Genomic DNA, 57,671 nt, shown 5'->3' on the forward strand with positions numbered 1-57,671 from the left:
GGTTACATTCCGAACCCGGAAGCTAAGCCTCACAGCGCCGATGGTACTGCAGGGGGGACCCTGTGGGAGAGTAGGACGCCGCCGAACAATTCTTCTGAAGAACCCCCGATCCATTCCGGATCGGGGGTTCTTCGCATTTCCGGGAGAGCGTGGCCGAAACGGGGTCCGGTCCGGACGGTCCGGCCCAAAGAGACCGGGCGGCCCCTCCCGAAGGAGGGACCGCCCGGGGTGGATCAGGCCCGGTGGATCAGGCCGTCAGGTCAGGCAGCGGGGCCGGCCGGCGTGTGCAGGACGGCGGCCATCACCTTGGGCAGCTCGCCGGCCGACTCGGCGGTCCGGGCACGCCAGGCGACGTGCCCGTCCGGGCGGACCAGGACGCAGCCGTCGGCCTCGACCTCGCGCAGCCGCTCCCACGCCCCGTACGGGTCGCGCAGGCCCTCGGCGGCGCCGATCGTACGCACGGCCACGGGCACGCCGGTGACCCGGGCGGCCTCGCGGGCCGCGTCGTGCCAGCTCTCGCCGCCGCGGCCGGTGAGCAGGACGAAGCGGCCCTGGCCGACCACGTCCAGGGTGGAGCGGCGGCGGCCGCCGTCCTCCAGCCAGGCGTGCGGCAGACGGGCGCCCGGCCAGGTGGTGGCCTGGTAGTAGAGCTCCGGGTCGCGGTCCTGGGTCGGCTCGGGCGTGCCGTCGTCGACGCGGGCGCCGGCGCGGTAGCGGTAGCCGATCTCGACGCCGTGCGCGTTCGTCTGGTAGTTGATCCGGTCGGTCGCGGCGGCCAGGGCGGCCCGCCGGGCGGCGGCCTCCTCGGTGTCGTCGGCGAGGCCGCGCAGCAGCTCCCACTGCTCGGTCGCGCTCTGGCCGGGGGCGTAGCCCAGTGCCGCCGGGATGCCGAGGAAGTCCAGCATGCTGCGGACGGCGCGGTCGACGATCTGCGCGCCGACCGGGACCCGCTCGGTCTGGTAGGTGTCGAGCAGCTCGGGCGAGGCCGTGCCGTCCAGCACCAGCTTGAGCTTCCAGCACAGGTTGAAGGAGTCCGCGACGGCCGAGTTGAGGCCGAGGCCGTTGGTGGGCGGCATCTGGTGGACGGCGTCGCCGACGCAGAACACCCGGCCGTTCGCGTAGCGGGGGGCGACGACGGCGTTGACCTCCCACGGCGAGACGTTCTTGATCCGGATCTCGACGGACGGGTCGCCGATGCTCTCGCGCAGGTGGGCGCGGATCTCCTCGTGGTCTTCCGGGTCGAAGCCGGGGTCGTGGTCGAGGAAGCGCAGGAAGACCCACTCGTTCCAGGGGCGGACGCTGACGAACACCCGGCCGTCCTCCGGCGGGTTGCCGGGCACGGCGCCCATGAAGAGGATCGCGGGGCGGTCGGCGCAGTAGCGGGAGAGGTCCGCCTCGAACCAGATCGTCGCCGCCTTGGCCAGTCCGGTGGCGCCCTCCACGGTGAGCCCGGCCTGCTGCATCACCCGGCTGTTGGCGCCGTCGGCGCCGATCACGTAGTCGGCGCGCACGGTGTACTCCAGGCCGGACTGCCGGTCGGCGAGCACTGCGGTGACGCCGTCCTCGTCCTGCTCCAGGCTCAGGAACTCCTGGCCGAAGCGGAGTTCGCCGACCCCGGCCTGCTGGACCTGCTCGACCAGCAGCGGCTCCATCAGGTGCTGCGGGAGGTTGCACATCTTGCTCGGGCTGGCTGCGAGGTAGTCGCCGGTCCGGTCCGGTCCGTTGCCGTACGCGTCCAGCCGGCTGACCTCGGGGCCGGCGAAGGTCGACATGAAGATGTGGTTGGCGAGGAACTGGCTCGGCGTGGCCTCGGCCAGCACCTCGCGCTCGACGCCGAGGTCGCGCATGATCTCGCCGGTGCGCTGGTTCAGCAGGTGGGCCCGCGGGGTGTGCGCGGTGCCGGGGTACTTGCCGACGACCAGGTGCGGGACGCCGTACCGGGAGAGCGCCAGGGAGGCGGTCAGACCGGCCGGCCCGGCGCCGACGATCAGGACCGGGACGCGGACGTCGGGGGTGGTGGTCGTCATGGTCAGTTTGCTGCCTTTCGTGCATAGCCGGCGTAGATCACCGACGTGTCCTTGTGAACGCCGAGCTGGAACTGCCGCCCCAGCTCGCCGTACGTGATCTCACCGCGGGCCCGGCTCCGCATCGCCTTCAGCAGCTCCAACTGCGGCCGCTTGGAGGCGAATCCGATCAGGTCCTGGTTGGCCAGGCCGTGTCGGCGGAAGACCTCGTGCAGCTCGGCCGGCTTGATGAAGCTCTTCCAGTCGTGGAGGTCCTTGGGCGCGAAGCTGACCGACTTCCAGTCCTGCGCCATCTTGATCATCGCGAGCTTGGACCGGAAGGTGCGGTTGATCGTGTCGTACAGGTAGTAGCCGCCCGGCTTGAGGACCCGGACCGCCTCGGCGACGGCCTGGTCCACCGAGGTGACGTGCTCCAGCGTGTCGCAGCAGTAGACGACGTCGAAGGTGCCGTCCGGGAAGGGCAGCTTCTCGGCGAAGCCCTGCTGGTACTCGATCTCCAGGCCGGACTCGGCGGCGTGGGCGCGGGCGGCCTCCAGCGAGGGGCCGGACGGGTCCATGCCGGTCACCTTGCAGCCGGCCTTGGCGTAGAGCTCGGCCAGCAGGCCGCCGCCGCAGCCCACGTCGAGCACGCGCAGGCCGGCGAGGTCCAGCCGCAGCCGGTTGGTCAGCACGTCGTGGAAGTAGTCGAACCGGGCCGGGGTGAACGCCTCCAGCGTGGCGAACGGCTGGTCGTCGTGCCACCAGGAGTGTGTGTTGTAGACGTCGTTGTCGACAGCCATGGTGCGACTCCTCAGGAGAGCTTGATGGTCGGGCGGTAGAGGTCGAGCCAGACGGCCAGGTCGAGGACGCGCTCGAACGCCTCGCGCTCGTCCCGGTCGACGGCCTCGGGCTGCGCGGCGACCGCCTTGGCGAGCGCGGCTCCGTCGAAGAGCGTCACGGCCTCGTGGTCGGCCGACAGGAGTTCGCCGACCTGCTGCTGCAACCGGCCGACGTAGGCGAGCTGTTGGGTGTGCGGGTAGAGCGCCTTCACGCGTTCCACCACCGAGCGGGGCAGCACGTCCTTGACCGCGGCCCGCAGCAGGCTCTTCTCCCGGCCGTCGAAGGTCTTCATCGCCCAGGGGGTGTTGAACACGTACTCGACGAGCCGGTGGTCGCAGAACGGCACCCGGACCTCCAGGCCGACCGCCATGCTCATCCGGTCCTTCCGGTCCAGCAGCAGGCCGAGCAGGCTGGTCAGGTGCACGTAGCAGAACTCGCGCATCCGCCGTTCGTGCGCGTCCTCGCCGGCCACCACGGGGAGAGCGGCGACCGAGTCGCTCCAGCGCTGGGCCCAGTAGCCGGGGACGTCGAGGGTGCGCAGCAGCAGGTCGGGGTCGATCAGCTTGGTGGGGTGGTTGCGGGGGCCGAGGCCGGAGGCGGTGACCCACGGGAACATCGGGACCTGCTGGACGGCCGGCAGGTGGAACCAGGGGTAGCCGCCGAAGATCTCGTCCGACGACTCGCCGGAGAGCGCGACCGTGGAGTGCTCGCGGATCGCCTTGAACAGCAGGTAGAGCGAGTTGTCCGCCTCGCCGAAGCCGAACGGCAGGTCGCGGGCGGTCACCGTGGCGCGGCGCACCTCGGGGTTGGCCAGCTCCTGGTAGTCGAGCTTGATGTCGTGGTGCAGCGTGCCGACGTGCTGCACGACCTCGCGGGCGAACGGCGCGTCCGGTGAGCCGCGCAGGTCGTCCGGGCGGAACGCGTCCGTCTGCTCGAAGTCGACGGTGAACGTGCGGGCGCGCTCGCCGTCGGCGGCCAGCCGGCGGCCGGCCAGGGCGGTGAGGGCGCTGGAGTCGAGCCCGCCGGAGAGCAGGACGCACTGCGGCACGTCGGCGACCAGCTGCCGGGCGACGCTGTCCTCCAGCATCTCCCGGACCCGGCGCACGGTGGTCTCGGTGTCGTCGTGGTGCTCGGCGACCTCCAGCCGCCAGTACACGTGCTCGCGCAGTCCGGAGCGGTCGAAGGTCACCATGGTGCCCGGCTTGACCTCGTGCATGCCGGCCCAGACCGCGCGGCCGGGCTCCTTGACGAAGCCGAACAGCTCGCGGAACCCGTCGGCGTCGACGACCGGCTCCACCTCCGGGTGGGCCAGCAGGGCCTTGGCCTCGGAGCCGAACACCAGGCCGCCGGTGGTGGGCGCGTAGTAGAGCGGCTTGATGCCCAGGCGGTCGCGCAGCAGGATCAGCTTCTCCACGCGGCTGTCCCAGATGCCCAGGGCGTACATGCCGTTGAGCCGGTCGGCGACCCCCTGCCCCCACTCCAGGTATCCGCGCAGCACCACCTCGGTGTCGCTGGAGGTGCGGAACTCGTGTCCCCGGCGCCGGAGTTCGTCCCGCAGCTCGGTGAAGTTGTACGCCTCACCGCTGTAGGTCAGCACGACCGGGCCGTCCGGCGTCTCGGCCACCATGGGCTGCACGCCACCGGCCAGGTCGATGACGGAGAGCCGGCGGTGGCCGAGGGCGGCGTGGGCGGACAGCCAGGTGCCGGAGGCGTCCGGGCCGCGGCAGGCCATGGTGTCGGTCATGGCGCTCAGAGCGGCGAGTTCACGTTCGAGGTCGAGCTGGAAGGAGATCCAGCCAGCGATCCCGCACATTCGGGGTCTTCCTTCGTTCGGGGGCGGGGTGGGCCGACCGGGGTGGTCAGCGGAGCGCGGAGCCGCGCTGGGAGGCCATGTAGGCGGGCAGGCCGTCGATGTGCGAGCGGCCGGTCGGGGCGAAGAAGAAGCGGTCCAGGGCGCCCTGGAGGAAGGACCACGGGCGGTTCAGCTCGGCCGCCCAGCGCCAGCTGAACCGGGCGCCGGTCTCGGTGGGCTCGACCACGTAGTCCTCCACCAGGTGGCGGAAGATCGGCTTGGTCGCCTCGGTGGCGGTGAAGGTCTTGCGGGTGCCCTCCTCCCAGCGGAAGAAGTGCTCGCGCAGGACGAGGCCGCTCTCCATCTCGATCTCCCGGGTGGTGCCGACGCCGAACGGCCGCGGCGAGGTCCAGGTGAGCTGACGCATGCCCTTGGTCCAGCTGGAGACGCCGTCGCCGGTCAGGGCCGCCCAGGTCTCCTCAGCGGAGAACGGCACCTCGACCGAACGGGCGTGGTACAGCGGGGCGGTGGCGAACAGCGAGTCGTCGGCTTCCTCGATCGGATACCAGCGGGCGGCCATGGTGTCGGGTTCCTTTCCGGGGGTCTTACCGGGGTTCCAGCGGGGTCTTTCCGGGGTGAGGCGGTGCGTCGGGGGACCGGTGCGCCGCGGGAGTTACGACTTGCGGGCCCGCCAGAGGCCGACGCAGCCGCGCACGGCCAGGTCGAAGTCGTCGAAGTTCTGCTTCAACTGGTCGCGCAGGTCGTCCAGGTGGTCCTGGTCGTTGTGGAAGACGCCCTTGCCGTTGAGGTCGTTCATCAGCCAGCGGCCGGCCCCGGTGACCGGGACGCCCTGGGAGAGGATGGTGCTGCCGAACACCGTGCCGCCGGGCCGCACGGCCGCCGCGGCGTGCTTGATGGCGACGCCCTTCTCGCGCAGGCTGCCGGGGATGCAGTGCAGCAGGAAGCTGAGGGCGGCCGAGTCGTGGCTCTCGGCGGGCACCGGCAGCGGCTCCAGCGCGTTGGCGACCACCTTGTTGGTCTTGAAGTGCGCCAGCCGCTCGGCGGTGAAGTCGAGGGTGCTGGGGTTGAGGTCGGCCAGCGTGATCTCCGGGTTCGAGACCGGGAAGCGGGTGCGCTGCAGCAGGTAGCCGGTGCCGACGCCGATCTCAAGGTGCTTCGCGCCTATGGAGGTCCGGTACATCTCCAGGAAGTTGCGCGGGGAGCAGCGCCAGAACAGCGGCGCGCTGCCGCGGAACACGAGCAGGTCGTAGAAGGCGAGCGCGCGCCGGTGGTACGGGTTCGCGCCGTCCAGGACCGCCTGGTCGACGGAGCCTGGCTGGTGGTCGTTGTCGATGCTCATGGTCTGCTCACCCTCGGTCGGAGTCGGTACGTGCGGATGGACGGTCAGGCGGACGGCTCGGCGAGCCGGTCGAGGACGGCGCGCACGGTGGAGGGACTGTGCTCGCCGATCAGGGAGAAGTGGTCGCCCGGCACCTCGTCCTCGGTGTGCGGCACCGGCCAGGAGGCCTGCCAGCCGGTGGCGGGGAAGCCGGGGAGCGGCCGGGCCGCGCGGAGCTGGAGCGTCGGCGTCGCGAGGGGCTGCGGCTGCCAGCTCTCGAAGAGCCGGGCGTAGCCGCCCATCGCGGTGAGGCAGGTGTCGTCCAGCAGCTGGTCGGCCGGGAGTTGACCTCCAGTCAGAAGCTTGGCGATCTCCGCCTGGATGCGGGGAAGTATCGCACTCCCGGGGCGGTAGCTGTCCAGCAGGACGACGGAGACCGGTGCCGTGCCGAGCTTCTCCAGGTACGTCGCCACCGCGTGCGCGATCCAGCCGCCGGCCGAGTGGCCGAGGAGGACGAACGGCTCACCGGCGGCGAGGCGTTCGACGTCCGCGGCGTGCAGGCGCACCAGTGCGTCGAGGTCGGCGGGCAGCGGCTCGCCCGGGGCGAAGCCGGGTGCGGGCAGTACCCAGAGCTCGTGCCGGCCGTCGAAGGCGGCGGCCAGCCGGGCGTACTGGTGGGCGCCGGACCTGGAGGCGAAGGAGGGGAAGCAGAAGAAGCGCGGGGTCGCCGCTCCGCGGGTGAGGCGGACCGGTGCCGGGCGGTCGGCCGCGGCGGGCGGGCCGTCGAAGGTGTCCCGGAACCGGGCGGCGGCCGCGAGGAGTTCACCGAACTCGGCGAACCGGCCCAGCTCGGCGGCCCGCGGGGCGAGCGAGGCCAGCAGGCCTGCGGCCGGTGCGTCCGGCGGGGCCGTGGCGGTGCCCAGCCCGGCTTCGAGGTGCGCGGCGAGGCCGTCCAGCGTGGGGTGCTCGAACACCGCGGTGGAGGAGAGCGGGACGCCGGTGGCGGCCTGCAGGGCGGCGCCGAGCTCGGTGGCCGCGAGCGAGTCGAGTCCCAGCTCGGGCAGGTCGAGCCCGGTCTCCAGTTCGTCGGCGGAGGCGTGCCCCAGGGCGGCGGCCACCTGGGCGGCCACCAACTCCCGGAGGGTGAGGAGGCGTTCGGGCGTATCGAGGGTGAGCAGCCGCTCGCGCAGGCCGGCGGGGGTGCCGGCGTCGGCCACCAGGTCGGCGGCCACCGGCTCGGCGGCCGCGGGGACGGCGGCCGCGGGGACGGCGCCCCCGGCCGGCCGGGAGAGGGCGGCGGTGCCCTCGATCCAGAACCGGCGGCGCTGGAACGCATAGGTGGGCAGGTCGACGACGTACGGGTGGAGGTGCGGCGTCCCGTCGCCGGCGAAGACGGCGGCCCAGTCCACCGGCACGCCGCGGACGTGGACGTGGGCGAGCGCGGTCAGCGCGCTCTCCGCCTCCGGGCGGGCCCGCCGGAGCAGCGGCACCGCCGCCGGCGCCGGGGTCCGCTCGGCCAGGCCGTCCCGGACGAGACCGGACAGCACGCCGCCGGGGCCGAGTTCGAGGAATGTGGTGACCCCGTCCTCCGCCATCCGGCGGACGCCGTCGTGGAAGCGGACCGCCTCCCGGATGTGCCGCACCCAGTACTCCGGACGGCCCACCTGCTCGGCGGTCGCCGGTCCGCCGGTCAGGTTCGACAGCAGCCGGATCCGCGGCGGCCGGTAGGTGAGCCCGCTCGCCGCCTCGTGGAAGCGCGCCAGCACACCGTCCATCAGCGGCGAGTGGAACGCCCGGGCGACCCGCAGCCGCCTGGTCCGGCAGCCGCGTTCGGCCAGCTCGGCGGCGACCTCGTCGACCGCCTCGGCCAGGCCGGAGAGCACGGTGGCGCGCGGCCCGTTGACGGCGGCGATGCCGAGCCGGTCCTCCCGGCCCGCGAGCAGCGGCAGCACCTCGTCCTCGGCCGCCTCCACGGCGACCATGGCACCGGCCGGCGAGTCCTGCATCAGCCGGCCGCGGGCCGCGACCAGCCGGCAGGCGTCCTCGACCGTGAACACCCCGGCCGCGCAGGCCGCCGTCAGCTCCCCGATCGAGTGGCCGCCGACCCAGTCCGGCACCACCCCCCAGGACTCCAGCAGCCGGAACGCCGCCAGGCCGACCGCGAAGAGCCCGGCCTGGGTGAACACCGTCTCGTCGAGCAGAGCGGCCTCGGGGCTGCCCTCGGGGGCGAACAGCACGTCGCGCAGGGCGGGGCGGCCGGGCGCTGCGAGATGCCGGTCCAGCAGCGCGCAGACCTCGTCCAGGGCCCGGGCGAAGACCGGGTGGGCCGCGTACAGGCCCTGGCCCATGCCCGGGCGCTGGCTGCCCTGGCCGGGGAAGAGGAAGCCGATCCGGCCCGCGGCCACCGTGCCGAGGACCACCCCGGGCGCGGGGGAGCCCGTGACCAGTGCGTCCAGACCGGCGCCCAGCTCGGCCGCGTCGCGGCCGAACAGCACCGCCCGGTGCGGCAGGGCGGCCCGGGAGAGGGCCAGCGAGCGGCCGACGGCGGCCGGGTCGACGGCGGGCGAGCCGGCGAGGTGCTCGCGCAGCCGCTCCGCCTGGGCCCGCAGGGCGGCCTCGCCGCGGGCCGAGACCAGCCAGGGGACGAGCGGACCGGCCGACGGCGTCGGCCCCCCGGTCGGGTCGGCGTCCGCCGCCCCGGCGCGCGGTGCGGTGGCGCGGGTGTCTTCGGGGCTTTGAGAGCTTTCGGAGCTTCCAGAGCTTTCGGGGCCGCTGGAGCCCTCGGACGGTGCCGGCCGGCCGGGCAGCGCCGGCGCCTCTTCGAGGACGACGTGGGCGTTGGTGCCGCTGATGCCGAACGCGGACACGCCCGCGCGCCGGGGGCGGTCCCGCTCCGGCCAGGCCACCGACTCCGTGAGGAGGGCGACCGCTCCCGAGGCCCAGTCCACGTGCGGGGTGGGGGCGTCGGTGTGAAGCATCGGCGGCAGGACGCCGTGCCGCATCGCCATCACCATTTTGATCACCCCCGCCATCCCGGCGGCCGCGGCGGTGTGGCCGATGTTGGACTTCACCGAGCCGAGGTAGAGCGGCTGTTCGGCCGACCGCCCGCGCCCGTAGGCGGCGAGCAGCGCCTCGGCCTCGATCGGGTCGCCGAGCGGCGTGCCCGTCCCGTGCGCCTCCACGGCGTCGACCTCGGCCGGGGAGAGCCGGGCGTTGGCCAGCGCCTGCCGGATGACCCGCTGCTGAGAAGGGCCGTTGGGCGCGGACAGGCCGTTGCTGGCGCCGTCCTGGTTGGTCGCCGAACCGCGGACCACCGCCAGCACCGGGTGCCCGTTGCGCCGGGCGTCGGAGAGCCGCTCCAGCACCAGCACACCCACCCCCTCGCCCCAGGCCGTGCCGTCGGCCGCGGCGGCGAACGGCTTGCACCGCCCGTCCGGAGCCAGCCCCCGCTGCCGGCTGAAGGCCACGAAGGCCTGGGGGGTCGAGAGCACGCTGACGGCGCCCGCGAGCGCGAGCGTGCTCTCGCCCGAGCGCAGCGACTGACAGGCCAGGTGCAGGGCGACCAGGGAGGACGAGCAGGCCGTGTCCACCGTGGCGGCCGGCCCCTCAAGCCCGAACGTGTAGGCGAGCCGACCGGACAGGACACTGGCCGCGTTGCCGGTGAGCAGGTACCCCTCCAGACCGTCCGGCGAGCCCTGCGCCAGCAGGTGGTAGTCCTGGCCGCTGCTTCCGGCGAACACTCCGGTGCGACTGCCGCGCAGGGAGGTCGGGTCGATGCCGGCGCGCTCGAAGGCCTCCCAGGAGGTCTCCAGCAGCAGCCGCTGCTGCGGGTCCATCGCCAGCGCCTCGCGCGGGCCGATGCCGAAGAACGCGGCGTCGAACCGGTCGGCGTCGTGGAGGAACCCGCCCTCGCGGGTGTAGCTGTGGCCGGCCCGGTCCGGGTCGGGGTCGTAGAGGTTGTCCAGGTCCCAGCCGCGGTTGTCGGGGAAGGGCGTGATCGCGTCCCGGCCGTCCGCGACCAGCTGCCACAGCTCCTCGGGGCTGCGGACCTCGCCCGGGTAGCGGCAGGCCATCGCGACGACGGCGATCGGCTCGTCGGTGCCGACCGCTGCGGCGGGGGCGGGCTCGGTGTCGGCGATCTCGACGTCCGGGTCGCCGAGTTGGGAGAGCAGGTGGCGGCTCAGGGCCTCGGGCGTCGGGTGGTCGAAGGCGACGGCGGCCGGGAGCCGGAGGCCGGTGGCGGCCATCAGCCGGTTGCGCAGCTCGACGGCGGTGAGCGAGACGAAGCCCAGCTCCTGGAAGGTGCGGCCCGGCGTGATCGGGGCGGCCAGGTCGAGGACGGCGATCGCGTGGGAGTCCACCAGGTCGCGCACCAGCCGCTCGCGGTCGGGCTCGGACAGCTCGGCGAGGCGGCGGCGCAGCTCCGCTCCGGCGGAGCCCGCGGCGTACTCCTCCGGCGCGGCGACCGGCCTGCCGGTGCCGGTGGTGTCCACCCAGTAGCGGCGTTGCTGGAAGGGGTAGGTGGGGAGGTCGGGGTGGGGGTTGGGGTGGAGGAGGGGGGTCCAGTTGAGGGGGTGGCCGTGGTTGTGGAGGTGGGTGGCGGAGGTGAGGAGGCGGGTCCAGGTGCCTTCGTTGCGGCGGAGGGTGCCGGTGACGACGACGGGGTTGGTGGTGTCGAGGGTGTCTTCGATGGCGGGGGTGAGGACGGGGTGGGGGCTGGTTTCGATGTAGGTGGTGTGGCCGTCGGTGTGGGCGGCGTTGGTGGCGTCGGTGAAGCGGACGGTCTGGCGGAGGTTGGTGTACCAGTACGCCGCGTCCAGCCGACTGGTGTTGATGAGGCCGCCGGTGACCGTGGAGTAGAACGGGATGGCGGCTTCGCGCGGGCTGATGCCGGCGAGCTTCTCGGCGAGCTGGTTCTGGATGGCTTCGACGTGGGGGGAGTGGGAGGCGTAGTCGACGTCGATGCGCCGGGCCCGGATGCCGTCTTCCTCGCAGTGGGTGAGGAGTTCGTCGAGGGCGTCGCTGTCGCCGGCGACGACGGTCGAGGTGGGTCCGTTGTGGGCGGCGACGGTCAGGCGGCCGTCCCACTGCTTGAGGAGTTCGGCGGCGTCCTGCTGAGCCAGCGGGAGGGAGGCCATGCCGCCGTGGCCGCTGATGGCGAGGATGGCCCGGCTGCGCAGGGCGGCGACGCGGGCGCCGTCCTCCAGGGTGAGGGCGCCGGCGACGGTGGCGGCGGCGATTTCGCCCTGGGAGTGGCCGATGACGGCGGCGGGCTCGATTCCGAGGGAGCGCCAGAGCTCGGCGAGGGAGACCATGACGGCGAACAGTGCGGGCTGGATGACGTCGACGCGGGTGAGGTCGTCGTTGCCGCGCAGGACGTCGGTGAGTGACCAGTCGACATGCGGGGCGAGTGCGGCTTCGCACTTGGCGATCCACTCGGCGAACACGTGGGAGGTGTCGAGGAGTTCGGCGCCCATGCCGATCCACTGGGAGCCCTGGCCGGGGAAGACGAAGACCGGCCGTTCGTGGGTGCCGTGTCCGGTCGGGGCGGTGCCGTCGGCCAGTGCGGCGAGGGCGGCGTGGAGTTCGTTGCGGTTCTGGCCGAGGGCGACGGCGCGGTGGTCGAGGGCGGCGCGGCCGGTGAGCAGGGTGTGGCCGACGGCGCGCAGGTCGCTGTCGGGGTGGTCCTGGAGGTACGTGGCGAGCTGTCCGGCCTGGGCGCGCAGGGCGCGCTCGTCCCGGGCGGAGAGCACCCACGGCACCACCAAAGAGGGCGAGTCGGACTCGGTCTCCTCCTTCTGCGGCTCCTCCGGCGCCTCCTCCAGGATCACGTGCGCGTTCGTCCCGCTCGCCCCGAAGCCCGAAATCCCGGCCCGCCTGGCCTGCTCGCCGGCCGGCCACTCCTGGGCCTCCGTGAGGAGCGAGACCGCCCCGGCCGACCAGTCGACATGCGGTGTCGGCTCGTCGACGTGGAGGGTCCGCGGCAGCACGTCGTTGCGCATCGCCATGACCATCTTGATCACCCCGGCGACGCCGGCCGCGGCCTGGGTGTGGCCGATGTTGGACTTCACCGAGCCGAGCCAGAGCGGCCGTTCGGCCGGCCGGTCCTGGCCGTAGGTGGCCAGCAGCGCCTGCGCCTCGATCGGGTCGCCGAGCGTCGTCCCGGTGCCGTGGGCCTCGACCGCGTCGACGTCGGCCGCCGCGAGGCGGGCGTTGTCGAGGGCGTCCCAGATGACCCGCTGTTGCGCCGGACCGTTGGGCGCCGTGAGTCCGTTGCTGGCGCCGTCCTGGTTGACGGCCGAGCCGCGCACCACCGCCAGGACCCGGTGTCCGTTGCGCTGCGCGTCGGACAGACGCTCCAGCAGCAGGACGCCGACGCCCTCGCCCCAGCCGGTCCCGTCCGCGGCGGCGGCGAAGGCCTTGCAGCGGCCGTCGGGGGCGAGCCCGCGCTGGCGGCTGAACTCGACGAACATCCCCGGGGCGGCCATCACGGCCGCCCCGCCGGCGAGGGCGGTCGTGCACTCGCCGCGGCGCAGCGACTGGCAGGCCAGGTGCAGGGCCACCAGGGACGACGAGCACGCCGTGTCGACGGTGATCGCCGGGCCCTCCAGCCCGAACACGTAGGAGAGCCGGCCCGAGATCACACTCGCCGCCCCGCCGGAGAGCAGGTACCCCTCCAGGCTCTCGGTCGCGTTCTGGGCGAGCGCCGCGTAGTCGACCTGCCCGGCGCCCATGAAGACGCCGGTCCGGCTGCCCCGCAGCGTGGCCGGGTCGACCCCGGCGCGCTCGAAGGCCTCCCAGGAGGTCTCCAGCAGCAGACGCTGCTGCGGGTCCATGGCCAGGGCCTCGCGCGGGCCGATGCCGAAGAAGCCGGCGTCGAACCGGTCGGCTCCCTCGACGAATCCGCCCTCGCGGGCGTAGGTGTGGCCGGCGCGGTCCGGGTCGGGGTCGTACAGCGCCTCGACGTCCCACCCGCGGTCCTCCGGGAAGGCGGAGATCGCGTCCCGGCCGTCCGCGACCAACTGCCAGAGCTGCTCCGCCGAGTCGGCGCCGCCGGGGAAGCGGCAGGCCATGCCGACGATCGCGATCGGCTCGCCCGCGACGTTCTCCATCTCCTGGAGCCGCCGGCGCGTCTCCTGGAGGTCGGCGGTCACCCGCTTGAGGAAGTAGCGGAGCTTGTCCTCGGTCTCGCTGGCCACAGTGGCGCAACCCCTTCGGGATGGACAGGTACGGGATGTCTGGCCGGCACGGCCGCCGGCGGGCTGGTCAGGGTGGGGCGGTCAGGAGATGCCGAGTTCGTTGGTGATGAAGTCGAAGACCTCGTCGTCCTCGGCCGAGTCCAACTCCAGTTCGGTGGCCGGGGATTCACCGGCGCCCGCCGGATCGCGCCGGTCGTCCCACCGGGAGACCACGGATCGAAGCCGGCCCGCGATCCGCGCCCGGTCGGGGTGGTCGGCGGCCACCGCGGCGAGGAGGGCTTCCAGTCGGTCCAGTTCGGCGAGCACCGGGGCGGCGGTCGAACGCTCTCCCTCGCGCGGGAGTTCGGCGTCCAGGTGGCCGGCCAGCGCCGCCGCCGTGGGGTGGTCGAAGACCAGCGTCGCCGGCAGCCGCAGGCCGGTGGCGGAGGTGAGGCGGTTGCGCAGCTCGACCGCCGTCAGCGAGTCGAAGCCCAGGTCGCCGAAGGCGCGGTCGGCGTCGACCGAGGCGGCGTCCGAGTGGCCGAGCACGACCGCCACCTGGGTGCGGACGAGGTCCAGCAGTGCGCGTTCGCGGTCGGCGTCGGACAGGCCGGCGAGCCGTCGCTTCAGCCCGTCGGCCGCCTCCGCGTCGGGCCGGCGGGCGGGCCCGGTGGCCGTCCCGGCCAGGCTGTGCAGCAGCGGCGGGAGTTCGGCCCCGGCCCGGCGCAGCGCGGCGAGGTCCAGCCGGACGGGCAACGCGGTCGGGTCGGCCCCGGTGAGCGCCGCGTCGAAGAGGGCCGGGCCGTCCTGCGGGGTGAGCGGCAGGACGCCCGAGCGCCGCATCCGGCCGAGCGTGGCGTCGTCGAGGGCGCCCGCCATGCCGTCGCGCTGCTCCCAGAGACCCCAGGCGAGGGACCGGGCGGGCAGGCCCTGCGCCGCTCGGTGCTGGGCCAGGGCGTCGAGGAAGGCGTTGGCCGCCGTGTAGCCGCCCTGGCCGGCGCCGCCGAGGGTGGCCGTCGCCGAGGAGAACAGCACGAAGGCGGCGAGCCCGGCCTCGCGGGTGAGCTCGTGCAGGTGCCAGGCGGCGTCCGCCTTCGGGCGGAGCGCGGCGTCGACCAGCTCCTCGGTGAGCGAGGCGAGGGCGCCGTCCGCGACCACGCCGGCCGTGTGGACGACGGCGGTGAGCGGGTGCTCGGCGGGGACGGTGGCGAGGGCGGTGGCGAGCGCAGCCCGGTCCGCGACGTCGCAGGCCGTGACCGTCACCTGGGCGCCAAGGCCGGTGAGTTCGGCGGTCAGCTCGGCGGCTCCCGCGGCCTCCGGGCCGCGGCGGCCGAGCAGCAGCAGGTGCCGTACGCCGTGCGCGGTGACCAGGTGGCGGGCGAACAGCGCGCCGAGCGCACCGGTGCCGCCGGTGATCAGTACCGTGCCGTCCGGGTCGAGTGCGGGGGCCGGCGCGGGCGCCGCCGGGCGGGCCCGGACCAGGCGCGGCGTCAGGACGGTGCCCGCGCGCAGGGCGAGCTGCGGCTCGGTGCCGGCGGCGGCCCGGGCGAAGGCCGCGGCGGGGTCCGAGGTCTCGTCCAGGTCGAGCAGCACGAATCGGCCCGGGTGCTCGGCCTGGGCGGCGCGGACCAGCCCCCACAGCGGCGCGTGCGCGAGGTTCGGGACGTCCTCGCCGGGCTCGGCGGCCACCGCGCGGCGGGTCACCAGGACCAGCCGGGAGCCGGCGAGCCGGTCGTCCGCCGCCCACTGCGCCAGCGCGGACCGGACTCGGCGCACGGCCGTGCGGACCGCCCCGGGGACGTCGCCGCCGGCCTCCGGCCGACCGGCATCGGCCAGGTCCGGCAAGGGGAGGAAGACCGCGTCCGGTACCGGCAGCCCGGCATCGACGGCTGCGCCGAGTGCCGCGACGTCCGGGTGGTGGTCGAGGTCCGCGCCCAGGGCCTCGCCGTCCGGGGAGCCGAGGACGGCCCACCGCCCGCGGACGGGCTCCGCCGCCCGGGCCGGCGTCCACTCGACGCGGAACAGGGCGTCGCCGAGCCCGGCCCGGGCCGCCGCGCGCAGCTGCTCGACCGAGACCGGCCGGGCCCGCAGCGCGGCGACCGAGGCCACCGGCGCGCCGGACTCGTCGGCCACCTGCAGCGACATCGCGTCCGGCCCGGCCGGGGCCATCCGCAGCCGCAGCACGGCCGAGCCCGGGCGGTGCAGCCGCACCCCGTTCCAGGCGAAGGGCAGCAGCACCTGCTCGCCCGTGTTCCCGACCAGACCGGCGTGCAGCGCGGCGTCGAGCAGCGCCGGGTGGACGCCGTACCCGGCGGCCTGCGCCCGCTCCGGCTCCGGCAGCGCGACCTCGCCGTACACCTCCTCGCCCGCGCGCCAGACCGCCCGCAGACCGCGGAACGACGGGCCGTAGACGAAGCCGTCGCGGGCGACCGACGGGTAGAAGTCGCTCAGGTCCACCGGCACCGCGCCCTCGGGCGGCCAGGCGCCCGCGTGGTCCCAGCCGATCGCCCCGTCCCCGGCGGCGAGCGTGCCGCCGGCGTGCCGCGTCCACGCCTCGCCGTCGTCCGGCCGCGAGTACACACCGATCGACCGCCGGCCCGACTCGTCGGCCGCGCCGACCACCAGCTGCACCTGGACCGCACCGGCCTCGGTGAGGATCAGCGGCGCCTCCTGGTCCAGCTCCTCCACCGCCGTGCAGCCGGCCAGCTGCGCCGCGTGCAGGGCCAGCTCCAGGTAGGCGGTGCCGGGCACCACCACACTGCCGAGGATGACGTGGTCGGCGAGCCAGCGGTGCGAGCGGACCGACAGCCGCCCGGTGAGGATCAGCCCGCCGCCCTCCGCCGGGGTGACGGAGGCGCCGAGCAGCGGGTGCCCGGCCGCCGTCACACCCAGCTCGGACGCCTCGGCGGCCGGCCCGGCGGCGGCCGGCCAGTACCGCTCGCCCTGGAACGGGTACGTCGGCAGGTCCACCCGGTGCCCGGCCGGGCCGGCCAGGTCGGTGAGGCAGGCCGGCCAGTCCACCCGGACGCCCCGCACGTGCGCCTGCGCCACCGCGGCGAGCACGGTGTCGGTCTCCGGGCGGCCCCGGCGCAGCAGCGGCACGGCCGCGACGTCGTCCCGGTCCCCGGCGGCCTGCTGCGCCATGGCGGAAAGCACGCCGTCCGGTCCCAGCTCCAGCAGGGCGGTCACCCCGCGGTCGAGCAGGTGCCGCACCCCGTCGTGGAAGCGCACGGCCTCGCGCACGTGGCGGACCCAGTACTCCGCGGTGCGGATCTCCCCGGTGACCGGCCGGCCGGTGAGGTTGGAGACGACCGGGATCGTCGGCTCGTGCAGGGTCAGCCCGGCGAGCACCGCGCGGAACGGTTCGAGCATGCCCGCCATCCGCGGGGAGTGGAAGGCGTGGCTGACGGTCAGCCGCTTGGTGCGGCGACTCTCGGCGCGAAGCTGCTCGGCGATCCCGGTGACCGCCTCCTCCTCGCCGGAGAGCACCACCGAGCGGGGGCCGTTGACGGCCGCGATGCTCGCCCGTGCCTCGTGGCCGGCGAGCAGCCCGGCCACCTCGGCCTCCGTCGCCTCGACGGCCACCATCGCCCCGCCGGTGGGCAGTTGCTGCATCAGCCGGCCGCGCGCGGCGACCGCCGTGACCGCGTCCTCCAGCGAGAAGACCCCGGCGACGTGCGCCGCCGCCAGCTCGCCGATCGAGTGCCCGAGCACGAAGTCCGGCCGCAGGCCCCAGGATTCGGCCAGCCGGAACAGCGCCACCTCCAGCGCGAACAGGGCGGCCTGGGTGAACGCGGTCTCGTCCAGCCGCGCCGCCTCGGGCGAGCCCTCCTCGGCGAGCAGCACCTCGCGCACCGGCAGCCCGGTGCGCTCCGCCAGCAGGGCGCAGACCTTGTCCAGCTCGGCAGCGAACACCGGGAAGCGGCGGTGCAGTTCGCGGCCGGCGCCGGCCCGCTGCGCGCCCTGGCCGGTGAACAGGAACGCCAGCTTCCCGCCGCGCGGGCCCGGACCCTGGACCAGCTGCGGAGCGCTTCCGCCCCGGTGCAGGGCGTCGAGACCGGCGAGCAGCTCGCTGCAGTCGGCGCCGAGCACCACCGCGCGGTGGTCGAGGTCGGCCCTGGCGGTGACCAGCGACCAGGCGACGTCCGCCCGGTCCCACCCGGGCTCGCCCGCGACGGCCTCGGCCAGCCGGCCGGCCTGGGCGCGCAGCGCCTCCGGGCTGCGGGCGGAGAGCAGCCACGGGGTGCCGGAGGGCGCCTCGCGGGGCTCGACGGTCGGGCTCTGCCCGGCCGGCTCCTGGACCGGCTCCTCGTTCGGCTCCTCGGCGGGCTGCTCCAGGATCACATGGGCGTTGGTGCCGCTGATCCCGAAGGAGGAGACGGCCGCGCGCCGCGGCCGGTCGGTGGCGGGCCAGGCGCGCTGCTCGGTGAGCAGCTCGACTGCGCCGCGCGACCAGTCGACCTGCGGCGTCGGCTCGTCCACGTGCAGGGTGGCGGGCAGCACGCCGTGCCGCATCGCCAGCACCGTCTTGATGACGCCGGCGACGCCGGCGGCGAGCTGGGTGTGGCCGATGTTGGACTTCACCGAGCCGAGGTAGAGCGGACGTTCGGCTGGCCGGTCCTGGCCGTAGGTGGCCAGCAGTGCCTGCGCCTCGATCGGGTCGCCGAGCCGGGTGCCCGTCCCGTGCGCCTCGACGGCGTCCACGTCGGAGGCGGTCAGCCGGGCGTCGGCCAGCGCTGCCCGGATCACCCGCTGCTGGGCGGGCCCGCTCGGGGCGGTCAGGCCGTTGGAGGCGCCGTCCTGGTTGATCGCCGAGCCGCGGACCAGGGCGAGCACCGGGTGGCCGAGGCGGCGGGCGTCGGAGAGCCGCTCGACCAGCAGCACGCCGACGCCCTCGCCCCAGGCGGTGCCGTCGGCCGCGCCGGCGAAGGCCTTGCAGCGGCCGTCGGGGGCGAGCCCGCGCTGGCGGCTGAACTCGATGAACATGTGCGGCGCCGCCATCACGGCCGCGCCGCCGACCAGCGCCATCGTGCACTCGCCGTCGCGCAGCGCCCGGCTCGCCAGGTGCAGTGCGACCAGGGACGACGAGCAGGCGGTGTCCACCGTGAGCGCCGGGCCCTCCAGGCCCAGGGCGTAGGCCAGGCGGCCGGAGGCGACGCTGACGGTGGTGCCGGTCAGCAGGTAGCCCTCGGAGCCCTCGGCGCTGCGCGGATCGGCGGCGTAGCCGAGCGGGGAGGCGCCGACGAACACCCCGGTCCGGCTGCCCTGGACGGAGGAGGGGTCGATGCCGGCGCGCTCGAAGGCCTCCCAGGAGGTCTCCAGCAGCAGCCGCTGCTGCGGGTCCATCGCCAGGGCCTCGCGCGGGCTGATCCCGAAGAACGCGGCGTCGAACCGGTCCGCGTCGCGGACGAAGCAGCCCTGCCGGACGTAGCTCCGGCCGGGGCTGTCCGGGTCCGGGTCGTACAACTCCTCGGTGTCCCAGCCGCGTTCGGCCGGGAAGTCGGAGAGGGCGTCGCGGCCGTCGGCGACCAGCCGCCACAGGTCCTCGGGGCTGTGGACGTCGCCGGGGTAGCGGCAGGCCATGCCGACGATCGCGATCGGCTCGTGCCGGGCCTCGGTCAGCTGGTGGTTCTGCTGCTGCAGCCGCCGGGTCTCCTTGAGCGAGACCCGGAGCGCTTCCAGCACCTTCTCCTGTGATGCAGCCATCGTTTTGGTTCTCCGCAGTCCGAGCGCGATCAGAGGTCAGTGGTGCCGAGGGCCAGGCCGATCAGGTCGTCGGCGTCCATGGCGTCGATCTCGTCCAGTTGGTCGTCCGTCGCGGCCGGTGGCTCCTCGGGCGCCGCGCCGGCCAGGGCGAGCAGCGCGTCGAGCAGGCCGGCGGCGCGCAGCCGGGCCGGCGCGATGGTGGCCAGGAGCCGGCTGACCTCGCCGTCGGAGGCCGCCGGGCCGTCCGGCTCGGCCGGTGCGGCCGGGGCCAGCTCGGCGAGCAGGTACGCGGCCAGGGCGTCCGGCCGCGGGTGGTCGAAGACCAGCGTCGCCGGGAGCCGGAGCCCGGTGGCCGCGCCCAGCCGGTTGCGCAGCTCGACGGCGGTCAGCGAGTCGAAGCCGAGCTGCTTGAACGCGAGGTCCGGCCGGATCGCCTCGTCGGTGGCGTGGCCGAGCACGACGGCGGCGTTGGTGCGCACCAGCTCCAGCAGGGCGCGGGCCCGTTCGGCCTCGGGCAGGGCGGCCAGCCGGCGGGCCGGCGCGTCCGCTCCGCCGGTCTCGGCGACCGCCACCGCGCGGCGGGCCGGCGAGCCGATCAGCCGGCGCAGCAGCGGCGGCACCGACGAGGACTGGAGGGCGGTGCGGGCGGTCGCGACGTCGAGCCGCATCGCCACCAGCAGGGCCTGGTCGGCGTCCAGGGCCGCGTCGAACATCGCCAGGCCGTCGGCGTCGGAGAGCGGGCGTACGCCGGAGCGGCGCAGCCGGGTCAGGTCGGTGTCGTCGAGGTGGCCGGTCATCCCGCTGGCCTGCTCCCACAAGCCCCAGGCGATCGACAGGCCGGGCAGCCCGGCGGCGCGGCGGTGCTCGGCGAGGCCGTCGAGGAAGGCGTTGGCCGCCGCGTAGTTGCCCTGGCCGGGGCCGCCGAGGACGGCTGCCGAGGAGGAGAAGAGGACGAACGCGCCGAGGCCGGCGTCCCGGGTGAGCTCGTGCAGGTGCCAGGCGGCGTCCACCTTCGGGCGGAGCACCGCCGCCACCTGGGCGGGGGTCAGCGAGGCGATCACCGCGTCGTCCAGCACGCCGGCGGCGTGCACGACGCCGGTGAGCGGGTGCTCGGCGGGGACGGCGGCGAGCACCCGTGCCAGGGCGTCGCGGTCGGCGGTGTCGCAGGCGGTGACCGTCACCCGGGCGCCCAGCGCGGTGAGTTCGGCGGTCAGCTCGGCCGCGCCCGCGGCCTCGGGGCCACGCCGGCCGAGCAGCAGCAGGTGCCGCACGCCGTGCTCGGCCACCAGGCGGCGGGCGACCAGGCCGCCCAGCACGCCCGTGCCGCCGGTGATCAGCACGGTGCCGTCCGGGTCCGGCCCGGCGGGCATAGTGAGCACCACCTTGCCGGTGTGGCGGGCCTGGCTCATGAAGCGGAACGCGTCCGGTGCGCGCCGCACGTCCCAGGTGCGGGCGGGGATCGGGTGGAGCGTGCCGCGCTCGAACAGCGGCATCAGCTCGGCCGTCATCCGGCCGATCCGGTCGTAGCCGGCCTCGATCAGGTCGAACCAGAGGTAGGAGGTGCCGGGGTGGGCGGCGGTGACCTCGGCCGCGTCGCGGATGTCGGTCTTGCCCATCTCGGCGAACCGGCCGCCGTCCGCGAGCAGCCGCAGCGAGGCGTCGACGAAGTCGTTGGCGAGCGAGTTCAGCACCACGTCCACACCCCGGCCGCCGGTGGCGGCGCGGATCCGCTGCTCGAAGCCGAGGTCGCGGGAGGAGGCGATCCGGTCCTCCGGTATCCCCAGCGCGCGCAGGGTGTCCCACTTGGCCGGGCTCGCCGTGGTGAACACCTCGGCGCCCAGGTGGCGGGCGAGTTGGATCGCGGCCATGCCCACGCCGCCGGTCGCCGAGTGGATCAGCACCGACTCGCCGGGGGCGAGCCGGGCGAGGTCCACGAGACCGTAGTAGGCGGTGAGGAAGGCGATCGGCACCGAGGCGCCCTCGGTGAACGTCCAGTGCGCGGGGAGCGGGACGAGCAGCCGGTGGTCGACCACGGCGACCGGCCCGAACGAGCCGGGCACCATGCCCATCACGCGGTCGCCCGGGGCGAACCCGGTCACGTCGGGGGCGGTCTCCAGCACCACACCGGCCGCCTCGCCGCCCATGACGTCCTGGTCGACCATGCCCAGACCGAGCAGCACGTCGCGGAAGTTCATCCCGGCGGCGCGCACGGCCAGCCGGACCTGGCCGGGGCCGAGCGGCTCGGCAGCGGCGGGGTACGGGATCAGGGCGAGGTTCTCCAGGGTGCCCTTGGCGGTGGTGTCCAGCCGCCAGTCGGCGCCGTCCGCCGGCGGCTCCAGCAGCCAGCCAGCGGCGCGGACCAGCCGCGGGGCGTACAACCTGCCCTCACGGACGGCAAGTTGCGGCTCGTCGGTGGCGAGGGCCGCGGCGAGCGCGGTGGCGAGCGCGTCCTCCGTGGCGGGGGAGCGGCGGTTGTCCAGGTCGATCAGGACGAAGCGGCCCGGGTGCTCGGTCTGGGCGGAGCGCAGCAGGCCCCAGAGCGGGGCGGCGACCAGATCGCGCACGCTCTCGCCGCTGCCGGCCGGGACCGCCCCGGAGGTCAGGACGACCAGCCGGGAGGTGCTGAACTGATCGGCTGCCAACCACTTCTGAACAAGCGTCAGGGAATCGGTGGTGAGGTCGCGGACGGCGGTGGGGACGTCCTCCGAGTCGGTGCCGGTGCAGGTGACCAGTACCGCGTCGGGGACGGTCGCACCGGCGGCGACGGCCTCGGCCAGGGCGGCCAGGTCGGGGTGGCCGCCGATCCGGAGGCCGTCGGACAGGCCCAGCCGGTCGGTGCCGAGCAGCACCCAGCGCCCGGCGGCCGCCTCGGCGGGGGCCGGCAGCTCGGTCCAGTCCACCCGCAGCAGCGGGTCCGCGTCGTCTTCGCGCGCCGCCTGCAGCCGCTCCCGGTCCACCGGGCGGCTCGCCAGCGTCGCCACCGCGGCCACCGGGGCGCCCGACGCATCGGCCACCTGGAGGGCGATCCCGTCCGCGCCGGCCGGCGAGACCCGCACCCGCAGGGCGGTCGCACCGGTGGCGTGCAGGGCGACACCGCTCCACGAGAACGGGAGCCGCACCTCGCCGGGCGAGGCGGCGGCGGTCGCGTGCAGGGCGGCGTCCAACAGCGCCGGGTGCAGGCCGAAGCGCGCGGCGTCGTCGTGCTGCTCGGCCGGCAGCCGCACCTCGGCGAACAGGTCGTCGCCCTGCCGCCAGAGCGCGCGCAGCCCCTGGAACGCCGGGCCGTAGTCGAGGCCGACCTCGGCCAGCCGGGGGTAGAGCTCGGTGACGTCCACCGGCACCGCGCCGGCCGGGGGCCAGGCGGCGAGGTCCCAGGACGGGCGCTCAGCGCCGACGGCCAGCACGCCGGTGGCGTGCCGCGACCAGGGGGCGTCGGGGCGGTCGGCGTGGTCGGCGCGGGAGTGCAGGGAGAAGGCGCGGCGGCCGTCCTCCTCCGGCGGGCCGATCCGGAGCTGGAGCTGGACGGCGCCCTCGTCGGGAAGCAGGAGCGGTGCCTGGAGCGTCAGCTCGTCGAGGACGTCGCAGCCGGCGTGGTCACCGGCCCGGAGGGCGAGCTCGACGAGCGCGGTGCCGGGGAGGAGGACGGTGCCGAAGACGGCGTGGTCGGTGAGCCAGGGGTGGGTGGTGAGGGAGATCTGGCCGGTGAGGATGATCTCGTCGCCGTCGGCGAGGGGGAGCAGTGCGCTGAGCAGGGGGTGTTCGGCGGGGGTGAGGCCGGCGGCCGTGACGTCGCCGGTGGTGGCGGGTGCGTCCAGCCAGAAGCGTTCGCGCTGGAAGGGGTAGGTGGGCAGGTCGAGTGGGCCGGTCGGGAGGGCGGGGACCGTCGGCCAGGTGACGGTGGCGCCGTGGACGTGGGCCTCGGCGAGGGAGGTGAGCAGCCGGCGGAGACCGCCCTCGTCACGACGCAGCGAACCGACGACCAGCGCCTGCCGGCCGGCGTCCTCGGTGATGTCCTGCACGGCCATGGCAAGGACGGGGTGGGGGCTGGCCTCGATGAAGGCGTGGTGGCCGTCGGTGTGGGCGGCGTTGGTGGCGTCGGTGAAGCGGACGGTCTGGCGGAGGTTGGTGTACCAGTACGCCGCGTCCAGCCGACTGGTGTTGATGAGGCCGCCGGTGACCGTGGAGTAGAACGGGATGGCGGCTTCGCACGGGCTGATGCCGGCCAGCTTCTCGGCGAGCTGGTTCTGGATGGATTCGACGTGGGGGGAGTGGGAGGCGTAGTCGACGTCGATGCGCCGGGCCCGGATGCCGTCTTCCTCGCAGTGGGTGAGGAGTTCGTCGAGGGCGTCGCTGTCGCCGGCGACGACGGTCGAGGTGGGGCCGTTGTGGGCGGCGACGGTCAGGCGGCCGTCCCAGCGGGTGAGCAGCTCGGCGGCGTCCTGCTGAGCCAGCGGGAGGGAGGCCATGCCGCCGTGGCCGCTGATGGCGAGGATGGCCCGGCTGCGCAGGGCGGCGACGCGCGCGCCGTCCTCCAGGGTGAGGGCGCCGGCGACGGTGGCGGCGGCGATTTCGCCCTGGGAGTGGCCGATGACGGCGGCGGGCTCGATTCCGAGGGAGCGCCACAGCTCGGCGAGGGAGACCATGACGGCGAACAGTGCGGGCTGCACGACGTCCACCCGGGTCAGCTCGTCCTTGCCGCGCAGGACGTCGGTGAGTGACCAGTCGACATACGGGGCCAGTGCGGCTTCGCACTTGGCGATCCACTCGGCGAACACGTGGGAGGTGTCGAGGAGTTCGGCGCCCATGCCGATCCACTGGGAGCCCTGGCCGGGGAAGACGAACACCGGCCGGTCGAAGGTGCCGCTGCCCTGGACGATGCCGGGCGCGGCGGAGCCGTCGGCGAGGGCGGCGAGGCCGCTCAGCAGCTCGGCGCGGTCCTCGCCGACCACCACGGCCCGCTGCTCGAACACGGACCGGCCCGACACCAACGCCACGGCCACCGCGGCCGGTTCCCACTCGGGGTGGGCCTCGACGGCCGCCCGCAGCCGCCCGGCCTGCTCACGCAGCGCCCGCTCGTCCCGCGCGGACAGCGCCCACGGCAGCACGCCACCGGGCGCCGCGCCCTGGTCGGCCGCCGGAACCTCCGGCGCCTGCTCCAGGATCACGTGAGCGTTGGTCCCGCTCACGCCGAACGAGGAGACGGCCGCCCGCCGAGGGCGCCCGGTCTGCGGCCATTCCTGTGCCTCGGTGAGCAGCGAGACCGCCCCGGCCGACCAGTCCACGTGCGGCGTCGGCTCGTCGACGTGGAGGGTGCGCGGCAGCACGCCGTTGCGCATCGCCATGACCATCTTGATCACACCGCCGACGCCGGCCGCCGCCTGGGTGTGGCCGAGGTTGGACTTCAACGACCCCAGCCAGAGCGGCCGTTCGGCCGGGCGCTCCTGCCCGTAGGTGGCCAGCAGCGCCTGCGCCTCGATCGGGTCCCCGAGCTTGGTGCCCGTGCCGTGCGCCTCTACGGCGTCGATCAGGTCGGGCGAGAGCTCGGCCTCGGCGAGGGCCTGCCGGATCACCCGCTGCTGCGAGGGCCCGTTGGGTGCGGAGAGGTTGCTGCTCGCACCGTCCTGGTTGACCGACGACCCGCGCAGGACCGCGAGCACCCGGTGCCCGTTCCGCTCGGCGTCCGACAGCCGCTCGACCAGCAGCATTCCGGCGCCCTCGCCCCACGCCGTCCCGTCGGCGGCGGCGGCGAAGGACTTGCACCGCCCGTCCCGCGCAAGGCCGCCCTGGCGGCTGAACTCGACGAAGGTGCTGGGGGTGGCCATCACCGTGACGCCGCCGGCCAGCGCCATCGTGCAGTCGCCGCGCCGGATCGCCTGGCTCGCCAGGTGCAGGGCGACCAGCGACGAGGAGCACGCCGTGTCCACCGTCACCGCCGGCCCCTCCAGGCCGAGGACGTAGGCGATCCGGCCGGAGGCGACGCTGCCCGCCGTCCCGCTCCCCAGGAAGCCCGCGACCGACTCGTCCACCGGGCCGAGGCGGGTGCCGTAGTCGTGGTACATCAGGCCGGTGAAGACGCCGACCCGGGCCCCGCGCACGGTCGCCGGCCGGATGCCCGCCCGCTCGAAGGCCTCCCACGAGGTCTCCAGCAGCAGCCGCTGCTGCGGGTCCATCGCCAGGGCCTCGCGCGGGCTGATCCCGAAGAACGCGGGGTCGAACCGGTCCGCCTCGTCGAGGAAGCCGCCCTCGCACACGTAGGAGGTGCCGGGGCGCAGGCCGTCGGGGTCGTAGAAGTCCTCGACGCGCCAGCCGCGTCCGCCTGGCGGGACGCCGACGGCGTCCCGCCCCGCGGCCACCAGGTCCCACAGCTCCTCCGGCGTCCGCACCCCGCCCGGGTACCGGCAGCTCATCCCGACGATCGCGATCGGGTCGCGGTCGGCCGACTCCAGTTCGGCCACCCTGCGGCGTGCCTCGCCCAGCTCGGCGGCAGCCCACCGGAGGTGCTCGCGAAGCTTGTCTTCATGTGCCACTTGAGCCTGCTCCTATAGCCGGTGCGGGTTCGACCTGGTTCTTCCGTCGCCCTCAGCGGGCGCGCAACTGGTCGAGTACGTCGAAGAGTTCGTCGTCGGTGGCCGAGGCGAGGTCGGGCCGGCCGGTGCTGTCCCGGCCGTCGTCGCCCCAGCGGGCGAGGAGGTCCTTCAGCCGGTGGGTGATCGCCGTCCGGGCCTGGTCGTCGTCGGTGTAGGGCGTCAGGAACTGCTCCAGTCGGTCGAGTTCGGCGAGCGCCGGGCCCACCGCCGTGGTCTCTCCGGTGTCGAACTCGGCGCAGAGGTGGTCGGCCAGCACCTCCGCGGTGGGGTAGTCGAACACCAGGGTGCTGGGCAGCTGGAGGCCGGTGGCGTCCTGCAGCCGCTCCTGGAGTTCGAGGTTGGCGAGCGAGTCGAAGCCCAGGTCGACGAAGCCCTGGCCCGGGTCGATGGACTCGGGCGTGGACTCGGCCAGCACGATCGCCGCGTGGGTGCGCACCAGGTCGAGCAGGGCACGCCGGCGGTCCTGCTCCGGCATCGCCCGCAGGCGCTGCGCGAAGCCGGTCGTCCCGTCCTGCTCCTGCTCCTGGTCCGGCCCCGGCACGGGCGCCGACGCCGCCGCCGTGGGGACCGGCGCCGTGGCCGACTCCCGCAGCAACGAGGGAACTTGTCCCTGGTCGGACCGGCCCCGCAGTACTGCGAGGTCCAGCCGAACGGGGACGAGCACCGACTCATTGATCATGATACGGGCGGTGTCGAAGAGATCAAGAGCCTCCGAGGTCGAAAGCGCGCCCACACCGTCCCTGGCCAACCGGCCCATGCTGAGCGGATCCAGACCTTCCGTCAGCTTGCTGCGCTCCGCCCACAGCCCCCAGGCCAGCGAGAGGCCGGGCAGGCCCTCGGCGTGGCGCCGCTGGGCGAGCGCGTCGAGGAAGGCGTTGGCGGCCGCGTAGTTGGCCTGTCCTGCGGTGCCGAAGGTGCCCGAGGCGGAGGAGAACAGCACGAAGGCGTCGAGCCCGGCGTCGAGGGTCAGCTCGTGCAGGTGCCAGGCCGCGTCGACCTTCGGCTGCAGGACGGCGGCGAGCCGCTCGGGCGTGAGCGCGGCCAGCAGGCCGTCGTCGGCCACGCCGGCCGCGTGCACGACCGCCCGCAGCGGGCGGGCCGCGGGAATCGACCGCAGCAGGGCGGCGAGGGCCTCCCGGTCGGCGGTGTCGCAGGCGGCGACGGTGACCTCGGCCCCCCGCTCGGTCAGTTCCGCCACCAGCTCGGCCACGCTCGGCGTCTGCTCGCCCCGGCGGCTCGCCAGGAGGAGGTGCCGGGTGCCGCGCTCGACCAGGTGCCGGGCGAGCAGGCCGCCCAGGGTGCCGGTGCCGCCGGTGACCAGGACGGTGCCGTCCGGGGCGAAGGCGGTGCCGCCGCCGGTGGCCGGCTCGGCCTCCACCAGCCGCGGCGCCAGCAGGCCGGAGCCGCGGAGCGCCAGTTGGGGCTCGTCGGAGGCGAGTGCCCCGGCCAGGTCGGCCGCGGTGGGCGTCGCCCCGTCGAGGTCCAGCAGGCCGAAGCGCCGGGGGTGTTCGGACTGGGCCGACCGGAGCAGTCCCCAGACGGCCGCCGCCGCGAGGTCGGGGGCGGGATCGCCGGCTCCGGTGGACTGGGCGCCGGTCGTCACCACGACCAGCCGCGCGGCGGCGAACCGCGGCTCGGCCAGCCAGGACCGCACCAGCCGGAGCGCCTCCGCCGTGGCGGTGTGGACGGCGGTCGGCACGTCGCCGCCGGTCGGAGCGAGCGGGACGAGGACCACGTCCGGCACGGGGGTGCCGGCGGCGGCCAGCGCGGCGAGGTCGGGGTGGCGCTCCGGCGAGGCGTCCGGCAGCCCGGCGCCCACCACCGCCGTCCGCACGGCGGCGGACTGCGGGGCCGGCGGCACCGGCGTCCAGCGGACGCGCCACAGGGCGCCGGAACCGGCGGTGGCCGCGGGCAGCCGGCGCGAACGCAGGCTCGCCACCGTGGCCACCGGCACGCCCGCCGGGTCGGCGGCCTCGACGGTCACCGCGTCCGGGCCGGCCGGGGCGAGCCGCACCCGCAGGGCCGTGGCACCGGCCGCCCGGACCGAGACGCCGTGCCAGGCGAACGGCACCGGGGTCGGCCCGTCCGCCTGCTCCGCCCCGGCCGCGTAGGCCTGCAGGGCGGCGTCCAGCAGCGCCGGGTGGAGGCCGTAGCGGCCGGCGTCGCCCCGGTCCGCCTCCGCCAGCGCCACCTCGGCGAACACCTCCTCGCCGCGCCGCCAGAGCGCGCGCAGCCCGCGGAAGGCCGGGCCGTACTCGATGCCGAGGCCGGCGAAGCGCTCGTAGCAGCCGTCCAGGCCGACCGGCTCGGCGCCGGCCGGCGGCCAGACCACCAGGTCGGAGGAGACGCTCGGGGCCTCGGGCGTCAGCGTGCCGGTGGCGTGCCGGGTCCAGACGGCGTGCTCGGGAGCGGCCGGGTGCGAGGACAGCTCCACGGCGCGGTGGCCGGAGCCGTCCGGGGCGCCGACGGTCAGCCGGATCCGGGCACCGGCCTCCGTGGCGGCCTCGGGAGCGGGCAGCTCCAGCGGGGCGTGCAGGGTCAGCTCGCCCAGATGCGGGCAGCCCGTCTGCGCGCCGGCCTCGCGGACCAGCTCGACCACGGCGGTGCCGGGCAGCAGCACCCGGCCCTGCACGGTGTGGTCGGCGAGCCAGGGCAGCTCGCGCGGGGAGAGCCGGCCGGTGAACAGCAGCCCGCCGTCGGCCGGCAGTTCGACCAGGGCCCGGAGAAGGGGGTGGCCGGCGGCCGTGAGACCGGCGGCGGCCACGTCGGGGTCGGCCGGTCCGTCCTCCAGCCAGTACCGGCGGCGCTGGAAGGCGTAGGTCGGCAGGTCCACCGGGCGGAGCCCGGCGACCGGGAACGCCGCCGCCAAGCGGACCGCCGCGCCGTGGACGTGCAGGTCGGCCAGCGCGGGGAGGAATCCGTCGGCGGCGGCGACCACCTGGACGTCCGGCCCGACGGCGGCGGTGATCCGTTCGGCCCGGTCGGTACCGGCGGGGCTCTCCCACCCCAGGACGACGAAGCGGTTGTGGCCGCGCTCCAGCAGCGTTCGCAGCGAGGCGTCCAGGGCATCGGTGAGCAGCGGAATCCGGCTCTCCGTGAGGGCGCCCGCCTCGCCGGACACTGCCGCGCGCGCACCGTCCACCAGGGACAGCGCCCCCGCGACGCAGGCGCCGGCGACCGTGCCGACGCCCGGAGCCACCACGGCGGCCGGGTCCACGCCGTGCTCCGCCCAGAGCCCGGCGAGGGCCACCAGCACCGCCCACGCCACCGCCCGGCCGACCTCGGGGCGCGCCGGATCGGGCGCGCCCGCCGCACCGCGCAGCACGTCGGTCGCGGACCAGCCGGCAGCCTCGCGCAGCGCGGCGTCGCACTCGGCGAGCCGCGCGGCGAACAGCGGTGTGGTGTCCAGCAGCCGCACCACCCGGTCGGAACGCTCCAGCGGCGAGTCCGGCAGCACGAACACCACCGGGCCGTCGTCCCGGGCGACGCCCGTGACCAGACCGGGCCGGGACTCGCCCGCGGCCAGCGCCGCCAGGCCCGCCCGCAGCTCGCCGAGGTCGGCGCCCAGCAGCACGGCCCGGTGCTCGAAGGCCGCCCGGTGGCGCGCCAGCGCCGCACCGACCTCGGCCGCGGTCTGCTCGGGATGCGCGGCCAGGTGGTCCAGCAGCCGGGCGGCCTGCGCGCGCAGCGCGGCCCCGGTCCGGCCGGAGAGCGCCCACGGCACGGACGCCCCGGCGGCGGGCCGCGGTCCGGCCTCCTCCGGCGGGAGGCCGGCGGCGGCCTCCTCGGTGGCGGCCTCCTCGGCGGCCTCCTCCAGGATGAGGTGCGCGTTGGTCCCGCTGACCCCGAAGGACGACACACCGGCCCGGCGCGGCCGCCCGGTGGCCGGCCACTCCCGGGCCCCGGTCAACGGCGCCACCGCGCCCGCCGACCAGTCCACGTGCGGATTGGGCGCGTCGAAGTGGAGCGTGCGCGGCAACACGCCCTGCCGGATCGCCATCACCGTCTTGATCACGCCGGCCACACCCGCCGCCGCCTGGGCGTGGCCGATGTTGGACTTCACCGAGCCGAGGTGGAGCGGCTCCCCGCCGGACCGGTCCCGGCCGTAGGTGGCCAGCAGGGCCTGCGCCTCGATCGGGTCGCCGAGCGTCGTCCCGGTGCCGTGCGCCTCCACCGCGTCCACCTCGTGCGCGGCCAGCCCGGCGTGCTCCAGCGCCTGCCGGATCACCCGCTGCTGGGCGGGCCCGCTCGGCGCCGTCAGCCCGCTGCTGGCGCCGTCCTGGTTGACCGCGCTGCCCCGGATCACCGCGAGCACCCGGCGCCCGTTGCGCCGGGCGTCCGAGAGCCGCTCCAGCAGCAGCATCCCGACGCCCTCGCCGAGGCCCGTCCCGTCGGCCCCGGCCGCGAAGGCCTTGCACCGCGCGTCGGTGGCCAGTCCGCGCTGCCGGCTGAACTCGACCAGCGCCATCGGCGAGGCCATCACGGTCACCCCGCCGGCCAGCGCCAGCGTGCAGTCGCCGTTCCGCAGCGCCTGCGCGGCCTGGTGCAGCGCGACCAGCGAGGACGAGCACGCCGTGTCCAGCGTGACGGCCGGGCCCTCCAGGCCGAAGGTGTACGCGACCCGGCCGGAGGCGACGCTGCCGGTGCTGCCGTTGCCGACGTAGCCCTCGAACTCGCCCGGCACCCGGCGCAGCCGCGAGGCGTAGTCCTGGTAGATCACCCCGGCGAAGACGCCGGTCCGGGTGCCGCGCACCGTCGCCGGGTCGATCCCGGCCCGCTCGAAGGCCTCCCAGGAGGTCTCCAGCAGCAGCCGCTGCTGCGGGTCGGTGGCCAGCGCCTCCCGGGCGCTCATGCCGAAGAATGCCGGGTCGAACTCGGCGGCGTCGTAGAGGAATCCGCCCTCGCGGACGTAGACCGAGCCGTGCCGGGCCGGGTCCGGGTCGTAGAGGCCCTCGCCCCAGCCGCGGTCGGCCGGGAACGGGGAGATCACGTCCCGCTCCTCGGCCACCAGCCGCCAGAGGTCCTCGGGGGAGGTGACCCCGCCGGGGTAGCGGCACGCCATGCCGACGATCGCGATCGGCTCGCGCGCCCCCTCCTCGACCTCCTGCAGCCGCCGGCGCGTCCGGCGCAGGTCGATGGTCAGCCGCTTGAGGGTGTCGAGGACCTTCTCGTCGCTCGTCATTGCGCTGTGCGCCTCTCTGTTCAACGCGGGCTCCGACGACGGGGCCGGGTGGGCAGGTTCACGAGTTCCGCAGTTCGCCGTCGACGATGTCGAGGAGCTCGTCGAGCGTCGCGTCACCGAACTCGTCCTCGTCGTCGGCGGGTTCGGCCGGTCCGGCGGCGCTGCCGGCGCCGCTCGCGTCCAGCTGGGCCACCAGCCCGCGCAGCCGGGCGGCGAGCCGCTCGCGCCGCGGATCGCCGGCGGCGAGGTCGCGCAGACCGGCCTCCAGGCTGTCGAGGTCCAGCAGCTCCGGCTCCTCGGCCGGCCGCGACAGCTGCCCCAGCAGCTCGCCGAGGTGCTCGGCGACGGCGACCGGCGTCGGGTGGTCGAAGACCAGCGTCGCCGGCAGCCGCAGGCCGGTGGCCGCGTTCAGCCGGTTCCGCAGCTCGACCGCCCGCAGCGAGTCGAACCCGGACTCCAGGAAGCCGCGCCCGCTGCCGACCTCCTGCGGCGAGGCGTGGCCGAGCACCGCGGCCACCTGGGCCCGCACCAACTCGATCAGGGCGTGCGACTGTTCGGCGGGCGACAGGCCGGCGAGCGACAGCCCGGCACCGGCCCCGGACGGCGCGTCGGCCTGCGCCGCGCGCCGGGGCGCCGAGCCGAGCAGGGCGCGCAGCAGCGGGGACCGCCCCGCCGGCTCGCCGCCGCGCAGCGCGGGCAGGTCCAGCCGGACCGGCAGTACCAGCGGCCGCTCCTGGGCGAGCGCCGCGTCGAACAGCGCCAGACCCTCCGAGGTGGACATCGGCAGCACACCGGAGCGCTTCATCCGCGCCCGGTCCGCCTCGCTCAGGCCGCCGGTCATCGCACTGACCGCGGACCACAGCCCCCACGCCATCGACACCCCGGGCAGACCCAGCGCCCGGCGATGCGCAGCCAGGGCGTCCAAGTAGGCGTTGGCGGCGGCGTAGTTGGCCTGGCCGGCGTTGCCCAGCAGCCCGCCCGCCGCCGAGAACAGCACGAACAGCGCCGGCTTCGCGTCCCGGGTCAGCTCGTGCAGGTTCCACGCGGCGTCCGCCTTCGGCCGCAGGACGGCGGCCAGCCGCTCGGGCGTGATCGCGGCGAGCGTGCCGTCGTCCAGCACCCCGGCCGCGTGCACCACCCCGGTCAGCGGGTGCTCGACGGGGACGGCCGCGAGCACCGCGGCCAGGGCCTCCCGGTCGGCGGCGTCGCACGCGGCGACCGTCACCTCGGCGCCCGACTCGGCCAGCGAGCGGACGAGTTCGTCGGCCCCGCGGGCCTGGCGGCCCTGGCGGCTGAGCAGTACCAGGTGCCGGACGCCGTGCGCCTCGACCAGGTGCCGGGCGACCAGCGCGCCCAGCGTCCCCGTCCCGCCGGTGATCAGCACCGTGCCCTCCGGGTCCGGCGCGGGGGCGACGGACGGGCCGTCGGCGGGGCGCAGCCGCGCCAGCCGCGGCACGAACACCCGGCCGGCCCGGACCGCGTACTGCGGCTCGGCGCCGTCCAGCAGCAACGGTAGCGTGGCCGAAGCCTCGGCCACGGTGCAGTCGAGGTCCACCAGCACCAGCCGATCCGGGTGCTCGGCCTGCGCAGAACGCACCGCGCCCCACACGGCGGCCGCGGCCAGGTCCGGCGAGCCGGCCGGGTCGTCGGCGTCGACGGCCCCGCGGGTCACCAGCACCAGGCGGGAGGCGGCGAACCGCTCGTCGGCCGTCCAGGCCTGCAGCAGCGACAGCGCGCGCTCCACCGCCTGCCGGGCGGCGTCCGCCGACACGGTGTCCGCGTCGGGCTCCGGCATCCACGGGACCACGACGGCCTCGGGCACCGGCGCCCCGGCGCCGACCGCGTCGGCGAGCGCGGCGAGGTCGGGGTAGGCCGCTCCTGCCATGCCCGTGAGCGCGTCGGGGGCACCGAGCACGGTGGAGCGGACGGCACGGGCGGCCGGGCGGCCGGGCAGCTCGGTCCAGGCCAGCTCGAAGAGCGAGTCGGCGGCGGCGCGCTGGACGGCCGAGCCGAGCTGCGCCTGGGAGAGCGGCCGGACGACGAGCGACTCGACCGTGGCCACCGGCAGGCCGGTCTGGTCGGCCACCACCAGCGACATCTCGTCCGGCCCGGTCGGCGTCAGCCGGACCCGCAGCGCGGTGGCGCCGGTGGCGTGCAGGGCGACGCCGGTCCAGGCGAACGGCAGCCGCACCCGCTCCGCGCCGTCGACCAGCGTGGTGTGCAGGGCCGCGTCCAGCAGCGCGGGGTGAAGACCGAACCGGCCGGCGTCGGCGAACTGCTCCTGTGGCAGCCGGACCTCGCCGTAGACCTCCTCGCCGAGGCGCCAGGCGGCGCGCAGCCCTTGGAACGCCGGCCCGTACCCGAGTCCGTCCTCCGCCAGCCGCTCGTAGAGGCCGTCGAGGGCGACCGGCTCGGCGCCGGCCGGCGGCCAGACGGCACCGGTGGCCCACCCGGCGGCGGGCCCGGCCGGGGCGGCGGTGCCGATCGCGTGGCAGGTCCAGACGGTGGTGGCCTCGGCGGTGTCGGGGGCGGAGTGGATGGTGAGGGGCCGACGGCCGGCGCCGTCCGAGGCGCCGACGCGCACCTGGACCCGGACCGCCTGCTGCTCGGGCAGGACGAAGGGCACCTGGAGGGTCAGCTCTTCCAGACGGTCGCAGCCGAGCCGGCGGCCGGCGTGCAGGGCGAGCTCGACGAGTGAGGTGCCCGAGGCGAGGACGGTGCCCCGGACGGCGTGGTCGGCCAGCCACGGGTGGGTGGCGACGGAGAGCCGGCCGGTGAGGATCACGCCCTCGTCCTCGGGCAGCGGGACGGCGGCGGCGAGCATCGGGTGCTCACCGGAGTCGAGCCCGGCGGTGCGCGGGTTGGCCGCTGCGGGCGGGGTGAGCCAGAAGCGTTCGCGCTGGAAGGGGTAGGTGGGGAGGTCGGGGTGGGGGTTGGGGTGGAGGAGGGGGGTCCAGTTGAGGGGGTGGCCGTGGTTGTGGAGGTGGGTGGCGGAGGTGAGGAGGCGGGTCCAGGTGCCTTCGTTGCGGCGGAGGGTGCCGGTGACGATGGCTGTTGTGGTGTCGAGGGTTTCTTCGATGGCGGGGGTGAGGACGGGGTGGGGGCTGGTTTCGATGTAGGTGGTGTGGCCGTCGGTGTGGGCGGCGTGGGTGGCGTCGGTGAAGCGGACGGTCTGGCGGAGGTTGGTGTACCAGTACGCCGCGTCCAGCCGACTGGTGTTGATGAGGCCGCCGGTGACCGTGGAGTAGAAGGGGACGGTGGCTTCGCGCGGGCTGATGCCGGCGAGGTTCTCGGCGAGTTGGGTCTGGATGGCTTCGACGTGGGGGGAGTGGGAGGCGTAGTCGACGTCGATGCGGCGGGCGCGGATGTCCTGCTGTTCGCAGTGGGTGAGGAGTTCGTCGAGGGCGTCGCTGTCGCCGGCGATGACGGTCGAGGTGGGGCCGTTGTGGGCGGCGACGGTGAGTCGCCCGTCCCAGCGGGTGAGCAGCTCGGCGGCGTCCTGCTGAGCCAGCGGGAGGGAGGCCATGCCGCCGTGGCCGCTGATGGCGAGGATGGCCCGGCTGCGCAGGGCGGCGACGCGGGCGCCGTCCTCCAGGGTGAGGGCGCCGGCGACGGTGGCGGCGGCGATTTCGCCCTGGGAGTGGCCGATGACGGCGGCGGGCTCGATTCCGAGGGAGCGCCAGAGCTCGGCGAGGGAGACCATGACGGCGAACAGTGCGGGCTGGATGACGTCGACGCGGGTGAGGTCGTCGTTGCCGCGCAGGACGTCGGTGAGTGACCAGTCGACATGCGGGGCGAGTGCGGCTTCGCACTTGGCGATCCACTCGGCGAACACGTGGGAGGTGTCGAGGAGTTCGGCGCCCATGCCGATCCACTGGGAGCCCTGGCCGGGGAAGACGAAGACCGGCCGTTCGTGGGTGCCGTGTCCGGTCGGGGCGGTGCCGTCCGCCAGCGCGGTCAGGGCGGCGAGGAGTTCGTCGCGGTTCTGGCCGAGGGCGACGGCGCGGTGGTCGAGGGCGGCGCGGCCGGTGAGCAGGGTGTGGCCGACGGCGCGCAGGTCGCTGTCGGGGTGGTCCTGGAGGAACGTGGCGAGCTGTCCGGCCTGGGCGCGCAGGGCGCGCTCGTCCCGCGCGGAGAGCACCCACGGCACCACCAAAGAGGGCGAGTTGACCTCGGCCGCGTCCTTCTGCGGCTCCTCCGGCGCCTCCTCCAGGATCACATGCGCGTTCGTCCCGCTGATCCCGAAGGCCGACACGCCCGCCCGGCGCGGACGCCCGTCCGCCTGCGGCCACTCCTGCGCGTCGGTGAGCACCGAGACCGCGCCGGACGCCCAGTCCACGTGCGTGGTCGGCTCGTCGACGTGGAGGGTGCGCGGCAGCACGCCGTGCCGGAGCGCGAGCACCATCTTGATGACCCCGGCGACGCCCGCCGCGGCCTGGGTGTGGCCGATGTTGGACTTCACCGAGCCGAGCCAGAGCGGCTGCCCGGACACACGGTCCTGGCCGTAGGTGGCCAACAGGGCCTGCGCCTCGATCGGGTCCCCGAGCCGGGTACCCGTCCCGTGCGCCTCGACGGCGTCCACGTCCGCGGCGGTCAGCCGCGCGTCGGCCAGCGCCGCACGGATCACCCGCTGCTGCGAGGGACCGTTCGGTGCGGCGAGTCCGTTGCTGGCGCCGTCCTGGTTGATCGCCGAGCCGCGCACCACCGCGAGGACGGGGTGTCCGTTGCGCTGCGCGTCGGACAGACGCTCCAACAGCACCACCCCGGCGCCCTCGGCGAGGCCGAAGCCGTCGGCGGAGTCGGCGAACGCCTTGCAGCGGCCGCTCTGGGAGAGCGCGCCCATCCGGCTGAAGCCGATGAAGGAGTCCGGGGTCGGCATCACGACCGCGCCGCCCGCGATCGCCATCGAGCACTCGCCGTTGCGCAGGGCCCGGCCGGCCAGGTGCAGGGCGACGAGCGAGGACGAGCACGCCGTGTCGACGGTGATCGCCGGGCCCTCCAGGCCGAAGGCGTAGGCCAGTCGGCCCGAGATGACGCTGGTGACGCTGCCGGTGATGACGTAGTCCTCGATGGCGGCCGGCGCCTCGGCCGAGCTGACGCCGTAGCCGTGCTGCATCGCGCCGACGAAGGCGCCGGTCCGGCTGCCGCGCAGCGTGGTGAGGTCGATGCCGGCTCGCTCGAAGGCCTCCCAGGAGGTCTCCAGCAGCAGGCGCTGCTGCGGGTCCATGGCCAGGGCCTCGCGCGGGCTGATCCCGAAGAACGCGGGGTCGAACCGGTCGACGTCCTGGAGGAACCCGCCCTGCTGGCCGGAGACCGCGTCCAGGTCCCAACCGCGGTCGGTGGGCAGGCCGGAGACCACGTCGCCGTCCGTGACGAGCAGCTGCCAGAGCGCCTCGGGGGTCGTGACGCCGCCCGGGAACCGGCAGGCCATGCCGACGATCGCGATCGCCTCGTCGTCCGCGGCGCCGGCCGACCCGGTCGGACCGGCGGGAACCGTCTCCTCGGCGGCACCCAACTCAAGTACCTCGCGGCGCAGTTGGCCGGCGATCGCGGCCGGGGTCGGGTAGTCGAAGACCAGCGTCGCCGGCAGGCGCAGGCCCGTCGCGGTCGCCAGCCGGTTGCGCAGCTCGACCGCGGTCAGGGACTCGAAACCGAGCTCCTTGAAGGCTCGTTCGGGACGGACGGCTTCCGGGTCGCGCCGCCCCAGCACGGCGACGGCGTGGGTGGTGACCAGGTCCACGAGCACCCGGAGCTGCTCCGGCTCGGACAGGTCGGCCAGGGAGCGGCGCAGTTCGGAGCCGGATTCCGACGTATTGGCCTCCGCCTCGGCGGAGGACGCCAACACGGCTCGTGCCTCGGGGAGTTCGGCCAGCAGCGGACTCGGGCGCAGCGCGGTGAACAGGGGGACGAAGCGGTCCCAGTCGATCTCGGCCACCGCGACGAAGGTGTCGTCGTGGTCGAGCGCCTGCTGGAGGGCGGCGATCGCCGCCTCGGGACGCATCAGCGGGAGGCCCTGCCCGCGCACGCGCTGCCGGGTCCGCTCGACGTCCAGGTCGCCGAGGTTCTTCCAGGTGTTGACGGCGTCCTCCCAGACGCCCCAGGCCACCGACACCATCGGCAGACCGTCCGCACGGCCCTGTTCGGCCAGCGCGTCCAGCGCCGCGTTGGCGGCCGCGTACGCGGCGTGGTCCCCGCTGCCCCAGAAACCGGCGATCGACGAGAAGAGCACGAAGGCGTCCAGCGCCTCCGGGTCGAGCAGGTCGGCGAGGTGCCGGGCACCGTCCACCTTGGCGGCCAGCACCTGGTCCAGGCTCTCCAGCCCGGTGTCGGCCACGGACGTCAGCTCGATGAACGCCGCCGTGTGCACGACCGCCCGCACCGTGTGGCCGTCCGCCCGCAGCCCGTCGAGCAGGCCGGACACCGCCTCGCGGTCCGCAATGTCGCACGCGGCCAGGGTGACGGCCACGCCCTGCGCCGTCAGCTCGGCCGCCAGGTCCGTCGCGCCCGGCGCGTTCGGGCCGGAGCGGCTGGCCAGGACCAGGTGCTCGGCGCCGTTGTCGGCCAGCCAGCGCGCGAGCCGGGGGCCGAGGCTCCCCGTACCGCCGGTGACCAGCACCGTGCCACGCGGGCGCCACCGCCGGACCGGCCTGGCGTCCCCGAGCGGCGCGTGGACCATCCGGCGGGCGAACAGCCCGGCCGGGCGCACCGCGATCTGGTCCTCGTCGGACCCCGCCGCCAGCACCCGGACCAGCCCGCCGAGCGAGCGCTCGTCGGGCTGCTCGGGCAGGTCCACCAGACCGCCCCAGAGCTGCGACTGCTCCAGCGCGACGACCCGGCCGAGGCCCCACAGCTGGGCCTGCACCTGATCGGCCGGGGCATCGGACGGGGCGGCGGACACGGCGCCGTGGGTGGCGCACCACAGCGGCGCCCGGACCCCGAGGTCGGCCAGCGCCTGGACGAGCGTCAGCGTCAGCGCGAGGCCGACCGTCACGGTCCGCTTCCCGGGGCACCGGCGGTCGTCCAGGCCGAGGAACGACAGCACGCCGGCGTGGTCGGACGCGTCGTCGGCGAGCAGTCCGCGCAGCTGCGCAGCCAGGACCTCGCGGTCCGCGTCCTCGTCGGTGACCTCCAGCAGAACGGTCCGCGCTCCGCGCACGCCGAGAACCCGGGTGGCCTCGGTGACCCATGCGGCCTCGGAGTGACCGGCCGGCACGACGACCAGCCAGGTGCCGGTGAGCGCGGACGCGGTGTGCCCGGCGACCGGCTTCCAGGCGATCCGGTACCGCCAGTCGTCCACCGCGGAACGGTCGAGGCTCTGCCGGTGCCAGGAGGAGAGAGCGGGCAGCAGGGTGGTCAGCGACCGGCGCTGCTCCTCGTCCTCGACCTCCAGTGTCGCGGCCAGGGCGGCGACGTCCTGCTCCGCGACGGCCTCCCAGAAGCCCGCGTCCACCGCGGTGGCCTCGGCAGGGCCCGAACTGGCGGGGGCGGCGTCCTCGATCCACAGGTGCTGGTGCTGGAAGGGGTAGGTGGGGAGGTCGGGGTGGGGGTTTGGGTGGAGGAGGGGGGTCCAGTTGAGGGGGTGGCCGTGGTTGTGGAGGTGGGTGGCGGAGGTGAGGAGGCGGGTCCAGGTGCCTTCGTTGCGGCGGAGGGTGCCGGTGACGATGGCTGTTGTGGTGTCGAGGGTTTCTTCGATGGCGGGGGTGAGGACGGGGTGGGGGCTGGTTTCGATGTAGGTGGTGTGGCCGTCGGTGTGGGCGGCGTTGGTGGCGTCGGTGAAGCGGACGGTCTGGCGGAGGTTGGTGTACCAGTACGCCGCGTCGAGCTTCGTGGTGTTGATGAGGTTGCCGGTGACCGTGGAGTAGAAGGGGACGGTGGCTTCGCGCGGGCTGATGCCGGCGAGGTTCTCGGCGAGTTGGGTCTGGATGGCTTCGACGTGGGGGGAGTGGGAGGCGTAGTCGACGTCGATGCGCCGGGCCCGGATGTCCTGCTGCTCGCAGTGGGTGAGGAGTTCGTCGAGTGCGTCGCTGTCGCCGGCGATGACGGTCGAGGTGGGGCCGTTGTGGGCGGCGACGGTGAGTCGCCCGTTCCACTGCTTGAGGAGTTCGGTGGCGTCCTCGTGGGAGAGGGGGAGGGAGGCCATGCCGCCGTGGCCGCTGATGGCGAGGATGGCCTGGCTGCGCAGGGCGGCGACGCGGGCGCCGTCCTCCAGGGTGAGGGCGCCGGCGACGGTGGCGGCGGCGATTTCGCCCTGGGAGTGGCCGATGACGGCGGCGGGCTCGATTCCGAGGGAGCGCCACAGCTCGGCGAGGGAGACCATGACGGCGAAGAGCGCCGGCTGCACGACGTCCGCCCGGGTCAGCTCGTCGTTGCCGCGCAGGACGTCGGTGAGTGACCAGTCGACATGCGGGGCGAGTGCGGCTTCGCACTTGGCGATCCACTCGGCGAACACGTGGGAGGTGTCGAGGAGTTCGGCGCCCATGCCGATCCACTGGGAGCCCTGGCCGGGGAAGACGAAGACCGGCCGTTCGTGGGTGCCGTGTCCGGTCGGGGCGGTGCCGTCCGCCAGCGCGGTCAGGGCGGCGTGGAGTTCGTTGCGGTTCTGGCCGAGGGCGACGGCGCGGTGGTCGAGGGCGGCGCGGCCGGTGAGCAGGGTGTGGCCGACGGCGCGCAGGTCGCTGTCGGGGTGGTCCTGGAGGTACGTGGCGAGCTGTCCGGCCTGGGCGCGCAGGGCGCGCTCGTCCCGCGCGGAGAGCACCCACGGCACCACCAAAGAGGGCGAGTCGGACTCGGCCGCGTCCTTCTGCGGCTCCTCCGGCGCCTCCTCCAGGATCACATGGGCGTTCGTCCCGCTGATCCCGAACGAGGAGACGGCGGCCCGCCGGGCGCGTTCACCGGCCGGCCACTCCTGCGCCTCGGTGAGCAGCGACACGGCCCCGGCCGACCAGTCCACGTGCGTGGTCGGCTCGTCGACGTGCAGGGTGCGCGGCAGGACGCCGTTGCGCATCGCCATGACCATCTTGATCACACCGCCGACGCCGGCCGCGGCCTGGGCGTGCCCGATGTTGGACTTCAACGACCCCAGCCAGAGCGGCCGTTCGGCCGGCCGCTCCTGCCCGTAGGTGGCCAGCAGCGCCTGCGCCTCGATCGGGTCCCCGAGCCGGGTGCCCGTCCCGTGCGCCTCGACCGCGTCCACCTCTGCGGCCGTCAGCCGGGCGTTCTTCAACGCGTCCCGGATCGCCCGCTGTTGGGCCGGACCGTTCGGTGCGGAGAAGCCGCTGCTGCTCCCGTCCTGGTTGATCGCCGAGCCGCGGACCACGGCCAGCACCCGGTGCCCGTTGCGCCGGGCGTCCGACAGGCGCTCCACCAGCAGGACGCCCACGCCCTCCGCCCAGCCGGTCCCGTCCGCCGCGGCGGCGAACGCCCGGCAGCGGCCGTCCGGAGAGAGCGCGCGCTGGCGGCTGAACTCGACGAACCCACCCGGCCCGGTCATCACGGTGACGCCGCCGACGAGCGCCATCGAGCACTCGCCGTTCCGCAGCGCCTGCGCCGCCAGGTGCAGGGCGACCAGCGAGGACGAGCACGCCGTGTCGACCGTGACGGCCGGCCCCTCCAGGCCCAGGGTGTAGGCCACCCGGCCCGACACCACGCTGCCGAGGCTGCCCGTCATCAGGTAGCCCTCAAGGTCCTCGGGCGCCTGGCGCAGCCGTGCGGCGTAGTCCTGGTGCATCACCCCGGCGAAGACGCCGGTCCGGGTGCCGCGCACCGATGCCGGGTCGATGCCGGCCTGCTCGAAGGCCTCCCAGGAGGTCTCCAGCAGCAGCCGCTGCTGCGGGTGCATGGCCATGGCCTCGCGCGGGCTGATCCCGAAGAAGTCCGGGTCGAACAGCGGGGCCTCGTGCAGGAACCCACCGGCCCGGGTGTAGGTCTTCCCGACCGCCTCCGGGTCGGGGTCGAACAGCGACTCCACGTCCCAGCCGCGGTCCTCCGGGAAGGCGGAGATCGCGTCGCCGCCGTCGGCGACCAACTGCCAGAGGTCCTCGGGGGACTTGACGCCGCCGGGATACCGGCAGGCCATGCCGACGATGGCGATCGGCTCGGAGGCCGCGGCGGTCAGCTTGCGGTTCTGCTGCCGCAGCGCCTCGGCCTCCTTGAGGGAGGCCCGCAGCGCCTTGACGACTTCTTCACTGGTGGTCATCGAGAACTCCGAAACTCCGGGCCGTTGAGACGTGGTGCGGGGTGGTCAGTTGTCACCGAGGGCGACCCGGACGAGGCTCTCCAGGTCCATCGTGTCGAGCGCGCTCCCGTGCTCCTCCTCGTCGTCGTCCACCGCGACGGATCCCTCCGCGGAGTCGGCGAGTTGGAGCAGCGTGCGGACCAGTCCGGCCTCCCGGAAGCGGTCCAGCGGGATCGCCGCCAGGGCCCGGCGGAACTCGTCCTCGCCGACCTCGGCGGCGTCCGGCTGCGCGGCCGTCTCCTCCGCGGGGAAGGCCTCGGCCTCGAGGTGGCGGGCGACGGCCGCCGGGGTCGGGTGGTCGAAGATCAGCGTGGCGGTCAGCCGGCGGCCGGACTCCGCGCCGAGCCGGTTGCGCAGTTCGAGCGCGGTGAGCGAGTCGAGGCCGAGGTCGAGGAAGCCGCGGTCGGGTTCGACCCGGTCCGGCGAGGCGTAGCCGAGGACGGCCGCCACATGGGCGCGGACCAGGTCGAGCACGGCGCGGGACCGCTGGTCCGGCGACAGCGCGCCGAACCGCTCGCGGAACGTCGTCGTCCCGGTGGTGACGGCCCCGCGGCGCCTGGTGGTGCGGATCAGGCCGCGGAGCAGCGGCGGCACCTCGGCCTGCGCCCGCAGGGCGGCGGTGTCCAGCCGGGCGGGTACCAGTACCGGTCGGTCCGTCCGCAGGGCGGCATCGAACAGGGCCAGACCCTGCTCGGACGGCATGCCCGCGAGGCCGGTGCGGCTCAGCCGCACGAGGTCGGCCTCGGCGAGGTGCCGGGTCATCCCGCCGGCCTCCGCCCACAGGCCCCAGGCCAGGGACTGCGCGGGCAGACCGGCCGCTCGGCGGCGCTGCGCGAGGGCGTCGAGGAAGGCGTTGGCGGCCGCGTAGCTCGACTGGCCGGACTGGCCGAGCACGCCGGCGGCCGAGGAGAACATCACGAAGGCCTGCAGCGCGCTCCCGCGCGTCAGCTCGTGGAGGTGCCACGCCGCGTCGACCTTCGGTCGCAGCACGGCCGCGACACGGTCCGGGGTCAGCGCGGTGATCACGCCGTCGTCCAGCACGCCGGCCGTGTGCACCACGCCGACCAGCGGCTGCTCGGCGGGCACCGCGGCCAGGACGGCGGCGAGCGCGTCCCGGTCGGCGGCGTCGCAGGCCGCGACCGTCACCTGGGCGCCCAAGGCGGCAAGCTCGTCGCGGAGTTCGGCCGCTCCGCCGGCGGCGAGCCCGTGCCGGCTGAGCAGCAGCAGGTGCCGCACGCCGTGCCGGGTGACCAGGTGGCGGGCGAACAGGCCGCCGAGCAGGCCGGTCCCGCCGGTCACCAGCACCGTGCCGTTCGGGCCGAACGGGCCCACGGCCTCCGGCGCGCTCGGCGGGACGGTCGCCAGCCGGGCCGCGGACACCCGCCCTGCGCGAACGGCCAGTTGGGGCTCCGCGGAGGCGAGGGAGCGGACCAGCGCGGGGTAGGAGTCGGGGTGCCCGTCGGTGTCCGCCAGCACGAAGCGGCCGGGATTCTCCGACTGGGCGGACCGGAGCAGGCCCCAGAGCGGGGCGTTCACCAGGTCGGCGACATCGTCGGCCGGGTCCATCGCCACGGCGCCGCGGGTGAGGAGCACCAGGCGGGAGGCGGCCAACCGGTCCTCGGCCAGCCAGGCCTGGACGAGGCCGAGCGCGTCGGCGGCCGCCGCGTGGACGGCCGCTGCCGTCGGCTCGGCGTCGGGCAGGAACGGCACCACGACCGTCTCCGGCACCGGGGCGCCGGCGGCGACCGCGGTGAGCAGGTCCGCGAGCTCGGCGGACGCGGCGTGACCGGCGGAGGAGGCGTGTCCGGTGCCCAGGAGGATCGGTGCGTCGGCGGCCGCGGGGGTGGCCTGCACCGGAACCCACTCCACCTGGTGGAGCGAGTCGCGGTGGCCGTGGGTAGCGGCGCTGAACTGCTCGGGCGTGACCGGCCGCAGCGTCAGCGCACCGACCGAGACGACCGGGCGGTCCAGCTCGTCGGTCGCCAGCAGCGCGACGGTGTCCGGGCCGGTCGGCGTCAGCCGGACCCGCAGCGATGTGGCAGAGGCGGAGTGGACGGTGACGTCGGACCAGGAAAACGGCAGGCGGACGCCGCTCGCACCCTCCAGCAGGCAGACGTGCAGGGCCGCGTCCAGCAGGGCGGGGTGCAGACCGAAGCCGTCGCCGTGCCGCTCCGGCGGGAGGACGATCTCGGCGAGCAGGTCGTCGCCGCGCCGGCCGAGGGCGCGCAGCCCCTGGAACGTCGGGCCGTAGTCGAAGCCCGCGTCGGCCAGCCGGTCGTAGAGCGTGCCGGCCGGCTCGACCGCCGCCGTCGGGGCCTGCCAGGCGGCCGGCGACACCTCCGGGCCGTCCGCGGCCAGGACGCCGGTGGCGTGCCGGGTCCAGTCGCCAGTGTCCCGGGCCGAGTGGATGGTGAGGGAGCGCCGGCCGGTCTCGTCCGGGGCGCCGACACGGACCTGGAGGCGGGTGGCGTGCTGCTCGGTGAGCGTCAGCGGGGCTTCGAGGGTGAGCTCTTCGAGGTGCCCGCAGTCGAGTCCGCGTCCGGCCTGGAGGGCGAGCTCGACGAAGGCCGTGCCGGGCAGGAGGGGGGTGCCGAAGACGGCGTGGTCGGTGAGCCAGGGGTGGGTGGTGAGGGAGATCTGGCCGGTGAGGATGATCTCGTCGCCGTCGGCGAGGGGGAGCAGGGCGCTGAGCAGGGGGTGTTCGGCGGGGGTGAGGCCGGCGGCCGTGACGTCGCCGGTGGTGGCGGGTGCGTCCAGCCAGAAGCGTTCGCGCTGGAAGGGGTAGGTGGGCAGGTCGAGTGGGCCGGTCGGGAGGGCGGGGACCGTCGGCCAGGTGACGGTGGCGCCGTGGACGTGGGCCTCGGCGAGGGAGGTGAGCAACCGGCGGAGACCGCCCTCGTTGCGGCGCAGCGAACCGACGATGACGGTCGGCCGTTCGGTGTCGTCGGCGGTGTCCTGGAGCGCGCTGGTGAGGACGGGGTGGGGGCTGGCCTCGATGAAGGCGTGGTGGCCGTCGGTGTGGGCGGCGTTGGTGGCGTCGGTGAAGCGGACGGTCTGGCGGAGGTTGGTGTACCAGTACGCCGCGTCGAGGCTCGTGGTGTTGATGAGGTTGCCGGTGACCGTGGAGTAGAAGGGGACGGTGGCTTCGCGCGGGCTGATGCCGGCGAGCTTCTCGGCGAGCTGGGTCTGGATGGCTTCGACGTGGGGGGAGTGGGAGGCGTAGTCGACGTCGATGCGCCGGGCCCGGATCTCCTGCTGCTCGCAGTGGGTGAGGAGTTCGTCGAGTGCGTCGCTGTCGCCGGCGATGACGGTCGAGGTGGGGCCGTTGTGGGCGGCGACGGTCAGGCGGCCGTCCCACTGCTTGAGGAGTTCGGTGGCGTCTTCGTGGGAGAGGGGGAGGGAGGCCATGCCGCCGCGTCCGCTGATGGCGAGGATGGCCTGGCTGCGCAGGGCGGCGACGCGGGCGCCGTCCTCCAGGGAGAGCGCACCCGCCACGGTGGCGGCGGCGATCTCGCCCTGGGAGTGGCCGATGACGGCGGCGGGCTCGATCCCGAGGGAGCGCCACAGCTCGGCGAGGGAGACCATGACGGCGAACAGCGCCGGCTGCACGACGTCCACCCGGGTCAGCTCGTCGTTGCCGCGCAGGACGTCGGTGAGTGACCAGTCGACATGCGGGGCGAGTGCGGCTTCGCACTTGGCGATCCACTCGGCGAACACGTGGGAGGTGTCGAGGAGTTCGGCGCCCATGCCGATCCACTGGGAGCCCTGGCCGGGGAAGACGAACACCGGCCGTTCGAAGGTGCCGCTGCCCTGGACGATGCCGGGCGCGGCGGTGCCGTCGGCGAGGGCGGCGAGGCCGCTCAGCAGCTCGGCGCGGTCCTCGCCGACCACCACGGCCCGCTGCTCGAACACGGACCGGCCCGACACCAACGCCCCGGCCACCGCGGCCGGTTCCCACTCGGGGTGGGCCTCGACGGCCGCCCGCAGCCGCCCGGCCTGCTCACGCAGCGCCCGCTCGTCCCGGGCGGAGAGCACCCACGGAACCACCGTCGAAGGCGAGTTGAGCTCGACCTCGCGGCCTTCCGGTGCTTCCTCCAGGATGACGTGCGCGTTGGTCCCGCTGATCCCGAACGAGGAGACGGCGGCTCGCCGGGCGCGTTCACCGGTCGGCCATTCCTGTGCCTCGGTGAGTAGCGACACGGCCCCGGCCGACCAGTCCACGTGCGTGGTCGGTTCGTCGACGTGCAGGGTCCGCGGCAGCACGCCGTTGCGCATCGCCATGACCATCTTGATCACACCGCCGACGCCGGCCGCGGCCTGGGTGTGGCCGAGGTTGGACTTCAACGACCCCAGCCAGAGCGGCCGTTCGGCCGGGCGCTCCTGCCCGTAGGTGGCCAGCAGCGCCTGCGCCTCGATCGGGTCCCCGAGCTTGGTGCCCGTCCCGTGCGCCTCGACCGCGTCCACGTCCGCCGCCGTCAGCCGGGCGTCGGCCAGCGCCGCCTGGACGACCCGCTGCTGCGAGGGTCCGTTGGGCGCGGACAGGCCGTTGCTGGCGCCGTCCTGGTTGATCGCCGAGCCGCGCACGACGGCGAGCACCCGGTGCCCGTTACGGCGGGCGTCCGAGAGTCGTTCCAGCAGCAGGACGCCCACGCCCTCCGCCCAGGCGGTGCCGTCGGCGGTGGCGGCGAAGGCCTTGCAGCGGCCGTCGGGTGCGAGCCCGCGCTGGCGGCTGAACTCGACGAACATGCCGGGCGCGGCCATCACCGCCGCGCCGCCGGCGAGCGCCATCGAGCACTCGCCGTTCCGCAGCGCCTGCGCCGCCAGGTGCAGGGCGACCAGCGAGGACGAGCACGCCGTGTCGACCGTGATCGCCGGGCCCTCCAGCCCGTACACGTAGGAGAGCCGGCCCGAGAGGACGCTCACCGTCGTACCGGTGAGCACGTGGCCCTCGACGCCGCCGCTCGCCTCGTGCATGCGGGCGCCGTAGTCCTGCGTCATGGCGCCGACGTAGACGCCGGTCCGGCTGCCGCGCACGGACGAGGGGTCGATCCCGGCGCGCTCGAAGGCCTCCCAGGAGGTCTCCAGCAGCAGTCGCTGCTGCGGGTCCATGGCCAGGGCCTCGCGCGGGCTGATCCCGAAGAAGGCGGCGTCGAACCGGTCCGCGTCGTGCAGGAAGCCGCCCTCCCGGGCGTAGGTGCGGCCGCTCCGGTCCGGGTCGGGGTCGTACAGCGCCTCGACGTCCCAGCCGCGGTTGCCGGGGAACGGCGTGATCGCGTCCCGGCCGTCGGCGACCAGCTGCCACAGGTCCTCGGGGCTGCGGACCTCGCCGGGGAACCGGCAGGCCATCGCGACGATCGCGATCGGCTCGTCCGCGCCGGCCGGCGCGGCGGACGCGATGAACGCCGTGGGTGCCGTGGACGCCGGGTCCTGCTCGCCGGACAGCGCAGTGAGCAGGTACCGGCCGAGGGCGTCCGGCGTCGGTTGGTCGAAGAGCAGGGTCAGCGGCAGCCGCAGTCCGGTCGCCGCCGCCAGCCGGTTGCGCAGCTCGACCGCCGTGGCGGAGTCGAACCCGAGGTCCCGGAAGGACCGGCCTCCGTGTGCCTCCGCCGCCGCCCCGGGGCCGCGCAGAGCGGCGATCTCGGCGCGCACCAACTCGCCGATCCACCGGCGCTGTTCGGCGTCCGACAGGTCGGCCTCCGACCGGCGGACGGTCGGCGGCGCGGCGCGGAACGGGTAGGTCGGCAGCGGCACCCGCTGTGCGCCGGAGCCGGCGAAGACGGCGGACCAGTCCACCGCCGCGCCGCGGACGTGCAGTTCGGCCATCGAGGCCAGCAGCCGGTCCGCGCCGCCCTGGTCGCGGCGGAGCGTGCCGACCACGGCGGCGTCGTCCGCCAGACCGGTGTCATCCAGGGTCTCCTGGAGGCCTCCGAGCAGTCCGGGGTGCGGGGCGACCTCCAGGAACGTCCGGTGGCCGTCGGCCAGCAGCGCGCGGGTGGCGTCCTCGAAGCGGATCTCGTTGGTGATGTTCTCCAGCCAGTACGCCCCGTCGAGCCCGGCCGTGTCGAGCAGGCCGCCGGTGAGCGAGGAGTAGAACGGGACGGTGGAGGTGCGCGGGCGGATGCCGGCGAGCTCGGCGAGCAGGCGCGGGCGGTCCAGTCGCAGTCCGGGGGAGTGCGCGGCGAGCCCGTTGCCGAGCTTCTTCGCCGTGACGCCCTCGGCCGTCAGCTCGGCGAGCAGCGCGTCCACGGCGGCGCGGTCGCCGGAGAACAGCACGGACTGCGCGCCGTTGCTCCCGGCGATGTCCACGCTGCCGAGCTGCGGGTCGACGGTCCGGCGGTCGAGCTGCGCCGCCAGCTGCTCGCGCGGCAGCAGGGCGGAGGCCAGGTCGCCCTGACCGGCCGCGCCGGCCTGGGCCTGGCTCCACCGCGCCACCACCAGGGCGGCGTCGTCCAGGGTGAGCGCGCCGGCGACGTGGGCGGCGGCGATCTCGCCGAGGCTGGCGCCGACCACGGCGGCCGGCTCCACGCCGCAGGCGCGCCAGAGTGCGGCGAGCGAGACCATCACGGCGAACAGGACGGGCTGGACGACGTCCACGGCGACCAGGGCCGGGGCACCCGGCGCTCCGCGCAGCACCTCGGTCAGCGACCAGGGGACGTACGGTTCGAGCGCGTCCGCGCAGGCCTCCAGGTGCTCCCGGAACACCTCCGAGGACTCCAGCAGGTCGAGTGCCATGCCCGCCCACTGGGTGCCCTGGCCGGGGAAGACGAAGACCGTGCCGGCGGCGGTAGCCGCCGTTCCGGCCCCGGTGCCCGCAGTCCCGGCCCCGGTGGTGGCCGTGCCGCGGACCATCAGCGGGCCGAACTCACTGTCGGCAAGGGCCTGCAGGCCGCGCATCGCGTCCTCGCGGCCGGCGGCGACCAGGACGGCGCGCTGCTCGAACACCGTCCTGGTCGCGGTCAGGGAGTGGCCGACGTCGGTGATCCGGAGCTCCGGGTCGGCCGCGAGGCGGTCCTGGAGCGCCCGTGCCCGGGCACGCAGGGCGGCGTCGCTGCGGGCGGAGAGGACCAGCGGGGTGAACGGGGTGACCAGCGGCCGAGGGCGAGCGGGCGCCGCCTCGGTGGGCTGCGTCTCGGTGGGCTCTGCCTCCGCGGGCCGGCCGGCGTGGGCCTCCGCGGCTCCGGCCTCCTCGGCCGTGGCGCCGATCAGACCGAGCGGGTCGCCGCCCGACGCCGGGGCGGCGTCGGTGAGCACGCCCAGGATCCGGTCCCCGTCGCGTCGTGCCTCCGGCAGCCGCCGGAGTACCGCCAGCACGGTGCCGCCGTCGCCGGCGAGGGCGAGGTCGCACTCGCCGCGCCGCAGGCTCGCCGCCGCCAGCGCGACGGCCGCCCGTGCGGCGGGCGCCGACGGCTCGACCGCGGCCTGCGGGCCGTGCAGGTCAAGGACGGCGGCGAAGCGCTCCGCGAGGCGGTCCTCGGCCGACGCGGCGAGGAAGACGCCGGCCCGGCTCCCGCGCAGCGCGGCGGGGATGATCCCGGCGTCCTCCAGGGCGGCCCAACCGAGTTCCAGCGCGGCCCAGTCGGCGGGGCCGAACCCGGCGGCCCGCTCGGCCGGGACGCCGAAGAAGGCGGCGCCGCCGTCGGGGCCGTCGTGGCCCCGGGCGTCGGCGGCGGGTCCGGACGGCGGGCAGGACAGTCCGACGACGGCGACCGGGCCGTCCTCACACCTCGTCTGGTCCACGGCGTACTCGGCTTTCCTCTTCGTCTCGGCTCCTGCCCGGTCCGCCGGTGCAGGTGATGGCGCATGTGGTGTGGTCGTCGCGGACCGCGGCCGGGTGTCCGGTGATCGGGCCGCCCGCGGACCGGCGGTGTGCGGTCGGCCGGGCGGTGGTGGCCGGCGCGGTGGGCAGTCCGGGTCGGGGTGCGTCCCGGGTGCGTCGGTAGCGGTGTGTTCCCTCCTCCGGCGAGTCGGCCGCGCCTCCGCGGCGGCTGCGTCCCGCCGGGTCCGGCGTGATTGCGACCGCCTCGTGTTGATCTACGTACTCATCGAGCAGCACCCTGCCAGGGACTTCTTGGTGGCGTCTTGGCGGTGACTTGGAGGCAACTTGGATCCGACTTGGAGCTTTCTTGGAGCCGCCCCGGACAACTGCCCCGACCTGCGAGGACGCGGACACGACAAAGACTTGTCCAAGGGCTTGACTGGCATATGCATGTCAATCAAGCGCAGGTAAATCGGCCCGGCCGGCGGACGGACGCGGGGCCCGCCGCCGACCGGGCCGTCCGCTGGGGGAGCCGCCGGGGAGGCGCGTGGTCCGGCACCCGCGAAGGGGGTGCCGGACGGCGGTTCAGGCGGAGCCGGCGAGGCGTTCGCCGCGCAGGATCGTGGCGAACAGCTCCTGCAACTCCAGGCCGGGGTCCACGCCGTACTCCTCCGCCAGCGTGCGGCGCGTCCGGTGGTACGCGTCGATCGCCTCGGCCCGTCGGCCGGACCGGTAGAGCGCCTTCATCAGCAGCCAGCTGAACCGCTCCCGGGCCGGGAACCGCATGGCGAGCGCGGGGAGTTCGGCGGCGATCATCGAGAAGTCGCGCTCCTCGGCCAGCGCGGCCTCCCAGAGGCTCTCCAGCGCCAGGAGTCTCAACTCCTCGAACCGCGAGGCCGCTTGAGCGCCGACCGCGTAGTCGCTCACCTCCGGATACGCGGAACCGCGCCACAGTGCCAGCGCCCGCTCCAGGGTCCGGCGCGCGTTCTGGTGCAGCCCGGCCTGGAGCTGCCTCCGGCCCTCGTGCAGCAGCCGCTCGAAGCGGAACGCGTCGATGCAGTCGTCGTCCACGGTCAGCACGTAGCCGGTGGGATCCCGCCGCAGGACCGTGTCCCGGCTGCGCGGTGGCCGGTTCGGCTCCAGCAGCCGCCGGAGATTCGAGACATAGCTGTGCAGATTCGCCATGACGTCGTTCGGTGGGTTCCGCGGCCAGACGGCCTCGGTGAGCTGTTCCGCCGTCATCGGCTGGCCGGGCGTCAGGAGGAGGGCGGTCAATACCGCCCGCTGGCGCGCCGACCCCGGATTCACTGGCCTTCCGTTGGCCTGAACCCCTAACGGGCCAAGAACACTGAAAATCACTGCGTGCCCCTCCGCCACAAGTCACCCCGAGTACCGCAGAAACGTCGTCGACCACCTGTCGGCAAGATCCTGATGCCAGGGGAGATCCCACGGAGCCGTACACGTTCTCGGACTGTCGGTGACAGAGTACTTGTAAATCCTCCCGAACTCAGGTCTGGATTCATCGCGCTCGGGTTTGGTATGGCACGCCCACATACGGGCTCGTCGCCGCCCGTCGAGCGACTTCCCCGGTGCCGCGCCCGCTCGCGCTACCGCTTCTGAGCTGGGAGGACAATCCCCCGGATGGGCGGCCCCCGGGGTGACTCGGCCTCATCCGCCGAAAGCCGACGGACATTTGAAGCTTGCACATCCGGCACTCCGGTCCCGCCCGGACGGCCTCCTCGGGTGCGCCCCGACGGGAGGCCGCCCGGCGGCGGGGCGGCAACGCGATTCCGGGCGCGCCCGGCAGCACTCGGATTGCGCCTCCCGGAGCCGTTTTTGGCCGAATTCCTCTGGTGCGGCCCGCCGGCCGGCGGGCACCCCGGCGGAGTGTTCGGCGGTGTCCGGATCTCGTCGCCGCAGTGACCTGGAACGGATGTCGGAGGCGGCTCCCAAACCCGTCGACGTGGTGATTTCGGCGACTCCGGTCATCCCCTCGGAGGCCGACGGGAACCGCCCGGAACCCGACCGGACCGGCGCCGGCCCGACCTCCCGGAGGGCCCCGATGCTGTCAACGGGTAACTGCGGCGTGACAGTTGGTGTCCCCGGCTTTGGCCGGAACCACCCCCGTGCCGAGGCGCCCGCGAGCCGGCCGGGCACCACCCACCCCCGCTCCGACCAGGCCGTCTCGCTTCGGACCGACCCTGGTGCGACCTCCTGCCCGCCGTCCGGAACAAGCCGATTGTCGGCCGCTTCCGGCACCGAAGCAGTGTCCCGTGCTCCCGGCCCACCGGTCGGCCCGAGTGCTACTGGGCGGACAGCAGCTCGGCCGGCCCGGTGAGGGAGTGCACCACCCGGTCCGCGTCCGGGGCATCGGTCGTAAGGTCGATCGGACCTCGGGCGCTCCCCGAGGACGGTCTGTCAGGGGGGTCGCCTAGAGTCCCGTCCATGACGACCTTGATGATCAATGCCGGCCCGGTCGACGAGGATGCGGCGGTGACCAGGGTGGGCGGCGTGCCGTTGGCGTCGGAGGGCACTGCCTGGCCCCGCTGCTCCTCCTGCGACGGCCCGATGCAATTCCTCGCACAGATCGTCCTGGACGACCTCGACGGCGGCGGCAGTGAGGGCGGCGAGGACCGGGAGCGCGACGTCGGCCGTGCTCGGACGGCTCGGCGGTGAGCCCGACTGGCTCCAGTACGACGAGACGCCGTCCTGTTCCTCCTGCGCCCGCCCGATGGCCTTCGTCGCCCAGCTCCAGGAAGGACCGGACCCGGTCACCGCGATGAACTTCGGGGGCGGCGGCACGGCCTACGCCTTCGCCTGCGAACCCTGTGCCGGTGCCGCGTTCCTCTGGCAGTGCTGACGAGCCCCGACCCCCGGCTACGCGCCCTCGGTGAAGGCCTCGCGCAACCGGGCCTCCTCGTCCGCCGAGAGGTTGGTCTCGACGAGCTCGGCGTGCCACCCCTCGAACTCGGCCCTGATCCGGTCGAGGACGGCGTCCGTGGTCAGCGCGAACAGCGCGGAGGTGCCGGGCGTCACCTTCTCCCGCACCTGCTTGATGAAGGCCTCGTCGATGCCGAAGTTGGCGAGGTGACCGCCCAGGGCGCCCGAGGCCGCCCCGACCGCCATGCCGAGCACGGGGACGAAGAAGATCATGCCGAGGAGGAAGCCCCAGAACGCGCCGCCCAGGGCGCCCATGCCGGTCATGTCGCTCAGATGGCGGGTCTTGGGCTTGCGGGCGCCCTCGGGCCAGCTGACCACGGCGCCGTCCTGGACCTTGATCAGCTCCTGGCGTTGCAGCCGCTTCAGGGTATCGAGGGCCTCATCGGCCCCGGTCGCGGTGGGGAAACGCCACACCGTCAGGGTTGCCATCCTGACCTCCGGTCTCGACGGACACGCACAACGGCCTCCATCCTCGGCCCGGCCCCCGGGCGCCGCCACACGGAGCGGCCCACCCGGGCGGCACATCCGTCGAGGTGTCCTCAGAGGCTGCGGGCGGTGATGTCGCCGTAGGAGGTGGTGGCGCGGATGTCGAGCCCGGCGCTGCCGTCGTTGCGGAGGCCGTTGCTGATGCGGCCGTGGGCGGTGCCGGCGTCCAGGGTGGCGGAGACGCCGGCGGCGGTGCCGACGGTGATGTCGCCGGACTGGGTGCTGAGGACGACCGTGCCGCGCAGGGCCTCGGTGATCCGGATGTCGCCGCGCTGGGTGCTGATCTCGGCGGGGCCGTTGAGCCGGCCGATCTCGACGTCGCCGTCGGTGGCGGTGAGGCGGACGCTCGCGGCTTCGTCGATCTTGATCTGCCGGTATGCGCCGTCGAAGGCGATGTCGCCGAGGCGGCCTACGCCGCGGAGTTCGGAGGCGGCGGTCCTGGCCTCGATGTCGGAGCCGGCGGGCAGGTGGACGGTGACGTCGACGGATCCGGGGCCGAGGAGCTGGTTCTTGGGTGCCGGCGCCGTGATCCGCAGGACGCCGTCGGCGTAGGTGACCTCGGTCTGCTCGGCGGCCTGGACGTCGCGGTTCTTGGAGGGGTTGGCGGGCCGGACCTCGACGGTGGTCTCGGTGCGGTCGTCGGCGATGAACGCGATCCGTCCCGCGGGGACGTCGAGGACGGCGGACACCGGGGCGGGGGTGGCGAACTGACGCATCGTGCGCTCCTTCGGTTGTACCGGGCAGCCTGTCGGCCCGGCGTTTCTGATGATGGAAACGCTACGTTGCGCTCACTGATCTGGCAACGAGCGTGTTGCGTCAAATTCCCATTGCCGCAGGTAGGAAGCGCAAAATCGTTGCAACGGTCATATCTGGAATGCAACGACAGTCCTCCCTGATTGTTGCAATGGGATGAGGGTGAACGCTATGCCGGAGCGGCTTGCGTTCGTTCCGCCCGAGTCGGAGACGCAGCCGGGCCCGCGCTGCGGCGCGGGCCCGTGAGGTTGCGGGGGTCGTCGTTCGGCGGGGCGGGATCAGCCCTGCCACTCCTCGACCAGGAGTCCGAGCACCGCCTGGTCCCTGAACTCCCCGCAGGCCCAGGCCGAGCGACGCAGTGTGCCCTCGGTGGTGAAGCCGGCCGCGGTGGCGGCCCGGACCATCGGTGCATTGTCCGTGAGCGTCTCCAACTGCAGCCGGTTCAGGCCGAGCACCGTGAAGCCGTAGCGGCAGAGCACCCGGAGGGCGTCCGTGGCGAATCCGCGCCCCCGGTGGCCCGGCCGCAGGGCGATGCCCAGGTGGGCGGTCCGGTTGTGGAGGTCGATGCCCCAGAGCAGGGCCTCGCCGGCCAGCTCTCCCGAGGCCGTCTCGACCACGGAGAAGCAGGCGGCCTCGTCGGAGGCCCCGGAGACCACGTACGGCGACTGGGTCGACCCCGGGGGGAGAGGGCGCCAGGGCCGGGAGTCGGCCCGTGAGCGGGTCGCGACATCGTCGTAGAGCTCGGTCTGGAGTACCGGGACGTCGGTCTCGTGCCGGGCCCGGAGGGTGATGTGAGTACCTTGTAGCATGTCACATTGCTAACATCGGCGACCTCGCCCGGGCCACCGGTTTTCCGCGACGCCCCGGCTCGGCGATCACGCCGCCCAAAGGGGTGGCGCCGTGGGCCCGTGTGCCCGCTGACCAAGGGAAACGCGCCTCGGCGGCGTGGATATCCTGAACACATGAGCGACAACCTCCCCCCGTGCCCGCAGTGTGCGGGCCAGTACACGTACGAGATGAACGGCCTCATGGTCTGCCCCGAGTGCGGCCACGAGTGGATGCCCACCGAGGGCGGCGAGGCCTCCTCCGCCGGGGCCGGCGAGCGGGTGATCAAGGACGCGGTCGGCAACGTGCTCGCCGACGGCGACACCGTGACCGTCATCAAGGCCCTCAAGGTCAAGGGCAGCGCCTCGGGCATCAAGGCAGGCACCAAGGTCCGCAACATCCGGCTGGTCGACGGCGTCGACGGCCACGACATCGACTGCCGCATCGAGGGCTTCGGCGCCATGCAGCTCAAGTCCAGCGTGGTGAAGAAGGCTTGAGCCGCACCCGGGCCTGATTCGCGCCCGGGCCTGATCCGGCCGCGGCCTGATCCGCGCCCGGGCCCGATCCGCGCCGCCGACCCCGGCGGCGCGGCGCGTTTCGGCGGGACTGTGGCCGTCCGACTCCGGCGCGAACACGGGATGTTCACGATCAGTCCGGAGTCGCTTCGCTTGTTGTGGGCATGAAGGTAAGCGCCCTCCCGAAGGCTTGGCTGACCAACCCTCAGCCTCCTTGCCCCGGAAGGGACCCCACGTGGCCCCACGCAAGCGCCTGCTGCCTGCCGCCGCGACCACCGCGCTGCTCGTCTTCTCCGGTTACACCCTGAACATCGCGGCGGCGGCGCCCGCCCTCGCGGCGGACACCGCCGTCACAGCGACGGCGACCGACGCCCCGTCAGTCGGCCCGAACGCACCGTCGGGGGGCCCTGGCGCCCCGTCCGCCGAGCCCACCGCGCCGACGTCCCTGGCGCCCCCGGCCGACGGCACGCCGGCCGTCACCGTGGCGACCCCGGCCCCGGCGGGCACGCCGGCCGCCACGGCCGCACCCGCCGCCGCACCCGCCCTGGCGCTGTCCTCGTACGACCGGGCCACCGGTGACGCCGTGCTCACGGCCGCCGACGGAAGCTCCGCAGCCGGGTCCGGCGCCGCAGCCGCCGCGGTCAAGCCCGGTCAGCTGATCGACAGCCCGCCCACGCCGGCCGCCCCGCAGGGCGCGCTGGTCGCCGTCACCGACGTCAAGCAGGCCTCCGACGGGACGGTGGCCGTCAGCACCCGGCCGGCCGCCCTGCCCGAACTGCTCGGCGGCGCCAACGTCGGCCTCAAGGCCCCGGTCAGCCCCGCCTCGCTCCGGGTCGAGCCGCACGTCAAGGACCTCAAGGTGTCCGTCGACACCGGCCCGACCGGTGGCCAGGGCTCGGTCAGCGGTGGCCTCGGGCTGAGCGCCGACACCACCGTCCCGCTGCCCAACGGCTCCTCGGTGCGGCTGTCCGGGTCGGTCTCGATCGACCCGACCGTGAGCTTCTCCTACCAGGGCGGCCTCGGCGCCCTCGCCCCGCAGCAGGCCCGGATCGGCTTCGACCTCGGCGCGCACGCCGACTGGCACGTCAGCGGTGCGGACCTCGTCGGCGGCGCCTCCGTCAAGATCCCGCTGGCCAAGCTCAGCGCCAGCCCCGTGGTGATGGTCGGTGTCCTCCCGGTCGTGATCAACCTGGACTTCAAGCTCTCCCTGGACATCAGCGCCGACGGCACGATCACCGTCGACGCCGAGCAGTCGTACGACGGTCACTGGGGCGTCCACTCCGACTACACCAGCGGCCAGGGCTGGACCACCACCACCGAACCGGGGACGTCCACCGTCTCCCCGCTCCGCCTCGACCTCAGGGGCAACGCCTCGCTGAAGACCGGCCTGCTCGCCGAGGGCTCGGTCGCCCTGTACGACGCGGTCGGCGTGAAGGCCTCGATCGAGCCCTACCTGCGCACCGCGGTGAGCGGATCGGTCGTCCTCGGCGGGGGAGCGGCGCCCAGCGCCGGCGGCACGGTCGACCTCTACGGCGGACTCGACATCAACGGGGCGCTGATGGCCCGCCTCGCCATCCTCGGCACCCCGATCCTGGAGAAGGACCTGCCGTTCCTCGCCTTCCACCGCGAGTGGCCGATCACCTCGCAGAGCGTCGGACAGGTCCCGACGCCCTCGGTGGCCTGGACGGCGCTCAACTCCAGCACGGGCGACGACAACCGCTCGGCCTACCTGAAGGCCCGGCCCGACTGGGACCCTTCGGCCCGCAAGTCCTCCTGCCCGGACGGCAGCCGGCTGATCGGCCTCAGCCACGGCGGCGACCGCGGCCTCTGCACCGGCGCGACCAAGGCCACCCCGTGGGACGCGAACCACACCTTCACCGTCGTCCACGGTGAGGCGAACGTGACCACCGACTGGGCGTACGGCTACACCAAGGCGCAGTGCCCCGCCGGACAGATCGCGACCGGGTACAGCCGCAACGGCCGATCCCTCGGTCTCCTCTGCGCCAAGTCGACCGTCCCGCTGGGCACTTCGGTCCGCACGGTCTGGTTCGACAAGGGTGACGGCCGCCCGGCGGCGGCCGGCGGTGCCGACTTCGCGTACAGCTACTACAAGGGCCAGTGCGCCGACGACGAGTTCGTCGCCGGCGTGGCCTCCACCCAGCCCTGGTACGAGCTCTGGGCCTCGCGCCCGTACGCGATGCTCTGCCAGAAGCTCGCCTGAGCCGGACCGGGCTGACGATCCGTCAGTGAACGGGCCTGCCCCGGCCTCCTCGCGAGGAGGCCGGGGCGGGTTCGCCCGCTCAGGCGGAGGCCCGGGCGGCGGCGCGCAGCGGCTCCAGTGCGGCGCTCCACGCGAGCAGCTCGTCGACGAGCTGCTGGAGCTCCTGGACGTGCTGCTCCCGCGGCTCGAACTTCGTGAAGTCGACGAAGTCGTCCCGCAGCGACAGCGCCAACTGCGGTCCGATGTCTGCCATCTGCAGACGCCCGGCCTGCGCCCGCAACTCCTGCACCGCCAGCACGGCGCCGAAGGAGCCGTAGCCGACGTACGCGACCGCCTTGCGCGTCCACTCCCGGTACAGGTAGTCGACGGCGTTCTGCAGGGACGCCGGGGCGCCGCAGTTGTACTCGGGCGTGACGACGATGTACGCGTCGCAGGCGCCGGCCCGCTCCGCCCACCGGACGGTGTGCGGCTTCCCGCCCGGCGTGACGAGCGCGGGAAGCGGCTCGTCCAGCAGCGGAAGGTCGAACTCCTTCAGGTCGAGCACCTCGAAGGCTGCCCGGTCGCCCGCGTGCTGTTCCGCCCGTGCCCGCACCCACGCGGCGACCTGCTCGCCGTTCCGGCCCGGCCGGGTGCTGCCGATGATGATGCCGATCCTCGTCATCCCGCGTGCTCCTCTTCTGAGTCGGTGCTGCACCCATTGGGACGAGACAGCGCGGCCGGCTGTGACACGGTGTCGCGTCACAGCCGGCCGCGCTGTCGCCTGCCGGGTTTGCGTGGGAAACCTTCGACGCTGCCGAAGGGCGGGCCGGGGTCGGTGGTCAGCGGAGTCGCTCGGCGGACCACTGCGGGTCGCGGCCGGTGAAGGCGAGCAGCAGCTCCTGGGCATCGGCGCCCGGTGGGGTGGGGCGCGGCGGGTCGAACCGGCCGGTGCCGGCGAGGTTCCGGTAGTTCCGGAACTCTGCGAGCGCGTACCGGGCGGCGCCCGGCGGCATCGGGCCGCCCTCGCCCAGGGCCCGGGCGAGGTCCCAGCTGTGCACGACCGTCTCGGCGGTCAACTCCCGGGTGTAGCCGCCGACATCGCGCATCCCGTACGGCACGTGGACCAACTGGTCCAGGGCGCCGGGCTGGTTGATGGCGCGGACGGCGGTGTCGACGGCCATCGTCCACACACCGAGCGGGTTGCGGCCCAGGACGTCGCCCTCGAAGCGGCGGCCGATCTGCTCCGGGGCGTAGCCGGCGACCGCCTGGCAGACCCAGAGGTGCTGTGCGGCAAGGTGGTTGACCAGGGCGCGGACGTCCCAGCTCCGGCAGGGG

18 protein-coding genes, 1 rRNA gene and 3 pseudogenes (1 of these 22 running past the window's edge) are annotated in these 57,671 nt (G+C 74.8%); 5 read left to right on the top strand and 17 right to left on the bottom strand.

Annotation, left to right across the window (positions count from 1 at the left end; translation table 11 throughout):
- Nucleotides 1-87 (top strand): 5S ribosomal RNA (gene rrf / locus ACIPSC_RS29705); the annotation flags it as partial.
- 173 nt (nt 88-260) lie between these two features.
- On the opposite strand, the gene ACIPSC_RS29710 is transcribed toward rrf, so the two are convergent.
- From ACIPSC_RS29710 to ACIPSC_RS29765, 12 genes and pseudogenes are all read right to left on the bottom strand, one after another.
- The gene (locus ACIPSC_RS29710; RefSeq protein WP_400829797.1) at nt 261-2,027 is read right to left on the bottom strand and encodes an FAD-dependent monooxygenase; all 1,767 of its coding nucleotides are present in this window, start codon (nt 2,025-2,027) and stop codon (nt 261-263) included.
- Nucleotides 2,028-2,029: 2 nt separating this feature from the next.
- Nucleotides 2,030-2,803 carry a bifunctional 2-polyprenyl-6-hydroxyphenol methylase/3-demethylubiquinol 3-O-methyltransferase UbiG gene (gene ubiG, locus ACIPSC_RS29715; RefSeq protein ID WP_313766962.1) on the bottom strand — a complete coding sequence of 258 codons (774 nt, stop codon included), beginning with the start codon at nt 2,801-2,803 and terminating at the stop codon, nt 2,030-2,032.
- A gap of 11 nt (nt 2,804-2,814) precedes the next feature.
- Nucleotides 2,815-4,656, bottom strand: a complete 1,842-nt coding sequence (gene asnB, locus ACIPSC_RS29720) for an asparagine synthase (glutamine-hydrolyzing) (RefSeq protein WP_400829800.1) — start codon at nt 4,654-4,656, stop codon at nt 2,815-2,817.
- Nucleotides 4,657-4,702: 46 nt separating this feature from the next.
- Nucleotides 4,703-5,215 (bottom strand): SRPBCC family protein, encoded by a 513-nt coding sequence (locus tag ACIPSC_RS29725; protein WP_400829802.1) that lies wholly within the window; start codon nt 5,213-5,215, stop codon nt 4,703-4,705.
- Nucleotides 5,216-5,308: 93 nt separating this feature from the next.
- Nucleotides 5,309-5,995, bottom strand: coding sequence for a class I SAM-dependent methyltransferase (locus ACIPSC_RS29730; protein WP_400829804.1), 687 nt, complete (start codon nt 5,993-5,995; stop codon nt 5,309-5,311).
- Between the two features lie 44 nt (nt 5,996-6,039).
- A pseudogene (locus ACIPSC_RS29735) lies at nt 6,040-13,137 on the bottom strand (type I polyketide synthase); the annotation flags it as partial.
- Between the two features lie 117 nt (nt 13,138-13,254).
- Nucleotides 13,255-14,997 carry a type I polyketide synthase gene (locus ACIPSC_RS29740; protein WP_400830042.1) on the bottom strand — a complete coding sequence of 581 codons (1,743 nt, stop codon included), beginning with the start codon at nt 14,995-14,997 and terminating at the stop codon, nt 13,255-13,257.
- A 141-nt stretch (nt 14,998-15,138) separates the two neighbouring features.
- A pseudogene (locus ACIPSC_RS29745) lies at nt 15,139-25,361 on the bottom strand (SDR family NAD(P)-dependent oxidoreductase); the annotation flags it as partial.
- A 76-nt stretch (nt 25,362-25,437) separates the two neighbouring features.
- A pseudogene (locus ACIPSC_RS29750) lies at nt 25,438-30,621 on the bottom strand (SDR family NAD(P)-dependent oxidoreductase); the annotation flags it as partial.
- Between the two features lie 64 nt (nt 30,622-30,685).
- Nucleotides 30,686-40,792 (bottom strand): type I polyketide synthase, encoded by a 10,107-nt coding sequence (locus ACIPSC_RS29755; protein ID WP_400830045.1) that lies wholly within the window; start codon nt 40,790-40,792, stop codon nt 30,686-30,688.
- A 75-nt stretch (nt 40,793-40,867) separates the two neighbouring features.
- Nucleotides 40,868-48,598: an SDR family NAD(P)-dependent oxidoreductase gene (locus tag ACIPSC_RS29760; protein ID WP_400829807.1), complete on the bottom strand. Its 7,731-nt coding sequence runs from the start codon at nt 48,596-48,598 to the stop codon at nt 40,868-40,870.
- Between the two features lie 604 nt (nt 48,599-49,202).
- Complete coding sequence (locus ACIPSC_RS29765) at nt 49,203-49,994, bottom strand: BTAD domain-containing putative transcriptional regulator (protein WP_400829810.1); 792 nt, start codon at nt 49,992-49,994, stop codon at nt 49,203-49,205.
- A 1,068-nt stretch (nt 49,995-51,062) separates the two neighbouring features.
- Here ACIPSC_RS29765 and ACIPSC_RS29770 point away from each other — a divergent pair.
- Complete coding sequence (locus tag ACIPSC_RS29770; protein WP_400829812.1) at nt 51,063-51,293, top strand: hypothetical protein; 231 nt, start codon at nt 51,063-51,065, stop codon at nt 51,291-51,293.
- Nucleotides 51,271-51,477 carry a hypothetical protein gene (locus tag ACIPSC_RS29775; protein ID WP_400829814.1) on the top strand — a complete coding sequence of 69 codons (207 nt, stop codon included), beginning with the start codon at nt 51,271-51,273 and terminating at the stop codon, nt 51,475-51,477. Before ACIPSC_RS29770 ends, ACIPSC_RS29775 begins: the two co-directional genes overlap by 23 nt.
- Before the next feature lie 17 nt (nt 51,478-51,494).
- On the opposite strand, the gene ACIPSC_RS29780 is transcribed toward ACIPSC_RS29775, so the two are convergent.
- The 3 genes from ACIPSC_RS29780 to ACIPSC_RS29790 all read right to left on the bottom strand — a co-directional run bounded on the left by ACIPSC_RS29780 (nt 51,495) and on the right by ACIPSC_RS29790 (nt 53,605).
- The gene (locus ACIPSC_RS29780) at nt 51,495-51,986 is read right to left on the bottom strand and encodes a DUF1269 domain-containing protein (RefSeq protein ID WP_400829816.1); all 492 of its coding nucleotides are present in this window, start codon (nt 51,984-51,986) and stop codon (nt 51,495-51,497) included.
- A gap of 110 nt (nt 51,987-52,096) precedes the next feature.
- A complete protein-coding gene (locus tag ACIPSC_RS29785) occupies nt 52,097-52,759 on the bottom strand; it encodes a DUF4097 family beta strand repeat-containing protein (RefSeq protein ID WP_400829818.1) in 663 nt (220 codons plus the stop codon).
- Nucleotides 52,760-53,074: 315 nt separating this feature from the next.
- Nucleotides 53,075-53,605, bottom strand: a complete 531-nt coding sequence (locus ACIPSC_RS29790) for a GNAT family N-acetyltransferase (RefSeq protein ID WP_400829821.1) — start codon at nt 53,603-53,605, stop codon at nt 53,075-53,077.
- 153 nt (nt 53,606-53,758) lie between these two features.
- On the opposite strand from ACIPSC_RS29790, the gene ACIPSC_RS29795 reads away from it, so the two are divergent.
- Nucleotides 53,759-54,118: a zinc ribbon domain-containing protein YjdM gene (locus ACIPSC_RS29795; protein ID WP_400829824.1), complete on the top strand. Its 360-nt coding sequence runs from the start codon at nt 53,759-53,761 to the stop codon at nt 54,116-54,118.
- Nucleotides 54,119-54,371: 253 nt separating this feature from the next.
- Nucleotides 54,372-56,357, top strand: coding sequence for a hypothetical protein (locus tag ACIPSC_RS29800; protein ID WP_400829826.1), 1,986 nt, complete (start codon nt 54,372-54,374; stop codon nt 56,355-56,357).
- A 79-nt stretch (nt 56,358-56,436) separates the two neighbouring features.
- Here ACIPSC_RS29800 and ACIPSC_RS29805 read toward each other — a convergent pair whose 3' ends face one another.
- Together ACIPSC_RS29805 and ACIPSC_RS29810 are read right to left on the bottom strand one after the other, a co-directional pair.
- A complete protein-coding gene (locus ACIPSC_RS29805; RefSeq protein ID WP_400829829.1) occupies nt 56,437-57,018 on the bottom strand; it encodes an NADPH-dependent FMN reductase in 582 nt (193 codons plus the stop codon).
- A 157-nt stretch (nt 57,019-57,175) separates the two neighbouring features.
- Nucleotides 57,176-57,671 carry the 3' portion of a TIGR03086 family metal-binding protein gene (locus ACIPSC_RS29810; protein ID WP_400829831.1) on the bottom strand. Its footprint extends 119 nt past the window's final position, so only the last 496 of its 615 coding nucleotides appear in the window; its start codon lies beyond the right edge, outside the window — the gene reads right to left on this strand; its stop codon occupies nt 57,176-57,178.

Origin of the sequence: Kitasatospora sp. NPDC090091 (assembly GCF_044747365.1) — a bacterium.
Classification (GTDB): domain Bacteria; phylum Actinomycetota; class Actinomycetes; order Streptomycetales; family Streptomycetaceae; genus Kitasatospora.

Coding starts and splice junctions, on each gene's coding strand:
- ACIPSC_RS29710 (WP_400829797.1), bottom strand. CDS start 2,027: ATGACGACCACCACCCCCGACGTCCGCGTCCCGGTCCTGATCGTCGGC.
- ubiG (WP_313766962.1), bottom strand. CDS start 2,803: ATGGCTGTCGACAACGACGTCTACAACACACACTCCTGGTGGCACGAC.
- asnB (WP_400829800.1), bottom strand. CDS start 4,656: ATGTGCGGGATCGCTGGCTGGATCTCCTTCCAGCTCGACCTCGAACGT.
- ACIPSC_RS29725 (WP_400829802.1), bottom strand. CDS start 5,215: ATGGCCGCCCGCTGGTATCCGATCGAGGAAGCCGACGACTCGCTGTTC.
- ACIPSC_RS29730 (WP_400829804.1), bottom strand. CDS start 5,995: ATGAGCATCGACAACGACCACCAGCCAGGCTCCGTCGACCAGGCGGTC.
- ACIPSC_RS29770 (WP_400829812.1), top strand. CDS start 51,063: ATGACGACCTTGATGATCAATGCCGGCCCGGTCGACGAGGATGCGGCG.
- ACIPSC_RS29780 (WP_400829816.1), bottom strand. CDS start 51,986: ATGGCAACCCTGACGGTGTGGCGTTTCCCCACCGCGACCGGGGCCGAT.
- ACIPSC_RS29785 (WP_400829818.1), bottom strand. CDS start 52,759: ATGCGTCAGTTCGCCACCCCCGCCCCGGTGTCCGCCGTCCTCGACGTC.
- ACIPSC_RS29790 (WP_400829821.1), bottom strand. CDS start 53,605: ATGCTACAAGGTACTCACATCACCCTCCGGGCCCGGCACGAGACCGAC.
- ACIPSC_RS29795 (WP_400829824.1), top strand. CDS start 53,759: ATGAGCGACAACCTCCCCCCGTGCCCGCAGTGTGCGGGCCAGTACACG.
- ACIPSC_RS29805 (WP_400829829.1), bottom strand. CDS start 57,018: ATGACGAGGATCGGCATCATCATCGGCAGCACCCGGCCGGGCCGGAAC.